Here is a 56,907-nt window from a genome sequence, read left to right as displayed (position 1 = left end):
AAGGGCATCGCCTCCGGCCTTCTGCCGCGCGCGCGCCACGCCGCCGATCCGCGCCTTGCCGTTTCCGCCGCCGGCCTGTCCTTTGCCAATCCGCTCGGCGTCGCCGCCGGCCTCGACAAGAACGGCGAGGCGATCGACGGTCTGGTCAAGCTCGGCTTCGGCCATGTGGAGGTCGGCACGGTCACGCCGCGCCCGCAGCCGGGCAATCCGAAGCCCCGGCTTTTCCGGCTGGTGAAGGACGAGGCGGTGATCAACCGCATGGGCTTCAACAATGACGGCCATGAGGCGCTCGCAGCCAGGCTCGCGGCCCGAAAGAGGCGCGGGATCATCGGCGTCAATATCGGAGCGAACAAGACGTCCGAAGACCGGATTGCCGACTATGTCGCGGGCATCGCCCGTTTCGCCTCGCTTGCCGACTATCTCACCGTCAACATTTCCTCGCCGAATACGCCGGGCCTCAGAGACCTGCAGGCGCGCGAACAGCTCAGGCAGTTGCTCGATGCGGTCGCCGGAGCGCGGGAGAAGGCGGAAACCCGTTTGCCGGTGTTCCTGAAGATTGCGCCGGACCTCACCGAGGCGGGGCTTGACGATATCATTGCCGAGGTCGCGGCAAGCACGCTCGACGGCGTGATCGTTTCCAACACCACGCTTGCGCGGGACGGCCTGACGGACGCAAGGCTGGCGGGCGAAAGCGGCGGCCTTTCCGGCGCGCCGCTGTTTGAGCGCTCGACGGCGCTTCTGGCGCGCGTCAGGCAGCGTCTCGGGCCGGAAAAGGCGATCATCGGCGTCGGCGGCGTTTCGACCGGCGCCCGCGCGTTGGAAAAGATCCGCGCCGGCGCCGATCTGGTGCAGATCTATTCCGGCATGGTCTATGAAGGTCCGCAACTGATCGCCGACAGTCTTGCCGCCATGCTGGAAGCGCTCGACAGGGAGGGTGCGTCATCGCTTCGCGAACTGCGCGATACGGCCGTCGATGAATGGGCCGAAAAACCGTTTAAGGCTTAACTGCTGAGGCACATGGACCAGAAAGGCGTGTTGCCGGACTTCGGGCTCGTCGCCTTGGCTACGCCAAGATGGGAATAATTTCCCAGCATGTTCTCCAGATGCTTGGGCGAATTGACCCAGGCCTGAAATGCCCGCTCGGGCGTTTTCTGATGCATGGCGATGTTTTCGGCGGCCGGTAGCGGCAGGTCGTTGCGCTTGAAGCGGGCGGCAACGCTTTCCGGGCCGGTGATGTGGTTCATCCTGTCGGCAAGGGCCATGCGGCTTGCCTGATCGTCCGCAACCGCGTTGCAGGCCCTGGACGCGCTGACCGGGGCAAGGCCGCGGCTTTCCCGCAGATCATTGACCCAGGGCAGGAAGGTCGATGTCATCGTCGTGGCGCTGACCTCGCCGCGCGGCAGGCCGCTGCCGGAAAAGAGGCTGCAGGCCGAAAGCCCGATTGCGAGGACGGAAAGAGCAAAGGTTCGGCGGCTGGTCGTGGATAGGGTCAACGGCGATAGCTCAATATGCGGATGATGATGAAGACGGGCACGACGATGATGGCGCCGAGCACGAAATAATGGCCGATCTCGCCGAGCGCTGCAAAGCCGCGCCGCCAGAGATTGCCGAAGAAATCGATGACGCCATACCAGAGGTCGAGCGGGTAGATGTTGAGCGCGGACAGGATGAAGCCGACGATCAGCGAGACCACCAGCAACCTGACGATCGTGCCGATAACGGTGCCGCCCAAAAATCGATTGACTTCATTGCTCATTGCGCGCGTCCTTTTTCCGACCCGTCCTTAAGGCGACATTGGGGCGCAATCAAGATGGAAACCGCTCCCGGGAAAGGCAAGACCCGCCGCGCAATTCCGCTTGCTTTTCGTCCTGAAAAGCGACATTGGCGATCAGTCCAACTGTCCGGTCCCGACCCATTTGAACATCTTATTCTTCTCCTCCGGCGATCTGATCGCCGATCGCCGCGCCGACTATGCGCGGATGCTGGATGAGGCCGGCGAATTCTCTGCCGCCGCCGAACTGATGGAACAGGCGCTCGACCTTGCGCCCGACTGGCCGGCAGGCCTTGCCATGCTCTCAGCCTATCTCGAACATGCCGGCGAGACCGATCGGGCGATCGAGGCGCTGGAAATCCTCGAAAGGCTCGATGACGGGGACATTTTCGCCGCACGGCTGAAACTCGCTGTGTTGGGTGCTGCGCGCCCGCCCGCTCATCCGCCCGGTCGCTATGTCGAGGCGCTTTTTGATTCCTATGCCGAGCATTTCGACGAGGCGCTGACGGAGCGGCTGGATTACAGCGCGCCTCAGCGTCTCGCAGCCCTCCTTGCCGAAACGGAGGGCCCTGACCGTCGGTTCGAACTGGCTGTCGACCTTGGTTGCGGCACGGGGCTTTCCGGCGAGGCGTTTTCAGACCGCGTCACCCGGCTTGAGGGTTTCGATCTGTCGCAGAACATGTTGCAGAAGGCGGAGGAGAAGGGGCTTTATGATGATCTGGGACAGGCCGACCTGTTGCTGGCGCCGGAAGAAAGCGGCCTCTTCGCCGAAGGCATGTCATGGCAGCGCGCCGATCTGGTGGTCGCGGCAGACGTGCTGATGTATCTCGGCGGCCTTGAAAGCCTGATGGCGAATGTCAGGGCGCTGATTGCACCAAACGGGCTCTTCCTGTTTTCTGTGGAGGCCGGAGAGCCGGAAAGCGATTTCACCCTGCTGCCCTCGCTGCGCTACGCGCATTCCGCGGCCTATGTCAGGAAGCAGCTTGCGCAGGCCGGCCTGTCTTTGAAGGCGGAGCGCAGCACGGTCTTGCGCAAGGATGCAGGCGAACCTGTGCCCGGCATCCTGTTTCTGGCCGGGCGGAACATCATGCCGTCGTGAGGCGTTCGAGAAGAGGTATTTTGGAAAACCTCACCAAGGAGGCCAGTCATGACCCTGACACCGGAACTCTGTCACGCCGCTCGCATCCTCGCCCATATCGACCGCGAGGCGCTTGCCCATGAAAGCGGCCTCGCCGAAGACAAGATCGCCGAATTCGAAAACGGCACGGCGGAATTCGGCGAAGCCAGCCGCGACAAGCTGAAGGCGACGCTCGAGGCGCTCGGCGTCGTTTTCCTGCCGGAAGAAAAGGAAGGCGGCGTTGGCATTCGCCTGAAGTTCACCGAGAGCGAAACCCGCCGCATCCTCAACTGGGAAGGCGAGGGCGGTCGCGTCAACCAGGACGACGTCGTCTGAGGATTTGACGAAGGCCCCGTTTTGGTTGAAGAAGAGGCCGGGATGCGCGCCAGCGTCCCGGTCATGTCATTCAGGGGGCGCCCTTTGTCGGGGCTCCTGTTCCAGCCGGACGATGGTCACGTGTCAGAAAACAGGTTTCTCAGAAACATCCTCAATTCAACCTCCGAAAGCCATTCGGTGCTGGAGGATGTCCAGGGCATCGTTACCGGCGCGATGCTCGCCTCGCTCGGCGTTCTGGTGCTGAAGGCCGGCGGGCTTCTGACCGGCGGCACGGCGGGCCTTGCCTTTCTTCTGGTCTATTCGACCGGCATCGGCTTCGGGCTTGCCTTCTTTGCGGTCAACCTGCCGTTCTATTATTTTGCCTGGAAACGGCTCGGCCTCGCCTTCACGCTGAAGACCTTCATCGCCGTCGGCCTCACCTCCGTGCTGACCGGCATCATCCCGCAATTCCTGACGATCGGCGAGACCCATCCGCTGGCTGCCGGCCTCTTCGGCGGCGCGCTGGTCGGAACCGCGCTTCTGATCTTCTTTCGCCACAGCGCCAGTCTCGGCGGTTTCGGCATATTGGCGCTGTTCCTGCAAGACCGGTTCGGCTTCAAGGCAGGCTATGTCCAGCTTGGCCTCGACGGCATGGTGCTGGTGCTGTCCTTCTTCGTGGCAACGCCTTTCATCATCGCCTGCTCGATTGCCGGTGCGCTGGTCATCAACCTCATCCTCGCCTTCAACCATCGCCGCGACCGCTATATCGCAATGTAGAAAAGCCTTTCCCGTGGCGTTGTTTCCTGTAATCGTAGCCTCATGAACGAAACGGAAACATTGCCGGAGCGCTTTCGTCGCTGGTTTGCGGCAAAGGGCTGGAAGCCGCGCCCGCACCAGCTGGACCTGCTCAAGCGCGCCGGCGGCGGCGAGGATATGCTGCTGATCGCGCCCACCGGCGCAGGCAAGACGCTCGCCGGCTTCCTGCCATCCCTTGCCGATCTCGACGCCCGAGGCCCGCAGACGCCCGGAACGCGGCCGCGCGGGGTCCATACCCTCTATATCTCGCCGCTGAAGGCGCTGGCCGTCGATATCGCCCGCAATCTGGAACAACCCGTCACTGAAAGCGGCCTTGCCATCACCATGGAGACCCGGACCGGCGACACGCCGCAGGCCAAGCGCCAGCGTCAGCGCCTGAAGCCGCCGGATATCCTGCTGACCACGCCGGAACAGCTCGCGCTTTTGCTGGCCGGAAAGGACGCTGACCGCTTCTTCGAGGATCTGCGCTTCGTGATCTTCGACGAACTGCATTCGCTGGTCACCTCCAAGCGCGGCCATCTCCTGTCGCTTGGCCTTGCGCGGTTGAGGCGGCTGCGCCCGGAACTGACGGCGATCGGCCTCTCGGCCACGGTCTCCGACCCGATGGAGTTGCAGCGCTGGCTGGTGGCCCAGACCGGCGAGGTGGACCCGCCCCATGCCGGGCTGATCACCGTTGCCGGCGGCGCGCGGCCGGAAATCACCATTTTGAGGGCGTCACAACGCATCCCCTGGTCCGGTCATTCGGCGCGCTATGCCGCGCCCGACATCTACGAGGAACTGAAACGGCGCAAGATGACGCTGATCTTCGTCAACACCCGCTCGCAGGCGGAGATCGTGTTTCAGGAACTCTGGTCGATCAATGACGACAATCTGCCGATTGCGCTGCATCACGGCTCGCTTGATGTCGGCCAGCGCCGCAAGGTGGAGGCGGCGATGGCGGCCGGCAGGCTCTGCGCCGTTGTCGCCACATCGACGCTCGACCTCGGCATCGACTGGGGCGATATCGACCTTGTGATGCATATCGGCGCGCCGAAGGGCGCAAGCCGGCTTGCCCAGCGCATCGGCCGCGCCAATCACCGCATGGACGAGCCGAGCCGCGCCATTCTCGTTCCCGCCAACCGGTTCGAGGTTATGGAGTGCCAGGCCGCGCTTGATGCCAATTATGTCGGCGCGCAGGATAGCCCGCCGATTGGCGACGGCGCGCTCGATGTACTGGCCCAGCACGTGCTCGGCATGGCCTGTGCCGGCCCCTTCGATCCCGACCTGTTGTTTGACGAGGTGCGCTCGGCGCTACCCTATAATGGGCTTTCCCGTGAGACCTTTTTCCGCGTGGTCGATTACGTCGCCACCGGCGGCTACGCGCTTCGCACCTATGAACGCTATGCCAAGATCAGAAAGACCGCCGACGGCCTCTACCGCCTGACCCACCCGGATTTCGCCCGCCAGTACCGGCTGAACCTCGGCACGATCGTCGAGATGCCGATGCTGAAGATCAGGCTTGTGCGGCCGGGCAAACGCGGCGGACCCTTGCGCGGCGGCGCGGTGCTGGGGGAGGTCGAGGAATATTTCATCGAGATGCTGCGCCCCGGCGACACCTTCCTGTTCGCCGGCAAGGTGCTGCGCTTCGAGGGCATCAGGGAAAACGAATGCATGGCGTCCGCCGCCTTAGACAGCGACCCGAAAATTCCGGCCTATGCCGGCGGCAAGTTTCCGCTGTCGACCTTTCTGGCAGACGGCGTGCGGGCCATGCTGGATGATGAAGGGCGGCGCAAGGCGCTGCCCGCCTCCGTGCGCGAATGGCTTTCGCTGCAGGCGACGCACTCGCACCTGCCGAAACGCGGCGAACTTCTGGTCGAAACTTTCCCTCTGGAAAACCGCTTCTACATGGTCGCCTATCCCTTCGAGGGCAGGCTTGCGCACCAGACTTTGGGCATGCTCCTGACCCGCCGGCTGGAGCGGGCGGGCGCGCAACCGACCGGCTTCGTGTCCACGGATTACTCGCTCGCCATCTGGGGGCTGAAGGATATCGGCGCGATGCTCGCCTCGGGCGCGCTCGACCTGAAGGCGCTGTTTGACGAGGACATGCTGGGCGATGATCTCGAAGCCTGGCTCGATGAAAGCTACATGCTCAAGCGCACCTTCCGGGCCTGCGCCACGATCGCCGGGCTGATCGAGCGGCGCTATCCGGGCAAGGAGAAGACCGGCCGTCAGATGACGGTGTCTGCCGACCTGATCTATGACGTGCTGAGAAGCCACGAGCCGGATCATATCCTGTTGCAGGCGACCCGCGCGGACGCGGCTTCCGGCTTGCTGGATATTGCCCGCCTTGGCACAATGCTTCAACGAATCAAGGGGCATCTGACGCATTACCGTCTGAAGCGCGTCTCGCCGCTCGCCGTCCCCGTGCTTCTGGAAATCGGTCGCGAAAGCGTCAATGGCGGGACCGGCGAGGCGGTGCTGCGCGAGGCTGTCGACGAACTGGCGGCAGCTCTCGAGGCGGCGGAAAGCGAAGACGCACACCCACAAGGGCAGGACGAAACCGGCGTATGAACTTGGGCACAGCATCACTCAAAAGCGAGCGTTTCGATGACGCCGGGCCGCGTTTTGCCGGCCATCCGGTCGTGTTCGATTACTCCGGCGCGCTGGTCTTCCCGGCGCTCTCGCTGCTCGTCGTCTCCGACCTGCATCTGGAACGCGGCGCGGCGCATGCCCGGCGCGGCTTTTTCGTGCCGCCCTATGATACCACGCGTCAGCTTGCGTGCCTTTCGGCCGTTATCGCCCGCTATCGCCCGGCCCGCGTCGTCTCGCTCGGCGACAGTTTTCACGACCGCGTCGGCGCGCGCGAGATGGCGGACGATCACCGCGCGGCGCTCTCGGCGCTTGCCACAGGCCTTGATTGGGTGTGGATCAACGGCAATCACGATCCCGACGGCGTTTTTGGCCTGCCGGGCCGCGTCTTTGATGAATGGACATGCGAAGGGCTCACCTTCCGTCATGAGCCGTCGCGAGGGGGAAAAGCGGAAGTTTGCGGTCACCTTCACCCCTCCGCCACGCTCAGCCGTCCGGGCAAGTCCGTCCGGCGACCCTGTTTCGCGACGGACGAGAACCGGCTGATCCTGCCGGCCTTTGCCACGACGCGCGGTGGCCTTGACCTTCGCCACAAGGCCTTTTCCGGCCTGTTCGACCGCACGACGCTCACCGTCCACATGCTGGGGCCGGACCGCGTCTATGCGCTGCCCTTTGTGGCGCTCGCACGATGATGCATGACGATGAAGTCCCCATCGACGAAGCGCTTGCAAAGAGCTTGATCGAAACGCAGTTCCCGCGTTTTCGCGGTCTGACCGTTGCGGCGCTTGCCGGGGCCGGTACCGACAACGTGATCTTTCGCATCGGCGACGAGGCGGCGGCGCGGTTTCGCCGGCGCGCGATGGACCCCGCAGAATGTTCTGCTCTGCTTTTGGCCGAAGCCGAGGCGATGAGTGAGCTCGCCGAAAACTGCTCCGTCCCGTCACCGCGACCGCTCGGTCTTGGCCGTCCCGGTCTGAGCTATCCGCTGCCATTTTCGGTGCAGACATGGATTGCGGGGGATGTCGCGACGCCTGACGGACTTGCCGCATCGGATGAATTCGCGCGGGATATCGCGCGGTTGATCGCCGGTTTCCGCCGGGCGGATACCCGCGGCAGGCCTTTCGGCGGGAAAGGCAGGGGCGGACGACTTGCCGACCATGATGACTGGATGGCTGTCTGTTTTGAAAAGAGCGATGGCCTGCTTGATGTCGCACGCCTGAGAGCCCTTTGGGACCGGTTTCGGCTCTTGCCGCCGCCCGGCACGCTGGTCATGAACCACAAGGATCTGATACCGGGCAATCTACTGGTCGAGTATGGCCGGCTTGCCGGGGTGCTCGACGGCGGCGGGTTTGGTCCGGCCGATCCCGCGCTCGATCTCGTGGCAGGCTGGCATATGCTCGATCGTGAACGGCGGATGCTGTTGCGCCGCCATCTGGGATGCGACGATGCCGAATGGCAACGCGGGGCGGCCTGGGCATTCCAGCAGGCAATGGGGCTTGTCTGGTATTACCGCCGCACCGCGCCAGCCATGGCGACGCTCGGCGAAAGCACGCTCGGGCGGCTGCTAGAGGATCTCAGTTCTTCCTGAAGACGACGCTGGCGAACCAGCCGGAGAACAGCGCGATGAACACCGCGCCGAGGCCGTAGAACAGCGGGTATTCGTGGGCGGCGGTGGTCAGCTGGGCCTCGAGCCCGGTCTTGACCACATTCAGCGGCAGGTTCTGGGTCGAGATCTGCCGGCCTTCCTTGAACAGATAGGCCTGCACCGTGTGGGTGCCTTCGGGAATGTTCACCGGCAGTCTGAGGCTCGCGCGAAACAGGCTGTTGGAGACGAATTTCACGCCGTCATCTTCCGTATCGTAAAGTCCGTCGGCCGCGTTCAGCCGGAGCATCGCCTGGCGGAAGGTGGCGACATCGCTGGCATCGCCGAAATAGCCGACCGGCGAAATGCGCAGATGGGCGACGCCAATGCCGCCGGAATTCAGTTCCTGCGGCGAGGTGACGTCTTCCAGCGGGCGCGTGCTGGAGATCGAATAGGAGCGCGGGACATGTTCGAAGGAAATGGTCTGGCGGTTGATCCAGATGCCGAAGACCCGCTCCTTGCGGCGCACATCGGCCTCCGCCTTCGGGCCTTCGAGGATCACGACGATGTCATAGCCGCCTTTCGACAGCAGGATCGGATCGGCATCGTTGATCGCGCCGAAGACGGTGAGGTCGGCGCCGGAGAAATCCGAGGTGATGGCGATCTCGTTGGTCGAGGTGCCGATCTCAAGCGTTTCCTGCTGGATGACCGGCGCCTGTTCCTGCGCCAGGGAAAGGGCGGGCGCAAGGAGGAAGGCGAGGAGCGACAGAAGGAGTTTCATCATTCCGGCGCTCCCTCGAAGACGACGGAGAAAAGATCGGTCGGGGTTGCCACCAGGCCGATGGCGAGGCGCACGCCGACGGCAAGAATAAGCAGCGCCAGAAGCGCGCGCAACTGCTCGCCCTTCAGCTTCTGGCCGACGCGCACGCCGTATTGCGCGCCGATCACGCTCGACAACATCAGGATCGTGGCAAGCACGATGTCGACCGCATAGTTGGTCACGGCCTGTACCACGGTGGTGTAGGCGGAAACGAAGATGATCTGGAACAGAGATGTGCCGACGACGATATTGGTCGGAATGCGCAACAGGTAGATCATCGCCGGCACCATGATGAAGCCGCCGCCGATACCGAGCGAGGAGGTGAGCACGCCGATCGAGCCGCCGAGCAGGAACACCGGAATGACACTCAGATAGAGCTTCGATTTCTTGAAGCGCATCTTGAAGGGCAGGCGATGGATCCAGTTGTGCTGGCCGGGCTTGCGGAAGGAAACCGGTTTCTGGCTGGCGCTGCGGCGGATCGCCCTGATGCTTTCCACCAGCATCAGGGTGCCGATCGAGCTCAACAGCACCACATAGAGGATCGAGATCACCAGATCGAGCTGGCCGAGATCGCGCAGAAGCGAGAACAGCCAGACGCCGATCGTCGCGCCCACGAGACCGCCGGTCAGAAGCACCGTCCCGAGCTTCATGTCGAGCGTGCCGCGGCGGAAATGGGTGAGCGTGCCAGAGACAGACGAGGCGACCACCTGGCTTGCCCCGGTGGCAACGGCGACGACCGGGGGGATATGGTAGAAGATCAGAAGTGGCGTGATCAGGAATCCGCCGCCGACGCCGAACATGCCTGAGAGAAAACCGACTGCCGCACCCATGCCGAGAATGACGAAGATATTCACCGAAAGTTCGGCAATCGGCAGGTAAATCGACACGCGTTTCCCCAATAGCGACAGGGCCGGACGGGTCGCGTCCAGCCTTATGAAAATCCAGTCTCTTTCTGCGACCTGATGTCGCTTCTGTCAATTCAAACGGTTGCGAACGGCCTATTCTTCTCAGACGCTGTTGCTGTTGAGCAATGTCTCGACCAGCGCGGGCGTGATCGCCCCGTCGGGCTCGAGGCCGTTCTTCGTCTGGAAGGCCTTGATCGCGGCATCGGTCTTCGCGCCCAGAAGCCCGTCCTCGGGACCTGCGTCATAGCCGCGCTCGTTGAGGATCGACTGAATGTCGCGGACGATCGCCTGCTTGTCGGGCGCGCTTGCGACCTTTTCCTGCGGCAGCCATTCGGGCGGCGCGGTCACGATATTGGCGGCGGGCAGGGCTTCCCTGGCTTCCCAGTCGGCAGCAAGCTTGCGGCCGCGGTTGAGATCGGCGTCGGAAAGCGCCTCGGCCACCTCATTGCGCCGCTTGGCGGCTTCCTCGTCGCCGTTCATCGCGGCAATCGCAAACCATTTGTAGGACTGGGCGAGATCGGCATCGACGCCGGCGCCGCGCGCATGGAGGATGGCAAGATTGAACTGGCTGTCGGCAACGCCGTGCTCGGCGGCTTCCCTGAACCATTTCGCCGCCTCGGCGAAGTCGGGTTTGCCGCTGCCGGCGCCGTTGGCGAGCATGACGGCGAGATTGTGCATGGCGCTGATATTGCCGGCGCGCGCGGCCGAGCGGTAGAGAGTTATCGCTTTCGCCGCATCCTGATCGACGCCGATGCCCTTTTCATAAAGGCTGCCGAGCTGGAAGGCGGCCGGCGCGGAACCGCGCTCGGCGGCTTCGTCGAACCAGACGGCCGCTTCGGCCGGATCGCGCTTCAGGCCGAGCCCTTCCTGGTAGCGCACGCCGATCTCATAAAGGGCATCCGGATTGCCGTCGCGCGCTGCATCGGCAAGGGCTGCCGGCTTGATTGCCTTCGGAACGGCGATGTCGAGCGGAGCGGCTTCCTTCGGCCGTTGCGCGGTCAGCGCCTCGCTCTTTCCGCTTGCCTCGGGCGGCGGCGAATTGCTGACGGCAGCGGCCGGCGTCTTCCGTGCTGCTGCCTGCGGGTCTTTGCGGACCGGCGTCGAGGGCGCGGCCGACGCCTCGCGTGCGGCCGATGGCGCGGCCAGCATGTCCAGCACATCCTCGGTGGTGACCGAGGCGGTTTCGACGGGGGCCTCCATCTCGCGCGGCTTGGCAGCCGGCGGCGCGGTGGCAACGGGCGTTTCCACGGGCGTTCCGTCCGGCGCCGGTCTCGAACCGCCGGTTGCCGCGGCGACGGGCGCATCCGGCTTGATGCTGCCGGTCACGAGCGAATTATCGGCCTCGATCATGCGGAAAGCGCCGGCGGCGGGCGCGGCGGCAATCTCGCGGGCCTCGGCGGCGAAATTGGACTTGACCACGCCGCGTTCGGGCGCGCGCAGCGACGGCGCGGCGGCGACATTGCGCGTCGCCGAGGTCTGTGGCATCGCCTGGCTTGCCGTTGTGCGGGCCGGCGCGGTGAGGCTCGGCGGCGTATTCTCGAAGGTCTTGACGGCCTCCATGATGGTTTCCCGATCGCGCCCGAAATCGGTGAGGAAGGGGTAGGCGACGATGGCCAGCAGAATGGCGCCGGCGGCAAGGTAGACGGGCCTGCGCGAGAAGCCGTCGCCGACGGCCTTGTTGCCGTCCTTGGCGTCCTTGTCCTCGTTCGTCGAGACCGATGGCGTCATGTCCTCGGCATTGGCAAGCGCCGAGCGCGCGGCGCGGCGGGCGGCGGCAATCAGGTCGCCCTGCGGTCCGGCGGCGGAAAAGCGCTGGTTGCGCGGACCTGCGGGCTTGCCGGGATCGCGCTTCTTGTATTCCGTCTTGGCCACGGGTCGGTCATGAACCGGAAGCACCGGGCCTTCCGGCTTCTGCCCTGCGCGCACGCGCGAGAGGATGTCGAGCACATCGTCGCTCGCTGCGTCATCGCCCTTTTTTTCGACGACGGGGCTTTTTTCAGGGGCGGGGCGTGCGGCCGGCGCGGCAAACCTGGTTTCGAAGCGCGGCGGCTGGCGGTCCTCCCGGACCGTTTCCTCAGCGCTGCGCTTCGCCTGCTGCGCGGCGGCCGAGGTCGCGACGAAAGGGCCGGGCTCCGCGCGCCTCCCCTCAAGGGGTGTCGCCTTATCGTCATCACCGGTGTTCAGCGTGTCGAGCCTGCCTGCGATCGTCTTCAGCGTCTCGTGCAGAGAGGCGGCCCCCTCGCTGTCGCGGCCGGCCTTGTGGAGGTTCTTCATGTCGGCGGCCAGCGCCTTGATGACGGCGATATGCTCGTCGGCCTCGCCCTTGCGGCGCGCCTCGAAATTCTTCAGCGCTTCCTCGGCGGCATGCTGGGCTGCCTCGATCAGATAGTCGTCATTGCTGGCCGTCAGGCTTTCGATGCGCGCGCCGATGCGGTCTTCAAGTTCGGCCAGCGGCAGTTTCGGATCGGGACGGCTGACGAGCGTGGTCAGTTCGGCGATCTGGCGTTCCAGTTTGGAGAGCGCGGGCGCGCTGGTGTCGCGCCGGCTTTCCTCGAAACGGTTGGCAAGGGCGGAAAGCTGGGCGCTGAGGCGTTCCTCCGCGCCATCGTTCTCCAGCGCGGCGATCCGGCGCGTGATCCGCTCTTCCGTGCCGGAAAGGTCCAGCGCGTCGATGCGGGCGGCAAGGCGCTTTTCGAAGGCGTCCGTGTCGAGCGACGCGGCCTTGCCGAAGGCCTCGCCGCCGCGCGCCGGCATGGCGGCGATCTGCGAGGAGAGCCTGCGCTCGGCGCCGGCAAGATCGAGACGGGAAATGCTGTCATTGATGCGGGAGACGGCCGCGTCAAGGGCCGCCGGCTCGATGCCGCGCCGTCCGTTCTCGATGAGGCCGGCAAGCCGCCTGATCTCGTCGCGCAGCGCCCCGCGGTCACCTTCGGCGGAAGCGGACAGGCTGAGCGAATCCAGCTTGGCGGCAAGGCGGCGCTCGCTGCCCTGAACGTCGATGCGCCCGATCCGGTCGTTGATGCGGCTGACGACGTCGTCGAGCGCGCGCGGCTCCAGGCCTCTATTGCCGACAAGCCCCGCCAGCCGGTCGAGTTGGTCCTTCAGTTCGCGCCGGTCCTCTTCGCTGAAGCCGGCTGTCGCGCTGGCGTCGATCTTCTCGGAAAGCCTGCGTTCGGCGCCGTCCATGTCGATCCGGCCGATCTTGTCGGAAAGCTCGGAAACCGCCTTGCCGAGGGCCTGGCGATCGATGCCGGGGCCGATCCGCTCGACGGCGGTTGCAAGTTTTTCGATCCGCGCCTCGAGCTTCAGGTGTCCGTCATCGCCGCGATGGCCTTCGATGCGGCGGGCCATGCCGTCAAGGCTTTCCAGCAGCGTCGCCTGTTTTGCGCTTTGGTCGCGCATCTGCCAGTCAACGGCGGTGACGGCGCTCGCGAGTTCGGAAAGCCTGCCCTCCAGCCGCTCGATCGCGGCATCGCGCACCGGCTCGCCCTGGCGGCGGCCGAGATGTTCGAGATTGCGGTTGATATCGTCGATGCGCCGCTCGATCGCGCCGATCTGCCCGTCGAGTTTCTTGCCGACGGCGGGAAAGCGGGTGCACAGCATCTCCATGGCCTGGGCGAGCGAGGAGAGGCGCTGCTCGATATCCTCAAGGCTGCGGGCGCTGTCGCTGTCATCGGCCTGGCGGCGAAGCTCGTCGATGCCGCGCGCAAGCGCCGTCAGCTCGGCATCGAGCCGGCTTGCATCAAAGGGAGCCAGCTGCCGCTCGATATTTTCGAACCGGTTTTCCAGCCGCGTGATGCTCTTGGCATCGGCAAGGCCACGCAGAAGCGACTGCAGATGGTCGAATTCGGCCATCAGCCGGCTGTCGTCGTCGGCCTCCGCATTGGCTACCAGCCAGTCCACGGCCTCGGAAATCCGGATCAATTCGCTCCGGGTCTCCTCGTCGAGGTCCCGCGTGTCGGTCTGCCGGTCGAGATGGCTGAGCATGGTGTGCAGCCCGGCAAGTTCGTCGCGCAGGCTCGCGGAAAAATCCTCGCGCACGCTGGCGCGCAGGTCCTTCAGCGTCCGGCCGATCTCGCGCAGTTCGGCGTCGACGCGGGCGGAGCCGGGATTGGGCATTGCTGAGCGCTCGCGCGGGAAGCGGTCCTGCTGGGGTTCGGGTAAGCGGCGCGGGGCGGGGCGCTGCGGCGAGGGACGGTTCTCCATCAGGTCGCTGAGGCGCGATTCCAGCCCCTCGATCGTGCGGTTGAGCGCATCGAGGGAGGGCCTGCCGCCCGTTGCGTCCTGTGTCATCCGCGTTTGCGCCATGGTTCTTGCCCGCTCCGGTTGGCGGTTCCTGCGGCGCATCAAGCAAGCTGTCCCCTTCACGCACGCAAGACCGCATCAAAGGTCTTGGCATCTAGCTTTCGCCGAACATGGTAAAGAAGTTGTTAATTCTTCGGGCAATCCGGGCGCGGGGGTGCCGAAAATCCCGCTCAGGCGGGCGCTTCAGTGCGTCGTGATCACCGTGGCGCCGAGGATCGGGCCGGGATTTCCCGCCTTGTCGGTCTGCTGCAGGAGAATGGCGCAGCCATCGCTCTCGCGCGGGTCGAGCACGCGGGCGGGAAGGGTGATCCGGGTTGGCTCGCCATGCCACATGCCGACCGTCTGCACGTCGGTGACGATGTTGCGGTAGGTAATCGTCTTGCCCTTGTTCTCGCCTTCCTTGATGGCGACCTTCTCCGCGCCCTTGAAATAGACCACGAGGACATCCGCCTTGCCGGCGCCCGCGCCGATATCGATCAGCACCTCGTCGCCGTGCATCTGCGTGGAAACCGGCACGTTGAGGCCGTCTCCCTTGGCGGCAAGCGTCTCGAGGCTGTCGTTGAGGTCGGCTCTGCTGGTGCCGATCATTTGCTCGCGGCCGTTGAGGATCGCCTGCGGGGTGTAGACGCCGCTGCGGCCCATGGCCTCGCCATAGGCATATTGCCGTTCGGTGTTCTCGCGGCTGCTCATCGTGTCTGTCCAGCCGAGATAGTTCCAATAGTCGACGTGAAAGCTCAGGACGATGATGTCGCCCTGTTCGGCGATTTCCGCTGCGGCCCTGTCGGCGGGCGGGCAGGAGGAGCAGCCCTGTGAGGTAAACAGCTCGAGAACGCCGAGCGGGTTGCGGATATCGCCCGCCTGAGCCGTGGAGAAGGCCAAGGCCGCAAGAAAGGCGGCCGATATGATCGTCTGCTTCAGCACGGAAGAAACCTTCACCGGTTTTAAGGGAGCGCGGCCATCAACAGCCGACGCTTATCAAGCATGGGGTCAATCTAGCCTCATCGTCCTTCAACCGAAAGTCACGATGGGGTGAAAAAACATGTGATCAGAAGATGACGGTCTTCCCCGTCCAGAGAGCCGCTGCGATCGGGACCATCGCCAGGAGCGCGAAGAGGCCGTCGCGGCTCAGCATCGAATAGGCGATGAGCATGACGGCAAGACCGAGAAAGGCCGAGGCGAAGGGGACGAGTTCGAGAACCGGCATGAAGGCGCCGGCCAGCACGCAGGCCAGCGGCAGGATGAGCGCGAGGGGATCACGGAAGAGGAAGGCAAGCCGCCTGTGCGAATGCCGGTCGATGAAACGGGTCGCGGGCAGCATCTTCTCCATCGCCCTGGCCGCCTTGTCGCTTTCGATCGAGCGGTTGCGGATGAAGCCCGGCAGCCAGATGCTTTTGCGCCCGATCAGCCGCTGGCCGGCGATCAGCACGATCATGATGCCGAAGAGCGAGGACAGCCCTGGCACGCCGCCCAGCGGCGACATCACCAGAAGCGACGGCAGGATCAGCAGCGGCACGAAGGAGGCCGAACCGAAGGTCGAAAGCATGTCATCCACCGAAACCCGCTCGCCTTCGGAGTGATCGAGCGCCTCGCGGGTGATCCCGGTAAGCGCGTTTTCGTCGTCGTCCTGGTTGCTGCTCACGCTTTGCTCCGCTCAGTGTGTCCCTTAGCGGCAAAACGCGAAGGCGGATGCATCGTTCCGATTTCAAGTGTGAAGGATTTGCAACCCGGTCCGGCGGGTTCAGCAGGTGGCGCGGCGCCAGGCTTGCGTCTCGCTCGTCACCGGCGCCTTGTCCGCGGCGGCCTTTCGCATCACCTCGGCGAGATAGCAATCCTGAGCGGCCCCGGCGAAGCTGTAGGATGAAATGCCCTTTTCGACGAAACGCCCCATGTTCTGCAGGCAGGTCGCGACCGCGATCTCGTCATCCGTCAGGTGGGGGCCGGGGAAGGGATTTTCGTAGACATAGCGACCGCCGGCCATGATGGCGTGGTGGTGATAGCCCTCGAAATTCATGAAATGCCCCTTGTCCACGCGGGCAAGCTCGACGGTAACCGGCCTGCGGGCATCGATCAGATAGTCCGCGCGCTCCGGCGTGATCTCGCCGCGTTCGCCGCGCACGGTGATGCGCGGTGCCCGGATACGGCTTCTGTGCTGGGCCTCGGCAAAGTCGTAGACGCCGACCTTGCCGTTGAAATCGAAGGTCGCAATGGTCTGGCACGCCGCGACGACGTCCATGCGCTCGGGCTGGTCGTAGCGTCCCGGCCCCTTGACCACGGGCAGGGCGAAACTGTTTGCGGTGACGGTGGCGTTTTCGAAGCCGATGCCCAGCAGCTTCCGCATCAGTGAAATGTTATGATAGGTCTGAATGACCGAGACATGGGCGTAGTTCGGCGTGCCGATCAGCCCGTCAGCGATCATGGATCGCATGGCCGAAATGACCGGGTGCAGGAAATACTGTTCGGCGACCTCGATCTTCGCGCCCGCTTCGACCAACCTGTGCAGTGCGAGCAGGCCCTCATGATCGGGCGCGACCGGTGTTTCGGCGAGGATCGGAAGGCCACGCGCGGCAAGTTCGCTGATGCGAGCGACGATCTCGTCCGTTCGGACTGAAACAACGGCGAATTCCGGCCGGGCCGCTGCGACAAGCGCGTCGACAGAACCAAATGTCGGGACGTTCCAGTGCTCTGCCAGCGCCTTGCGCTCGGTCTCCGACCGCCCCGTGACAATGCCGACCGCGCGAAAATGCTCGGGTAATACGCTGGCGACCTTCAGAAAGAAGGACGCCCGCCATCCCGATCCGATGACTGCAAAGGGTATGGGGGACATGTTCGATGGTTCCCTGAAAATGCGCTTGAGGCGTGGGTTACAGGGCGTATGGCCCCAACACAACCTGCCCATACCGCCTGGATCCTCGTGTCAAGCAAGAGGAAGACACAAAGAGGAGGGAAGGTCAGACACAAAACCGGGCAGCTTGCGCCGCCCGGTCTTCATTTCACATCAATGGCTGCGGCCTTATCAGGCGGCCAGATCGCGCAGCACCGTCTGCAGGATGCCGCCATTGTTGACGTAGGTGAGTTCGTCGAGCGTATCGATGCGGCAGAGGATCGGGACGTCCTTGACCGTGCCGTCGGCAAAGGTCACCTTGGCGACCTTCTTCTCGCGCGGCTTGATGTCGGCGAGGCCTTCGATCGAGACGGTCTCGTCGCCCTTCAGGCCGAGGCTTTCCCAGCTCGCGCCGTCTTCCAGCGTGAACGGGATGACGCCCATGCCGACGAGATTCGAGCGGTGGATACGCTCGTAGCTCTCGGCGATCACGGCGCGCACGCCCAAGAGGTTGGTGCCCTTGGCCGCCCAGTCGCGCGAGGAGCCGTTGCCATATTCGCCGCCGGCGAAGATGACCAGCGGAACGCCTTCCTTCTTGTATTCCATGGCCGCGTCGAAGATCGACATCTCTTCCTTGGACGGATAGTGGATGGTGTAGCCGCCTTCCTTGCCGTTCGGCCCAAGCATGTGGTTGCGGATACGGATATTGGCGAAGGTGCCGCGCATCATCACTTCGTGATTGCCGCGCCGCGTGCCGTACTGGTTGAAGTCGGCAACCGCCACATCGTGGCTCATCAGATATTCGCCAGCAGGCGACTGCGCCTTGATCGAACCGGCCGGCGAGATGTGGTCGGTGGTGATCTTGTCGCCGAAGAGACCGAGGATGCGGGCGTCCTTGATGTCGGAAACGGTGGTTGGCGTCTTGCCCATGCCAACGAAGTAAGGCGGGTTCTGGACATAGGTCGAATTGTCGTCCCAGGCATAGGTCTGGCCGTCGGGAATCTTGACCGCCTGCCAGTTTTCATCGCCCTTGAAGACGTCCGCATACTTGCTTTCGTAAAGCTCGCGGGTGACGTATTTCTCGATCGTCTCCTGCACTTCCTTAGAGGACGGCCAGATGTCCTTGAGATAGACCGGGTTGCCGTCCTTGTCCTCGCCGAGCGGTTCGGTGGTCAGGTCCTTGGTCACGGTGCCGGCCAGCGCATGGGCGACGACCAGCGGCGGGGAAGCCAGGTAGTTCGCCTGAACGTCCGGGGAGATGCGGCCCTCGAAGTTGCGGTTGCCGGAGAGAACGCCGGCGGCGATCAGGCCCTTGTCGTTGATGGTCTTGGAGACCGGGGCCGGAAGCGGGCCGGAATTGCCGATGCAGGTGGTGCAGCCGAAGCCGACGAGATTGAAGCCGAGCGCGTCGAGATCCTTCTGAAGGCCAGCCTTTTCCAGATACTCGGCAACGACCTGGGATCCGGGCGCGAGCGAGGTCTTGACCCACGGCTTGGTCTTCAGCCCCTTGGCAACAGCGTTGCGGGCGAGAAGGCCGGCTGCGATCAGCACGGACGGGTTCGAGGTGTTGGTGCACGAGGTGATGGCGGCAATGGCGACATCGCCGTGGCCGAGGTCGTAATCCGTGCCCTCGACGGCGTAGCGCTTCTCAAGCTCGCCCTCATCCTTGTTGTACATGTTGACCATCGCGTCGGCGAAGCCGGAGGCGATGTTTTCCAGCGCGATGCGGCCTTCCGGACGCTTCGGGCCGGCCATGGAGGGGACCACATCGCCGAGGTCGAGTTCCAGCGTGTCGGTGAAGACCGGATCCTCGCCGCCCGATTCGCGGTACATGCCCTGCGCCTTGGAATAGGCGTCGACCAGCGCGATGCGCTCCTTCGTGCGTCCCGACATATCAAGGTAGCGCAGGGTTTCGAAGTCGACGGGGAAGAAGCCGCAGGTGGCGCCGTATTCCGGACCCATATTGCCGATCGTGGCGCGGTCGGCGAGCGACATGGAATCAAGGCCGGCGCCGTAGAATTCGACAAATTTGGAGACAACGCCCTTCTTGCGCAGCATCTGGACCACGGTCAGCACGAGGTCGGTCGCGGTCACGCCTTCCTTCAGCTCGCCCGTCAGCTTGAAGCCGATGACTTCCGGCAGCAACATCGAGACCGGCTGGCCGAGCATGGCGGCTTCGGCTTCGATACCGCCAACGCCCCAGCCGAGAACGCCGAGACCGTTGATCATCGTGGTGTGGCTGTCGGTGCCGACGCAGGTGTCGGGATAGGCGATCTCGGAACCGTCCTCTTCCTTGGTCCAGACGGTCTGGCCGAGATATTCGAGGTTCACCTGGTGACAGATGCCGGTGCCGGGGGGCACGACGCGGAAGTTCTTGAACGCCTGCTGGCCCCATTTCAGGAAGCGGTAGCGTTCGCCGTTGCGCTTGTACTCATATTCGACGTTGTGGGCGAAGGCTTGCGGCGTGCCGAATTCGTCAACGATGACCGAGTGGTCGATGACGAGGTCGACGGGAACCAGCGGATTGATCTTTTCCGGGTCGCCGCCGAGATTGACGATGCCGTCGCGCATGGCGGCAAGGTCGACGACGGCGGGAACGCCGGTGAAGTCCTGCATCAGGACGCGGGCCGGGCGGTAGGCGATTTCGGCGCCGGCCGTGCCCTTGTCATTGAGCCACTTGGCGACAGCGATGATGTCGTCTTTGGTAACCGAACGGCCGTCTTCGTTGCGAAGAAGATTTTCCAGAAGCACCTTCATGGAGAAGGGAAGCTTCGAGATGCCTTCGAGCCCGTTCGCTTCAGCCTTTGGCAGGCTGTAGTAAACATACTCTTTGCCGTCCACATCGAGTGTGGAGCGACATTCAAAACTGTCGAGTGATTTAGCCACGGATAAAACCCCGCTCATTCTGATTGGCCAAGACTAGCCGTGCGAACGCCTATGTACTTACGACATCAGGATGCGGGTGCGACCATTTCCGCTGTCCGCACGTGAGGCCGAAAGACCTCAAGTTCGGCACAAGGATGTGTTTCACGCCGGCCGCTGGCGTGGTTGCGCATTGTATAGATAATTTCTAAGAAAGGTGCCAGATAAACAATGGTTGAAATTTAAATTTTTTTTAGCAACCGGCAAGTTCTGCGGGCTGTCGTGTCCGGCGAAGGGGAGCAAATGGCTTTGCGCATAGAGGCTGCAGGCCTTTCGGTCAGCCGGGGCGACATGCTGATTTTCAGCAATTTGTCGCTTACGCTATCCGCAGGTCAGAGCATGGTCTTCACCGGGCCAAACGGCGCGGGCAAATCGACGGCGTTGCGCGCGCTTCTGGGGCTTGTCGGAAAGACTGGCGGCCATGCCCATTTCATCGGCGAGAACGAAACCGCATTGCCGCTCGCCTTTGCCGCCCATTATCTCGCGCACCAGAACGCCATGAAGCCGGAGCTGACCGCGCGTGAAAATCTGGCCGTCTGGAAACGGATCCTGGGGGATTTTGAAGGGGGCGCGGGCTTGGACCCGGAAGAGGCCGCCGACGCTGTCGGTCTGGAAGGCGTGCTCGATCTTCCCTTTGCCTACCTTTCGGCAGGGCAGAAACGCCGCATCGCCTTCGCCCGTCTTCTGGTTGCCTGGCGCCCGGTCTGGCTGCTGGACGAGCCGACGGCAGCCCTCGACAAGGCCGCCAGGGAGACGGTCGCCACGCTGATGAACAGCCACCTTGGCAAGGGTGGCATCATCATTGCCGCGACCCATGAGCCGCTCGGCCTTGAGGCCGCTGAGGCGATGGCGTTCACCGGCCCCACGCGCCTTGTTGCAGACCCTTTCATGGCGGAGGCGTTCTAGACCATGGGCGCGCTTTACCGCCGCGATGTGATCCTTGCCTTGCGCGCCGGCGGCGGAGCGCTGGTCGGGCTGTTGTTCTTCCTCTGCGTGGTCGCCACCGTGCCCTTCGGCGTCGGCCCCGATCTGGCCTTGCTTGCGCGCATCGGCCCGGCAATCGTCTGGATCGCGGTGCTGCTGTCGACTCTGATCGGGCTCGACCGGCTGTTTCGCGCCGAACGGGACGATGGCTCGCTCGACCTTCTGAAAATGCAGGACGAGCCGCTGGTGCTAATCGTTCTGGTCAAATGCCTGGCGCACTGGACGGCCTATGTGCTGCCGCTCGTTGTCCTGTCGCCGATCATGGGGCTTTTGATGAATGTCGGCCCGGCGGGCCTTGGCGCGGCCTTTATCACGCTGCTTGTCGGATCGCCCGCCATCACCTTCATCGGCGCGGCCGGTGCGGCGATTGCGGTGTCGCTGCCGCGCGGCGGGCTTCTGGTGCCGATCCTGATCCTGCCGCTGTCGATCCCCGTGCTGATCTTCGGGGTCGGGGCAAGCTATGCGGCGACCTCCGAGATCGAGGCATTTTTGCCGCCCTTCCTGATCCTCATCGCGCTCACGCTGTTTTTTGCGGTTGTCGGGCCCCTTGCCGCAAGCCTGGCCTTGCGTCAGGGCGATGATTGAGCGAAACCCGATTGAGAGCCTGGAGGTCGGATTTGAACGAGATGAAGCCAAAGACGGGAATGATTGCGGGTCTTGCGAACCCGACGCGTTTCCTCACGCTCGTCGGCCGCGTCATGCCGTTCATGATCGCGATCACGCTCATCCTCTTTGCCGTCGGGCTTTATCTTTCCCTGACGTCGGAAGGGGATTACCAGCAGGGCAATACGGTGCGGATCATGTATATCCATGTGCCCGCCGCCTGGCTTTCGATGATGTGCTACATGGTGATGGCGGCGGCAGCGCTCGGCACGCTGGTCTGGCGTCATCCGCTGGCCGATGTCGCCCACAAGGCGGCAGCCCCCATCGGCGCGGCCTTCACCTTCCTGGCGCTTCTGACCGGCTCGCTCTGGGGCAAGCCGATGTGGGGCGCATGGTGGGTGTGGGACGCACGGCTCACCTCGGTCTTCATCCTGTTTTTGATGTATCTCGGCATCATCGCGCTCAACCGCGCCGTCGACGAGCCGCAGCGCGCGGCCCGGCTTTCGGCGATCCTGATCCTCATCGGCGTCATCAACATCCCGATCATCAAGTTTTCCGTCGACTGGTGGAACACGCTGCACCAGCCGGCAAGCGTGATCCGGCTCGACGGGCCGACCATCGATCCTGTTTTCCTGTGGCCGCTCGCTGTCATGGCGCTTGCCTATAGTTTTGCCTTTTTCACCATGCATCTTGCCGCCATGCGCAACGAGATCTACCGCCGCCGGGTCGCGGCCATGCGCAGGATCGCGGCGAGCCGTGTGGAGGACGCGATGCGCCCGCAACCGAGGGAGCAGGAATGAGCCACGCCTTCTTTATTTCCGCCGCCTATGGCGCGACGGCGCTGGTCTTTGCCGGGCTTGTCGCCTGGCTGGTGCTGGACGGCCGCGCCCGCCGGCGCGAACTCGCTGCCCTTGAAAAGGCCGGCGCGCGGCGCCGCAGCGCAGGCAAGGGCGCATGAGCGAAGAAGAGAATGCGGGACAGGGAAGGGGCAACAGGCGCTATCTGATGGCGGCCGTGCCGCTGATCGTGGTCGCCGCGCTGTTCGCCGTCTTCGGCTGGCAGATCCTGTCCGGTCGCGATCCTCAGGAGATCCCGTCCGTGCTCATTGGCAAGATGGCCCCCACGCTTGATCTGCCGCCGCTTGAAGGCAGCGGTCTGCCGGCGCTGACCGATGCCGAGATCGCCGGCAAGTTCACCCTGGTCAATGTGTTTGCCTCCTGGTGCGTGCCCTGCCGGCAAGAGCATCCGTTTCTGATGGAGCTCTCGGAGGATCCCGAGATCAATGTCGTCGGCATCAACTACAAGGACAATCCCGATAACGCCCTGCGGTTCCTGGGCGAGCTCGGCAATCCCTATGCCGCGATCGGCGTCGACCGGCGCGGCGCGGCCGCGATCGACTGGGGCGTATACGGCATTCCCGAGACTTTCGTCGTCGGGCCGGACGGTACGATCATCTTCAAGAAGGTCGGTCCGATCGATGCCGTTTCCTATGAACGGGAAATCCTTCCCGTGATCAATCGCTCGATCGGCCCGGCCTCGCGGCTGATGAACTGATACCAAACCCGACGAAACCAAAAGCCCGGGCCTGCGCTTGGCAGACCCGGGCTTTTTTTCAGTGCGACAGGGATGTATCAGCCCTGCTTCTGGCTCTGGCGCTCCTTGGCGCGGTCATCCATCAACTCGTACCACATCGCGTTGAGCACCGCGAAAAGAGCGGCGAGCGGCAGGCCGAGGATCCATGCGAAATACCACATTTGAAACTCCTTGTGTTTCGGTCGGGGCGGGCCGCTCCTTTGGGAGGCGCGGCCCTGCCTCGGTGATCAATAGGCGTGTCCGCCGCCGTTGATGTCCTTGTCGGTCACCTTGCCCCACATGATGTGGAAGACCCACGACGTGTAGGCGAGGATGATCGGCACGAAGATGAGGGCGCAGACCAGCATGATGAACAGCGTCAGGTGGCTCGACGATGAATCCCAGGCCGTCAGGCTTGCAGCGGGCTGCTCCGACGACGGCAGGATGAAGGGGAACATCGCCACGCCGGGCGTAGCGACGACGCCGAACACGGCAGCCGAGGACGACAGCATGGCAAGCGCCGGTTTGGAGCCCTTCAGCCCGATGAAGGCGCCGATCGCACCGAGGAAGCCGAGCGCCGGCGCAAGCATCATCCACGGATAGCGACCGTAGTTGATGAACCAGGCGCCCTGTTCACGGGCAACGTCGTTCAGGAGCGGGTTCGAAGGTCCTGCGGCGTCAACGGCGCCGGTATAGGCGTAGCCGTCAATGCCGTAATAGAGCCAGACGCCGGCGAGCGCGAACAGCACGATCAGCGCGAGCGCGGAGACCGAGCCATAGGCGCGGGCGCGGTCGTTGATCGGGCCTTCCGTCTTGGTCGACAGGTAGGCCGCGCCGTGCATGACAAGCATGGCGACGCAGACGAGGCCTGCCAGCAGCGCGAAGGGGTTCAAAAGACCGAAGAACGAACCGTCGTAGAAGATGCGAAGGTCGTCATCGAGCCGGAAGGGAACGCCCTGCAACACATTGCCGAGCGCCACGCCGAAGATCAGCGTCGGCACGAAGCCGCCGATGAACAGCATCCAGTCCCAGGTATTGCGCCATGTGGCGCTTTCGCGCTTGGAGCGATACTTGAAGCCGACCGGGCGCAGGATGAGCGCGAAGAGGATCGCGAACATCGCAAGATAGAAGCCCGAGAAGGACACGGCGTAGATCGCCGGCCATGCGGCGAAGATGGCGCCGCCGCCGAGGATGAGCCAGACCTGGTTGCCTTCCCAGACCGGGCCGACCGTGTTGACGACGATGCGGCGTTCGGTGTCACCCTTGGCAACGAAAGGCAGAAGCGTTGCCGTGCCGAGGTCGAAGCCGTCCATGATGGCGAAGCCGATCAGCAGAACGCCGAGCAGCAGCCACCAGATCACGCGGAGGACTTCGTAGGAGATGAGATCGTGTAGTACCATGATGATTTACTCCGCGGGTGTCATGGTGCCCTGGACGCGGCGGAAGCCGAGCACAGGCATCTCGGGTCCGTTGTCCGGCTGCGGTCCCTTGCGGATCGCGGCGAGCATCAGGCCCATTTCGATGATGAACAGCACCGTATAGATGGCGACGAAGCCGGCGAGCGTCAGAAGCAGCGTGCCCGCACCGAGGCTGGAGACGGCAAGCGCCGTCGGCAGGATGCCCTCGATGATCCACGGCTGACGGCCGAGTTCGGCGACGATCCAGCCCGCTTCTGCGGCAATCCACGGCAGCGGAATGATCCAGACCGCGACATGCAGCAGCCAGCGATGTGCATCGAGGCGACGGCGGGCCGACAGGTAGAAGAAGGTCGCCATGACCGCGATGAACAGGAAGCCACAGCCGACCATGATGCGGAACGACCAGAACAGCGTGCCGACCGGCGGAACGAGGCTGTTTGCGGCCTGTTCGATCTGGGCGGGCGTCGCCTGGCTCGGATCATCGACGAAACGCTTCAGAAGATAGGCGTAGCCGAGGTCGTTGCCATACTGTTCGAAGGCGGCCTGATCAGCCGTATCCGGCGTGCCGGATCCCATTGCCTGACGCATATTGGTGAGCGCGGTATAGGCCTGGATGCCGTTTTCGATGCGGGTCTTGCCGCTTTCCACCAGTTCGTTGATGCCCTCGATCGGCGTGTCGAGCGATCGCGTGCCGATCAGGCCCATGACCCACGGGATCCTGACGGCGTAATGCGTCTCGCGGTCCTGCGTGTCGGGTATGCCGAACAGGGTGAAGGAGGCGGGCGCCGGCTCGGTTTCCCACATGGATTCGATTGCCGCCAGCTTCATCTTCTGGTGTTCGGTTGTCAGATAGCCGCTTTCGTCACCCAGCACGACCACCGAAAGGGCAGCGGCCAGGCCGAAGGAACAGGCTACCGTCATCGACCGCTTGGCAAGCTCGGAATGCCGGCCCTTCAGCACGTACCAGGCTGAAACGCCGAGCACGAAGACCGAAGCGGTGACATAACCGGCCGAAACGGTGTGGACGAACTTGGCCTGGGCGACCGGATTGGTCAGAACGGCGAAGAAGTTCGAAACCTCCATGCGCATCGTGACCGGGTTGAAGGTCGAGCCGACCGGGTTCTGCATCCAGCCATTGGCGATCAGGATCCACAGAGCCGAGAGGTTCGAGCCGATGGCCACGCACCAGGTGGTGATCAGATGGGCAACCCGCGACATGCGGTCCCAGCCGAAGAAGAACAGGCCCACAAAGGTTGCTTCGAGGAAGAAGGCCATCAGGCCTTCAATCGCGAGAGGCGCGCCGAAGATGTCGCCGACATAGTGGCTGTAATAGCTCCAGTTCATGCCGAACTGGAATTCCATCACGATGCCGGTCGATACGCCGAGCACGAAATTGATGCCGAACAGCGTCCCCCAGAATTTAGTCATTTGCCGCCAAATCTTGCGGCCTGTCATGACGTAGGTCGTCTCCATGATCGCAACGATCATGGAAAGGCCCAGCGTCAACGGCACAAACAAAAAGTGGTATAGCGCCGTCATAGCAAATTGAAGGCGCGATAGCGCCACGATGTCCAGTTCCATTGCGTCTCTCCCGCGTTCAAACCGGGTCTCAAGTTTCATCGGTTCTGCCGGACCAACGGCAGCACCGCATTTCGTTATTGGAGGCCGGGGTCTAGTCCGGCCTCAAGGCGGCGAGCGCGGCATCAAAGCCGTGTTCGCCTCGTTTGGGGGCGGAAATGATCCGTCCCGAATCGATAACAAGCAGTCGGTCGGCGATTTCCGCCTCCCTGCGGATATGCGTCGCGACGAGAAGCGTACGGCCTTCGCTAGCACGCGCATTGATCCGTGACATGACATCGCGCGCCGTTTTGCCGTCGAGGCCTTCGGTCGGCTCGTCGAGCAGGAACACTGGCGTGTCGCGCAGAAGCAGGCGGGCAAGCGCCAGGCGACGCGACTGGCCGCCGGAAAGGCCGATGCCCTGTTCGCCGAGATCGGTATCAAGGCCTTCCGGCAGGGCGCGAACGGTTTCACCGAGTCCGGCCGCATCAAGGGCTGCCATCATGGCGTCGTCATCTGCGGCAGGGGCTGCGATCTTCAGGTTGGCGCGCAGCGAATCCTGAAAGAGCTCCGTGCGCTGGCTGAGGATCGTCGCGTCAAGGGCTGCGACGGTACCGGTCATGGGTACGGCCTCGCCGACAAGAAGCGCCATGATCGAGGATTTTCCCGCTCCGCTGGCGCCGATCAGCGCGACCTTCTCGCCGGTCTTCACTGAAAGCGAGAGGTTTGAGACCGCGGCGCGGGCGCGGCCCTCGTAGCGCATGGTCACGTCTTTGAGTTCAAGGGCGTTGCCGGGCGTCGGCGCTTCCGGCCGGAAGCGGCTGCCAGGCGTTGCATCTAGGCGCGGCGAGAGCCGGCGCGCGGCCAGAAGCGTCCGGCCGAGCTCCATCGCGCCGCGGCGCAGGCCGGCGAAGGGTTCCAGCGCGGCGAAGGCGATCAGCAGGGCGAGGGCGGCCAGCGGCGCCGTCACCGTGCCGGCGGATGCCAGTGCCGCGCCGGCCAGCAGCACGCCGGACAGGATGAGGGCGGTGACGATGTCGAAGCCGAAACCGGCATTGGTCTCGATCCGGTTCAGCGCCAGATCCGAGGCATATTCGCGGGCGTCGGCCGCTGCAACGCGGGCGCGCTGGTCCTGAAGACCGCCGGCAAAGGCAAGCTCGCTCTGGCCCGCAACCAGATCAACCGCGCGGGCCCTGAGCGCTTCCTGCGCATGGGCGCGCCTTCGTGCTGGCTTTTCGGCAAAACGGGCTGACAGGGCAGGGATCATCAGGCCCGGAATGACGATTGCGGCGCCAACGGCAAAGGCAAGCGGCCAGGACAGCGCGCCAAGGGCCGCGATGGTGACGAGGCCGGCAATGATTGCGACGAAGCCCGGCACCAGAACTCTGAGATAAAGCGAATCCAGTGCATCGACATCGGCCGTCAGGCGGAACAGCAGGCGGGCGGGGCGCAGCGCAAGCGCCTTCGCGGCGCCCGGTGCGGCAAAGCCCTGAAACAGGCGCACACGCAGACCGGCGAGCACCCTGAGCGTCGCATCATGGGTCTGCAGCCGCTCGAAATAGCGCGCCGCCGTGCGCGACAGAGCCAGAAAGCGTATGGCCGCCGATGGGGCGAAGACGTCGAAGGCAAGCGCGCTGGCGGTCGTCAGCCCGGCAATGGCCGCGGCGGTGACAAACCAGCCGGAAACGCCGAGAAGGGCAATGCCGGCAAGCACGGTGGCGGCCGAAAGAGCGGCGCCCGCCATCAGCCCGCCGCGCCGTTCGCGCCAGAAAAGCCGGATGATCGGACCGAGGCTTGTGAACTTGCCGGCTCTCATTGCGCCACCTCCCTGAAATCCGCGTTGAGACGAATAGTACGGTCCATGCGCTCGGCAAGGATCGGATCATGGGTGGCGACGATCAGCGTACGCCCGCTGGCGAGAGTCAGCAGCGCCTCGGCAATATCGCTTGCGGTGCGGTGATCGAGATGGGCAGTGGGTTCATCGGCGATGATCAGCCCGGCGGCACGATTGGCGGCAGCGCGCGCCAGCGTCAGCCGCAAGGCCTCGCCGCCGGAAAGTCCCGCGCCGTTCTCGCCGACCATGGCATTGCCATGCGCCTCGGCGACATGGTCGAGCGAGGCAAGCTTCAGCGCATCGGCCACGGCGCCGCGGGAAATGTCATCGCGGTGCAGGCGGATATTGCCGGCAATCGAACCGGCGAAAAGATGCGGGTTCTGGCCGATCCAGGCCATGCGGGTGCGAAGCCGCGCGGCATTGGCATCATCCAGCGTCACGTCGTCGATGAGGATGCGGCCGTGGCGAAGTTCGGCAAGGCCCGCCAGCAGGGCCAGAAGCGTCGACTTGCCGCTGCCGGACGGACCGAGCAGAGCGACATGTTCGCCGGGGGCAACGTGGAGATTGAATCCCTCGAACACCGGATCGCGCGAGCCTTGATGGACAAAGCCGAGATCGCGGAACTCGACGCTGACGGGACGAACCCGATCCGATGCTTTTGCAGGTGCGATGTCTTCCTTCTCGGCGCCGACCATCGACAGGCCATCCTCGGCCAGTTTGTCGAGGGCGGAAAGCGCTGCCTCGCCCGCCGCGCGGTCGTGCCAGACGGACGAGAGCATGCGCAGCGGATCGAAGAAGGCGGGGGCCAGCAACAGGATGAACAGGCCTTCGGACAGCGTCAGCGTGCCGCCCCAGGCACCGAAGCCAATCTGGCCGAGAAGGTGAAAGCCGATATAGGCCGCTGCCATGGCGACGCCGAGCGCGGAGAAGAGTTCGAGCACGGCAGAGGTCATGAAGGCGATGCGCAGCACCGACATGGTGCGACGGCGAAGGTTTTCCGCGCGGAGCGTGAGGCGACGGGAGACGAGATCGACGGCATCAAAGGCGCGGATCGTTGAAAGGCCGCGCAGCCTGTCGAGAAGGAAGGCATTGAGCGTGCCCATGTCGGCGAGGTGCTTTTCGCTCGCCGACTGCGCGCTCCAGCCGATCAGCGCCATGAAGACGGGAATCAGCGGGGCGGCAATCAATAGAACGAGACCGGCGATCCACGAAAACGGAAAGATGACGGCGAGAATGGCAAGCGGCACGACCGTGGCCTTGAACCGGGCCGTCTGGAACCGCGCCAGATAAGGCACGATATGCTCGGCCTGTTCGGCGATCACGCTGGCTGCCTCGCCGGAGGCCACGCGGCTGGTGTCGAGCGGCGAACGGCGGCTGAGGGCCGCAAGGGCGGCCTCGCGCTTTTCGCTGAGGATCGCACGGGCGGTCCTGTAGGCAAGGCGGCTGCCCGCACGTTCGGCGATCGCCTTCAGAAAACCGAGGGCGAGAACGGCGGCTGCAAGCGGCAGCACGGCCGAAACGCCCTCGCCGCGTGCGATCAGGCCGATGCCATGGGCGAGACAGGCCGCCTGCGGCAGCCACATCAGTTCGGCGAAGGTCTGCAGCCATGCGGCAATTTTCAGCCCGCGCGGTTTGGGCGCCCGGGCGCGCCGCTGGCTCTTCTGCGCGGCCGAGGCAGGGCGCACGGTAGCGCGTTCCGCGCGGGTTTGCCCGCGCGGCGCGTCCTTCCGTTCATCGGCGGCTTTTTCAAAGACAAGCTCGCTCATGCCTCAAACCTTCTCTTCCTGGTCGCGCCCGGCCTTGCGGCCGAACGATGTCATCTTGTCTGCCGTCTCGAGCAGTCGCGTCACCCGCGCGCCCATTCCGAGCAGCATCAGCAGCCTTTCCGTCTCCAGGCCCTTCACATCGTCGTACCAGGACGAGAGCCTTGCGATCAGGTCATGCATTTCGCCCATGCGCTTCTGGGCGTATTCCTCATCCTCGTCGCGCGGCGTGCGCGTGGTCACTTCGGCAAGAAGGGCAAGTGTCGGGTCGACCTCCCGCTTCTTCCGCTCCTCGGCCAGTGTCCGCAGAATGGACCAGACATCCTCCGGCGTCGTGTAGTAGTCGCGCCGGTCGCCCGGCCTGTGCCGCAGGAGAACCAGTCCCCACGACTGCAGTTCCTTCAGCCCGGCGGCCACATTGGACCGCGAAATCTTCAACTCGTTCACCATGTCGTCGGCGCAAAGCGGCTCGCGCGAGGCATAGAGAAGAGCGTAAATCTGTCCCACCGACCGGTTGATGCCCCAACGGCTGCCCATCTCGCCGAAATGGAGAACGAAATCCTGTACGATGGGCGACATTGTCATCGGCTGTCCTGATCGGTCTGTATTTTCAGTTTTTTCTGAAAACTGTGTAACGCGATATCTGATATCGTGCAAGGTCATCCTTGTCCGACATCGAAATGCGCAACCGAACCCCCTTCTAATTCAACGGGTTTAGCCGAGAGGGCCTTCGGGCAATTTGATTTATGTCATGCAGAACGAAAAAAGCAGAATGCGTCCAAAGGTTGTATCTCGAAAATTCGGGTGTTGCCGAATTAACCGGAATTGAGTCGAGACGGGAGAAGATATGCGCGCCGGTCAGGCGCGCGAGGCGCTGAAGAGGCGACCGAATAGAAGCGGTATAAGGACAACCAGAACGGCAGGAAAGACCAGCCAGTTCATCAGGCTCCAGCCGTTTTCGGTATTGACCAGGGCGCCGGCGAGGAAGGAGGCGGAAGCCACCGAGCCGAAAACCAGGAAATCGTTCAGCCCCTGAACCTTGCCGCGTTCTTCCGCCGTATGGCAGTCGGTGATCATCGCGGTGGCGCCGATGAAGCCGAAATTCCAGCCGACGCCGAGCAGGATGAGGGCAGCCCAGAAATGGGTGAGGCCGAGACCGGAAAGCGCGATCGCCGCGCAGGCCGCGATCAGGACAAGGCCCGTGGCGGCGATGGTCTCCTTGCCGAAACGGGCGATCAGCCGGCCGGTGAAGAAACTGGGCCCGAACATGGCGAGCACATGCCACTGGATGCCGAGCGTCGCCTCGCCGACCGTGTGCCCGCAGGCGACCATGGCCAGCGGCGTCGCCGTCATGATGAAGGCCATCAACGCGTAGGAAATGACGCCTGTGCCGGCGGCAAGGATGAAGCGGGGCGAGCGCGCGATTTCCGACAGGCGCCGCCCGCCGGAAAGATCGACGGCGGCTGCCTTGTCGGCGCGCGGCACCTTCAGTTGCGAAACCAGAAGCAATGTGAGAAGGGCAAGGACCGAAAGGCTGACGAAGCTTGCCACATAGGGCAGGTTCGGCACGGCGTCGCTGGTCCAGATCACCACCTGCGGGCCGATGATGGCCGCAGCCAGTCCGCCGATCATCACCCGCGAGATCGCGAGCGCCTTCATGTCGCCGGAGACCGAATCGGCCGCGGCAAAGCGGAAACTCTGCAGGTAGGCGCCGTAAAGCCCGATCAGGATCGTGCCTATGCAGAAGATGAGGAAGGTGGAGGCGGCAACGCCTGTCGCCGCCACAAGCCCGCCGCAAATCCCGATCAGCGCGCCGAAGATATAGCCGAGCCGGCGCCCGACCCGGCGCATGATGAAGGCGGCCGGCAGCGTGCCGGCGGCAACGCCGAGATTATAGAGGCTGACGGGAACCGTGGCGAAGGCCGGATCGGGCGACAGAAGCTGCCCGACGATGCCGCCAAGCGAGATGACGATCGGCGGGGCAGCGCCGCCCACGGCCTGAGACAGGGTGAGAATGCGGATATTGCGGCGCGCGGTGTCCGGGCTGTCGGCGGTGGTCATCGGCAGGTAGGGGCTCCGGGCTCACGCCCATATGGTGTGTGGCGCTCTAGCTAGCCCGATTGCCGTCTTTCACGCAATAGGCGTCATAAAGCGTCGTCAGGATCTGCCGGGCGGGTTCGCTTTCGATCCGGTACCAGATCGTTTGTCCCTCGCGCCGGCCGGCGATCAACTTCTCGCGCCGCAACAGCGCCAGATGCTGGGAAACGGTGGAATCCCGGATGCCGAGAAAATCCGCAAGCTCGCCGACGGATCGCTCTCCGTCGATGAGCTGGCAGAGAATGAGAAGCCGGTGACGATTGCCCAGCGCCTTCAACAGCTCGCAGGCTTCATCCGCGGATTCGACCATGTTTTCGGATTCAATCTTCATAATTTCGTATATACGATTTTTTCTAGAGAAGTCAAGATCGAAACCCGCCCGGTCCCGCGGCGGCCAAAAAGGTCAATCTGTCTCTGTTACAGCCTAGTGGATGAAGTTGGCAATGGCGAAGCCCTGCTTTTCCAGCCCGCTGCGCACGGCCTGGGCGATCGCGAGCGCCTCGGGCGCATCGCCGTGAACGCAGATCGAGCCCATCGGCGTCTCAAGCCGCTTGCCGGAAACGGTGACGATCGCGCCTTCGCTGACCATCTCGACAACCCGCCAGGCCGCCGCATCCGGATCGCGGATCACCGCCCCCTTCATGCCGCGCGGCACCAGAATGCCCTCGTCGGTATAGGCGCGGTCGGCGAAGATCTCCGAGACGACGGTCAGACCCATCTCCTCGGCGATCCGGTGCTGCTGACCGAGCGCGATAGCCAGGCAGATCAGCGAGGAATCGACCGCCTTGATCGCGTTGCAGATGGCGCGGGCGACGGCCTCGTCATGCTGTGCGAGATTGCCGAGCGCGCCATGGGGCTTCACATGGGTGATCGGGTGACCGACATATTGCGAGACCGCCTGGGCGGCGCCGATCTGGTAGGCGACGAGCCGCTCGATCTCGCCGACCGAATAGGGGATCTGCCGGCGGCCGAAGCCCATCAGATCAGGAAAGCCCGGATGCGCCCCGACGGCGACGTTGCGCTCGCGCGCAAGGGCAAAGGTCCTGGCCATGATATCGGGATCGCCGGCATGGAAGCCGCAGGCGATATTGGCGGAAGAGACGATCTTCAGCATCGCCGCGTCGTCGCCCTTCTCCCAGGCGCCGAAGCTTTCCCCCATGTCGCAATTGATGTCGATCCTCTGGCGCGTCACGGTCTCGCCTCCCTGTGGTTCCAGAACGTTGTCTTGCCAATGTAGGGGCTTGGGGGACGGGCAAACAATGGATTTTTCATGGTTTGGTTTGCGTTTTTCTCATGCTGTCTATGCGAAAATGCATATCTTCAGAGGTTGGTTCCGCCTGTTGCGGGGGCGTCCCCGCCTTTCCTTCCGACCTGAAATTCTCTATTGCCGGATCAGGTCGAGCCCATGGAGTGAGATGATGAACAGACTGACGATCCGCCGCCCCGATGACTGGCACCTGCATTTGCGCGACGGCGCGATGATGGAGGGCGTGATCGGCGACACGGCCCGAGACTTTGCCCGCGCCATCATCATGCCCAATCTGGTGCCGCCGGTGGTGACGGCCGCCGATGCTGCCGCCTATCGCGAGCGGATCATGGCGGCGCTGCCGCAAGGCGCGGTCTTCACCCCGTTGATGACGCTCTACCTCACCGAGACGACCGACCCGGATGACGTCGCGCGCGCTCACGAAAGCGGCCTTGTGACCGCCGTCAAACTTTATCCCGCTGGTGCCACAACCAATTCGGCAAGCGGCGTGCGCAATTTCGACAACGCCATGCCGGTGCTGGAGAAGATGGCGGAGATCGGGCTCAATCTCTGCGTCCATGGCGAGGTCACGAGCGCCGACGTCGATATCTTCGACCGTGAGGCCGTCTTCATAGACACCGTGCTCGATCCGCTGCGCAAGCGTCTGCCGGAGCTGAAGATCACCATGGAGCACGTGACGACGAAGGACGGGATCGATTATATCGCGGCTGCCGAGGGCAATCTCGCCGGTTCGATCACCACACACCACCTGATCATCAATCGCAACGACATTCTCGTCGGCGGCATTCGCCCGCATTACTATTGCCTGCCCGTGGCAAAGCGCGAGGCGCACCGCAAGGCGCTGGTCGCGGCCGCGACCTCGGGCGATGCCCGTTTCTTCCTCGGGACCGATTCCGCTCCGCATGTAGACCCGGCCAAGGAATGCGGCTGCGGCTGCGCCGGCATCTATACCGCGCCGAACACGATGAGCTGCCTTGCCCATGTGTTCGAGAACGAAGACGCCCTCGACCGTCTCGAAGCCTTCGCCTCGCTCAACGGTCCGGCATGGTACGGGCTTTCCCCGAACGAGGAGAGGGTGACGCTCGTCAAGCGCGACGAAGCGGTCGACTATCCGAAAAAGCGGGAAACCGGCGCCGGTCCGGTGACGGTGTTCGATCCCAAGTTCCCGCTTTTCTGGGAGGTTGAGCGGTAGTTCCGTCTGAAAGGCATTTTCGCTCGTTACGGATTGTCCGGGACGCGAAACGAAAAAGGCCGGGCGAACCCGGCCTTCTTGCAAACAAATAAGTTTTGCTGGTGCGCCCTTAATGGGCGTCCTCCATTTCCGGTTGCTGGACCTCAGCATCGGCCTTTGCCGCCTGCAATTCCTCGACCGCCTTGGCCGGGTCCGCGGGAAAGGCGGCGTCGGTGATGTTGCCTTCCAGAAGGTCGATCGCGTATTTCAGCTGGACATCGTCCTCGGTCTCGCGCGGCACATAGGCCACCGAACCCGAACCCGCGTCGGTTTCCTCATCGCCCTGGATATGACCGCGCAGCGCGCTTTCGCCTTCCGGACGGATCACGCCTTCGAGGTCTTCCGGCAGCACCTGCTCGACGATGATGTCCGGGTTGATGCCGGTGCCCTGGATCGAGGTGCCGGACGGCGTGTAATAGAGTGCCGTTGTCAGCCTGAGTGAACCTTCGACGCCGAGCGGCACGATGGTCTGCACCGAGCCCTTGCCGAAGGTGCGGGTCCCGACCAGCGTCGCCCGCTTCAGGTCCTGCAGCGCGCCGGCGACGATTTCGGAGGCCGAGGCCGAGCCGCCATTGACGAGCACGATCAGCGGCTTGCCGTTGGTGAGGTCGCCGGGCCCCGCATCGAAGCGGCGGGTTTCGCTGGCATTGCGGCCACGGGTGGAGACCACCTCGCCTTCGTCGAGGAAGGTATCGGCCACGGCAACGGCCTGGTTGAGGAAGCCGCCGGGGTTGAGGCGCAGGTCGAGGATATAGCCCTTGAGCTGGTCATCCGGTACTTCGGCGCGGATTTCCTCGATCGCCTCGTTCAGGCTTTCGTCCAGCTTCTCGTTCATGAAAGTCGAAAGCCGGATATAGCCGATATTGTCGTTCTCGATCCGCCATTTGACCGACTGCACCGGAATGACGCCGCGCACGATGGTCATCTCGATCGGCTTGGCAACGCCATCGCGGATGATGGTGATGTCGATCGGCTCGCCGACCTCGCCGCGCATGCGGTCCACCGCATCGTTGAGCGACATGCCGCGCACGCTTTCGCCGTCGATCTCGACAATGCTGTCGCCGGCAAGAACGCCGGCATTGGCGGCGGGCGTGTCATCGATCGGAGCGACGACCTTGACGACTTCGTCTTCCATTGTCACCTCGATGCCGAGGCCGCCGAACTCGCCCTTCGACTGGTCGCGCATCTCTTCGGATTCTTCGGCCGTCATGTAGCTTGAATGCGGATCGAGCCCGCTCAGCATGCCGTTGATCGCATCCTGGATCATCTTTTCTTCGTCAGGCGGCGAGACATACTGGCTGCGCACGCGCTCGAACACGTCGCCGAACAGCGACATTTCGCGATAGGTGCTGTCGTCACTTGCCGCGCGCGCCGGTATGTCGGCGGAAACCAGAATGCCGGTCGCCGAGGCGCCGATCACTGCGCCTGCCAGCAGAAGCGTTGCCCTACGTATCATTGCGTGCCTTTCCATCATTTTTGTCCGCCCACCAAGGTCCGGAATCGACCGGCTTGCCGTTTTGCCGAAGCTCAATGTAGAGCGTCGGCCTGTCTGTTTCCAGCGCCAGCGTCGCAGCGCTTGCAATGCGTCTGGCGCCCATCTGCGCAAGGGGTTCGCCGGAGAATACGAAATCGCCCTGGCGCACCTTCAAACCCTCCATGCCCGTCATCACCAGATGATAGCCGTCGCCGACATTGAGAATGATCATCTCTCCGTAGCTTCTGAAGCGTCCGGCGTAAACCACCGTTCCGTCCGCCGGCGCCGTCACCAGAGCGCCCGGGCGCGCCGCGACGGTGATGCCGGTCGCCTCATGGCCCGTTCCGTCCGGATCGCCGAAGCGGCGCAGAATATCGCCGGCCACCGGCAAAACCAACCGGTTCTTGAGGTCAGAAAACGGATATGCGGGCGTAATGCGGTTTTTATCGGGCGAAGATGTGAGCGCGCGGCTGCGCGCCTCTTCCCGTTGCGCTTCGCTCATCTGCCGGCGGCGCTCTTCCTCCTGTCGGGCAAGCAGCGCCGCGTTGCGCGCGGAGGTGATTTCGGTCTCGAGCGAGGCGATCAGGCCGTTGAGGTCGGTGGCGCGCGCGGCAAGCGCCTCGGCCTGGCGCCGTTCCTCGGCAAGCGCCTCGGCGCTTTCTGCGCTCGCCTTCTCGTTTTCGGCAATCAGCATGTCCATGCGCCTGGTTTCCTCGGCCAGGCTGTCGAGGTCGGCGGCAAGCGCGTCGCGCGCGTTCTCGCGTTCCTGCTTGACCGCCTGCAGCGATCTGAGATCGCCAAGCACGCTTTCCATGCGCGCGCGCATCTCGGGCACCACGCCGTCGAGCAGGATAGCGCTGCGGACGGAATCGAGCGCATCGCCGGGAGCGACCAGCAGGGCAGGCGGCGGGTCGCGGCCCATGCGCTGCAGGGCAGCCAGAACATCGGCCAGCACGTCGCGCTCCTCGTTCAGAGAGGCCTTGAGGACGGCTTCCTCCCCGGAGAGTTCGGCAATGCGCGCCTCGCTCTCGCCGATCTGTTCCTCCAGCGCGCGCCTTCGGTCGGCGGAATCCACCAGCGCCTGTTTCAGGCTTGCGGTGTCGCCGGCAAGCTTGTCGATCTCGCTCTGCAGGCCGGCAATCTTCTCTTCAGAAACGGTGATGGAACTGCGGATTGTGTCGAGCTCGATCTCGGTTTCGCTGCGCCTTTCGGAAAGCCTGTCCACCAGTTCGCGGGAATCGGTCTGCGGCGCGGGATCGGTCTGGGCTAGGCTCGTGCCGGGCGCAGTCCATGCCGCAGCCGCAAGCAGCATCAGGCTGCATGCGGAAAGGAGACGCACGGTATTGACCCTTGCAAAGCCCATTCGTCCTGACTTTCGGTTGGAGCTCAAGCGCAGCCGATATAGAACGCCGACAGGTTAACGAAAGCCGAACATCTTTATAAGACACAAAGTTTTGAAGCAGTCATACCCGATGATAGGGGTGGCCGGCCATGAGCGTCACGGCGCGGTAGAGCTGTTCGGCAAGCAGGATGCGCACGATCTGGTGCGGCCATGTCATGGCGCCGAAATTGATGGTCAGGTCGGCGCGTTCGACCAGGGCCGGATCAAGCCCGTCGGCGCCGCCGATGGCGAAGATCATCTCGCGCTTGCCCTGATCGCGAAAACCGGCGATCTTCCCGGAAAAGGCAGGGCTGTCGAAGGACTTGCCGTTTTCGTCCAGCAGCACGAGAACGGTCTCGGGGGAGAGGACCGCCTCCAGCGCCTGCGCCTCCTCGCGCTTGCGGGTCGCGGCATTGCCGGCGCGGCTTTCATTGACTTCGTGGACACGGGTGAAATCGATGCCCTGCGCCTTCCCGGTCTTTTTCAGCCGATCGAGATAGCGGGCAACCAGGTCCTTCTCGGGACCGGATTTCAGTCGCCCGACGGCGAAAATGCCGATCTGCATTGTTTTTTCCTTGGTGCGTCCGGTCAGACGAACAGTACTTCAGGCTAAAGCTTACAGTGCCCGCAAGATCCGTCTGGTTTGGACCAAAGCGGAACTTTCGGGCCAGCACAAGGCCACAAAGATCATGCCCGCGCGCTTTGGCGCGGCAAACGGCAGTCACAGGCGCCTCGATGCCAAGCGCTAGTGCAGCCGTCCCTCGTTCATTTCAGGCGCGGACCACATCTTCTCGATATTGTAGAACTCGCGGACTTCTGGCCGGAACACATGGACGATCACGTCACCGGTGTCGATCAGCACCCAGTCTCCGGCCTCCTGGCCCTCAACCTTGGGCGTGCCAGCACCCGATTGCTTGATGTCCTTGACCAGATGGTCGCAAATCGCCACGACATGACGGTTCGAGCGTCCGGACACAACCACCATGTGGTCGCCGAGCGCCGATTTGCCCTTGATGTCGATGGTTACAATATCTTCAGCCTTCGAATCCTCGAGGCTGGCGAGGACGGTGGACAAAGCCTGATCCGCGGCATGGACGCCGCTTTTCCTGCTCTTCGGTGCAGCATCGTCTGCGGCACCCTTCGCGTGCAATGTTGTCAGGGGTCTTCCTTTCTTCATGGACCGGAACAAGCACGATTACGACTCGTGACGCGCACAAGTCCCCCTGAAGATAGGAGCCAATGGGGGTGTCGCGCAAGGTTTTCCTTGAAATCGATGACGCGCGCAGCCTTCAGAAGATACGGAAGGCGAGGCAGGTGGCGTCGTCAGAGACCTTGTAGCGCGGAAAGCGCTCGCCTTCCGGATCCTCGATCCGCTCGATTTCGCGCAGGCGCTTGAGAAGGACCGGCAGGCCTTCGTCAAAGGCCGCATCGATCAAGCCCGAAGGGCTGAAAGCATCGTAATTGTCGCTGAGCGCGGCAAATCCGTCGGATGAGAGCAGGCCGCGGGCAGGGGCTGCAATGCCGGTTTCCTCGCGCACGATTGCGTCTGCCGCCTCCGGCACCAGGCCGAGGGTGAAAATCCGCCCGCCCGGCATGTTGTGTTTCGAGCGGCTTTCGCGCAGGGCCGCGCGGGTCTTCTCGTCGCCGCCGATGTCGTTCTTGCCGCCAAAGCCGCCGGTTCGGGCGAGATGCGCGCGGGCGGCGGCGATCTCCCTCGTCCTGTTGCCCTTCAGCGCCGTGGTCTCGAATACCCGCCCATTCACTTCGGATTGCAGGAACAGGCGGCAGTCGCCGAGCCCGTAGGAGACAAGCCGGTCGCCCTCGATCCTGAGCATCTGGAAGGCGGCGGCCGGCCACATGTAGCGCGGCAGGTCGCCGGTCCCGGCAGCGGCTAAATAGGCCGCGCGCGCTTCAGCGTTGAGCCGTGATACGATGTCGGCAACGCTCTCAGGGCTGCCCGCCCTGGAAAAGGCGGCTGCCGCGCGGTCGGCCAACCAGGCGGCGTCGCTCGGAAAGTCCGTCATCACCTGCCGGTCGGCAATGCCGGTCGCGCCGTCGATGACGAAGGCGCTGTGTTCATTTGCGCCCGCGCGGTCCTCGCTGTGGCCGCCGGGCTTTCCCGGATCGTTCAGCCTGTCGACGATCTCAATCCGCATGATTGCTTCCACGCCTGAGCGCCGTTGAACTGACATTGGAGCGGGGCCCGTGGATGAAGGTCCAGGCCGGCGGCGTCATTCGCGCCAGCGCCCTCGCATCGCGTTCGGGGATACGGGCCTTGTGAAGCGTGCGCGCGGCCTTGGAGGAGAGGAAGGTCAGGGTCGAGCCGGGCCGGTCGATGACGGCAAGCGGCACGGTGCGGGCAATCGTGCGCCATTCCTGCCAGCGGTGAAAATCGCCGAGATTGTCGGCGCCCATGATCCAGACGAAATGGACGCCTCGGTTTCGACGGACGATATGCCGGATGGTGCGGGCCGTATAGGCCGTGCCGATCGTCTTTTCGAGTGCCGAGACGCGGATGCGCGGATCGCGCGCCAGTCTCTCGCTCATAGCCAGACGGTCGGCAAGCGGCGCAAGACCATTGCCGCTTTTCAGCGGATTGCCGGGCGTGACGAGCCACCAGAGCTGGTCGAGGCCGAGGCGCTGGATCGCGAGACTCGCCACCAGGAAATGCCCCTCATGCGGCGGGTTGAACGATCCGCCGAACAGGCCGACCGTCATGCCCGGCTCGCAATAGGGCATGGCAAGATAGCGTCTGTCGATCGTCTTCTCGGTCAAACTGTCAGGCCCGCGTCTGTCCCGTGCCGCGCACAAGGTATTTGAACGAGGTGAGCTGTTCGACGCCGACCGGTCCGCGCGCATGCATCTTGCCGGTCGCAATGCCGATTTCCGCGCCCATGCCGAACTCGCCGCCATCGGCAAATTGCGTCGAGGCATTGTGCAGCAGGATGGCGGAATCGATCTCGTTGAAGAAACGGGCGACCACGTCCGGGTCCTCGGCAATCACCGCCTCGGTGTGGTGCGAGGAATATTTTTCGATGTGCTCGATCGCGCCGGAAATGCCGTCGACGAGCTTCACCGAAATGATCGCGTCGAGATATTCCGTCGTCCAGTCGGCATCACTCGCCTCCGCACGGCCGCGGGCATAGTCGATCATGTCGTGATCGACGCGGACCAGGCAGCCCTTCGCTTCCAGCGCCTCGATCAGCGGGGTCGCGAAGGTGTCGGCGGCGGCCCGGTCAATCAGCAGCGTTTCGGCCGCGCCGCAAATGCCGGTGCGACGCATCTTGGCGTTGACGACGATGTCGCGCGCCATGTCGAGATCGGCGGACTTGTCGACATAGATGTGGCAGAGGCCTTCCAGATGGGCGAAGACCGGCACCCGCGCTTCCGTCTGCACGCGAGCGACGAGGCTTTTGCCGCCGCGCGGCACGATCACGTCGATATTGCCGGTAAGGCCTGACAGCATCTCGCCGACAGCGGCGCGGTCGGTGGTCGGCACGATCTGGATCGCGTCTTCCGGCAGGCCGGCTTCCGCAAGCCCCGCCTTCAGCGCGCCGTGGATCGCGCGCGCCGAATGGGCGGAATCCGAACCGCCGCGCAGGATCACGGCATTGCCGGCCTTCAGGCAGAGCGCGCCGGCATCCGCCGTCACGTTGGGGCGGCTCTCATAGATGACGCCGATGACGCCGAGCGGCGTGCGCACGCGCGAGATCGTCAGCCCGTTCGGCCGGTCCCATTCGGCGATCAGCTTGCCGACCGGATCGTCCAGCGCGGCAATGGCGCGGATTCCGTCGGCGATGGCGGCGATGCGTGCGTCATTAAGTTCCAGCCGGTCGATGAAGGAGCCGGTGATGCCGTTGTCGCGCGCGGCAGCCACATCCTTCTCGTTCTCGGCGAGGATTTCCGGCGCGCGCGCCTCGATCTCGCGGGCCATGGCGAGAAGCGCCCGGTTCTTGGTCTCGGTCGGGGCGATCGCCAGCTTGTGGGCGGCGGCGCGCGCACGCGTTCCAAGCTCCCGCATCACGGCGGCGATATCGTCTTTGTGAACCTGATCAAGCATGGGTCGAACCTTCGTTCTGTTTCTTCTTGCCGACGGCGGCCATCACCAGGTCATCGCGGTGGACCATGGCCGCGCGGGCGGGATAGCCGAGGGTTGCCTCGATATTGACGGTCTTCTGGCCAGCGATCATGCGCGCTTCGTCGCTGTCATAGCCTGACAGCCCGCGCGCAACCTCGCCGCCTTTCAAGTTGACGATCGCCACAGTGTCGCCGCGGGAAAAATGGCCGTCAACCGCCGTCACGCCGGCCGGCAGAAGGCTGTTGCCGCGTTTGAGCGCCGCCACGGCGCCATCGTCGATATGGATCGTGCCGGCGGGCAGAAGCTGGCCGGCAATCCAGGTCTTGCGGGCGTTCACCGGCGTGTGCGACGCGTGGAACATGGAATGGCGCGCGCCGTCCTCGATCGCCTTCAGCGGGTGGTCGATCTTGCCGGAGGCAATCACCATGGCGCAGCCGGCGGCGGTCGCGATCTTGCCGGCCTCGATCTTGGTATGCATGCCGCCGCGCGACAATTCCGATGCCGCGCCGCCCGCCATCGCCTCGATCTCGGGCGTGATCGCCTCGATCTCGGCGAGAAAATGGGCATGGGGATCGAGATGCGGCGGGGCGGTGTATAGCCCGTCAATGTCGGAGAGCAGCACCAGAAGCTCCGCCCCGATCATGGTCGCCACGCGGGCGGCCAGCCGGTCATTGTCGCCGTAGCGGATCTCCGAGGTGGCGATCGTGTCGTTCTCGTTGATGATCGGAACGGCGCCGGCTTTCAGGAGCTGCAGGATCGTGGCACGGGCGTTGAGGTAATGCCGCCGCTCCTCGGTGTTCTGCAGCGTCAGCAGGATCTGGCCGGCAAGAATGTCGTGGTGGCGCAGGCTCTCGGTCCAGGCACCGGCAAGGCCGATCTGACCGACGGCGGCGGCCGCCTGCGCCTCTTCCAGCTTCAGCGTGCCGGAATGGCTGTGCAGCACGGTCCGCCCCAGCGCGACCGCGCCGGAGGAGACGACCAGAACCTCGACGCCTGCCGCCTTCAGCGCGGCAATATCGTCGCACAGCCGGTTCAGCCAGTCATGTTTGAGCCCGCGCGCGCGGTCGACGAGCAGTGCCGAGCCGATCTTGATCACGATCCGCCGATAATGCGTCAGCGAACGGTGCATGCCGTTCATTGTCAGGGCTCCCACTTGTCGTGCCGGCCCTTGTCGATGCCCCGTTCGGGCGCGGCAATGCCAAGGCGTGCATCTTCGGCGCGGATGATCTCGGCAAGAGCCGACAGCACTTCGGTCATGCCCTTCTGGGCAACGGCCGAGATCGCGAAGACCTTGCCGCCGGATGCCTCTTCCAGCGCCTTTTTCTTTGCCGCAAGCGTCTCGTCGTCAAGGATGTCGATCTGTGACAGCGCGACGAGCTCGTGCTTGTCAGCGAGTTCGTGGCCATAGGCCTGAAGCTCATGACGCACCGTGCGGTAGACGGCGGCGACATCCTCTTCCTGCGAGGAGACCAGGTGCAGCAGCACGCGGGTGCGCTCCACATGGCCTAAGAACCGGTCGCCGATGCCGATCCCTTCATGCGCGCCTTCGATCAGGCCGGGAATGTCGGCGAGAATGAACTCGCGCCCATGGATGCTGGCGACGCCAAGGTTTGGATGCAACGTCGTGAACGGGTAATTGGCGATCTTCGGCCGGGCGCGGGTCACGGTCGCGAGAAAGGTCGACTTGCCGGCATTGGGCAGGCCGACGAGCCCGGCATCGGCGATCAGCTTAAGGCGAAGCCAGATCGTCTTTTCCTGGCCTTCGAGGCCGGGATTGGCCCAGCGCGGGGCCTGGTTGGTCGCTGTCTTGAAATGGGCGTTGCCGAAGCCGCCATTGCCGCCGGAGGCCAGCCGGTAGCGCTCGCCGATCTCGGTGAGGTCGCAGATCAGCGTCTCGCGGTCCTCCTCGAAGATCTGCGTGCCGACCGGCACTTTCAGGGTCACGCTCTTGCCGTTGGCGCCGGTGCGGTTGCGGCCCATGCCATGCCCGCCGGTCTCGCCCTTGAAATGCTGCTGGTAGCGGAAATCGATCAGCGTGTTCAGCCCTTCGACCGCTTCCACCCACACATCGCCGCCGCGTCCGCCGTCGCCGCCGTCCGGGCCGCCGAACTCGATATATTTCTCGCGGTGGAACGAGACAGACCCGGCCCCGCCGTCGCCGGAGCGGATATAGACTTTTGCCTCATCGAGAAATTTCATGGGATCGTCGCTTTTGTCTTCAGGTGTGTGGGGTAAAACCGACCGCATCGTTAGCGTCAGGCGGCTTCGAGGTCAAAGAATATCGTGAAAAACCGTTGCTGCAACATGGCGCGCGGCGAAGTCTGCGTGCAACGCGGCCTTGACCTTTGCCGCGCGTCTGCTTACCCAACCGCCAGCAGGTGACAACTGGAGCGGACCCCATGAATGTCCTTCTGATCGGCTCGGGCGGGCGTGAACACGCGCTGGCCTGGAAACTCTCGCAATCGCCGCGTCTCGGCGTGCTTTATGCCGCGCCCGGCAATCCGGGCATTGCCGCCCATGCCGAATGCGTGAAGCTTGATCCGGCCGATCACGCGGCGGTCATCGCCTTTTGCGGCGAGAAGGAAATCGGCCTCGTCGTCGTCGGCCCCGAAGCGCCGCTGGTGGACGGTCTTGCCGATGCTCTGAGTAAAGCCGGCATCAAGGTGTTCGGCCCGACACAGGCCGCCGCCCAGCTTGAGGGTTCGAAGGGGTTCACCAAGGACCTCTGCGCCCGATACGATATTCCAACCGGCGCCTATCGCCGCTTCACCAACGGAGAAGAGGCGAAGGCCTATGTCGGCGAGATCGGCGCGCCGATCGTGATCAAGGCCGATGGTCTCGCCGCCGGCAAGGGCGTGACTGTTGCCCGCACCAATGCCGAAGCGCTGGCCGCCATTGATGACTGTTTTTCCGGCACGTTCGGCGCCGCCGGGGCCGAGGTCGTGGTCGAGGAATTTCTGGTGGGCGAGGAGGCGAGCTTCTTCTGCCTCTCCGACGGCAAGAACGCGCTGCCGCTTGCCACCGCGCAGGACCACAAGGCCGTCGGCGACGGCGATACCGGGCCGAATACCGGCGGCATGGGCGCCTATTCGCCGGCCCCGGTGATGGATGAGGCGATGATTGCCCGCACCATGAAGGAAATCATCGAGCCGACGATCCGCGGCATGGCGGAAATGGGCCATCCTTTCAAGGGCGTGCTCTATGCCGGGCTGATGATCACGGAAAAGGGCCCGGAACTGATCGAATACAATGTCCGCTTCGGCGATCCGGAGTGCCAGGTGCTGATGATGCGGCTGCAAAGCGATCTTTTGGATATTCTGGAAGCCGCCGCCGATGGCACGCTGGACAAGGTTTCCGCCGATTGGAGCGGGGATACCGCGCTCACCGTCGTCATGGCGACCAAGGGCTATCCGGGCGCCTACAAGAAGGGCGGCGAGATCCGCGCTTTGCCCGTCGACGGTCCCGAGGCGCGCACCTTCCACGCCGGCACGGCGATACGCGACGGCAGGCTTGTCGCCAGCGGCGGTCGCGTCCTCAATGTCACGGCGCTCGGCCACAACGTCACCGAGGCCCAGACCCGTGCCTATGCGCTGATCGAGGATATCGACTGGGCTGACGGCTTCTGCCGCCGCGACATCGGCTGGCGGGCAGTGGCGCGCGAGGAGGGCTAATTCGCCTTCCGATTCCGGGTACCCAGGCAAACGCGCTTGACTTGCCCCTCGGGCCGGCGCTAAGTGCGCGCGGCCTCGCGACGCCTGCCGCCCGCGCGCCTGCCTGTCAGGTTTTGGTGAAGTCGTTTGATCCGTCGTCCGTTGTTTTTTCCGAACGACACTCTGTGGCAATGCGGGCCCCATAACCGGTCGCTGTGCGCGGCTCGAGTGTCCCGAGGGACAACGACATGGATACCTCTTCGAACCCGGGGTCAAACCCCTATCTTTCGGGGCCGATTGCCCCGCTTTTCTTCAAGACCGCTGCCCCGATCGTGCTTTTGATGCTGGTGAGCGGCCTCTTTACCGTGGTCGACGCCATCTTTCTCGGCGTTTATGTCGGGCCGCGCGCGCTTGCCGCCGTCACCCTGGTCTTTCCTCTGTTCATGGCGCTCAACGCGCTGGCGACGCTCGTTTCCTCCGGCATGGCGTCGATCCTGGCACGGCGGCTCGGCGCCGGCGATCACGCGGGCGCGCAATCGGCCATGCAGTCGGCGACGGCGCTTGCCATGCTCGCCGCGCTGGGGCTGATGGCGTTCTACCTCGCAGCAGGCAGGCCGCTCATTGGCTGGCTGTCGGGCGGCGACGCGGCGCTTGCGGCAATGGCTTCGACCTATATCGCGCTTCTGTTCTTCGGCAGTCCGCTGCAATTCCTGATCAGCACCCAGGGCGACACGCTGCGCTCGGAGGGCCGGCCCGGCACGATGGCGCTGATCGGCGTTCTGGTGACGCTCGCCAATATCGGCTTCAATTTCGTCTTCATCGCTCTTTTGGGCTGGGGCGTGGCGGGGTCTGCCATCGGCACGCTTGCAGCACAGCTTCTGGCGCTTGTCGCCGTGGTCGTTCTCAGGCTTTCCGGCCGCACGCCGATCCGGCTCTGGGAGCGCACCGGCAAGCCGCTGACGGAGGCCTGGGGGCGGACGCTTGCGCTCGGCCTACCATCTTCGCTGTCACTGATCGGGATCAGCCTTTCGACGGCCTGTATCCTGGTCTCGGTCAAGGCCTGGTTCGGCACGAATTACGACCTGACGATCGCCGCCTACGGCATTGCCTCCAGGCTATTGACCTTCGTCTTCCTGCCGCTGATGGGCCTGAACTTCGCCTGCCAGTCGATCGTCGGCAATAATTACGGCGCCGCGATCTATGAGCGGTCCAACCGCACGCTCGTCGTCGGGCTTCTGACCGGTCTTGGCTACGGGCTGGCCGTCCAAAGCGTTTTCCTGTTGGCCGCGGGCCCGCTTGCCGCGCTGTTCGTCGACGATGCCGAGACCATTGCCGCAACGGCCCACATCGTGCGCATCATTACCGCCGCCTATGTCGTCGTTGCGCCCGTGATGGTGCTCGCCGGTTATTTCCAGGCCATTGGCAAGGCCGTGAGCGCGGGGGTGATGAGCCTCGGGCGGACCTATTTCTTCAATATTCCGCTGATCTTCCTGCTGCCGCTTATCTTCGGCGAGCAGGGCATCTGGATGGCCGCACCCTCAAGCGACCTTGCTATGCTTGTCCTCGTGGCGGTGGTGCTGTGGTTTCACGGCAGACGGACCGGCGCGAGATGGGGCGTATTTCACCGTGAGGAAGCGGCAGTTTAGCATGCCGGACAGCCTGCCGGGTCTGCTAGGTGCTCCTGGCTGCCCGCCCACACCACGCCGTTACCCCGGCCTTGAGCCGGGGTCCAGGGCGACCCGGGAAGCGTCGGCACTTTCGGCGAAACTTGGCGCAGAGCTGGTAGGTCAGCGGTAATATGAAACAGGTAGGTTTTCTCGTGCGGCCCTGGATGCCGGCTCAAGGCCGGCATGACGGGGTTGTGAGACTCGGGAATTGACGAGGCGTCTTTTGCGCCAGCGCCACTCAGACCTTCAGCACCTTGTCGGGATTCATGATCCCGGCAGGGTCGAAGACCTGCTTGATGCGATGCATCAGGTCGATCTCGATCGGTTCGCGGATCTCGGCCAGTTCGTCGCGCTTCAGCCGGCCGATGCCGTGTTCGGCGGAGATCGAGCCGCCATGGGAAAGCACGATGGCGTGGACGATTGTGTTGATTTCCCCCCAGCGGGCAACGAATTCCGCCTTGTCGGCACCTTCCGGCTGGGAGATGTTGTAATGGATATTGCCGTCGCCGAGATGGCCGAAGGCGCAGATGCGCGCGCCGGGAATTGCTTCCATGACGGCCGCATCGGCCTCGTGCAGGAAGGCCGGAATGGCGGAGACCGGCACGGAGACGTCGTGCTTGATCGAGCCGCCCTCGGGCTTCTGCGCCTCCGACATGGTGTTGCGCATGTGCCATAATTCGTCGATCTCGCCTTGCGACTTGGCAATCACCGCGTCTTCCACAAGTCCTGCCTCGAAGGCTTCCTCCAGCAGGGCCTCCATCATCCGGTCGGCGGATTGCTGGCTGTCGGAGGTGGAAATGTCGATCAACGTGTACCAGGGGTATTTTGCCGCAAGCGGATCGCGCGCGCCGTCGGTATGCTTGACGGTGAAATCGAAGGCCATGCGGGCCATGAATTCAAACCCGGTCAGCGCCGAGGCGCAGCGGTTCGACGCCATATTGAAAAGGTCGAGCGCCTTTTCCGGGCTTGCGACGGCGGCAAAGGCAACCTGATGGCCGCGCGGTTTCGGGAAAAGCTTCAGCACCGCGCCAGTGATGATGCCGAGCGTGCCTTCCGCGCCGATGAAGAGGTCGCGCAGGTCATAGCCGGTATTGTCCTTCTTCAGGCTTCTGAGCCCGTTCCAGATCTCGCCAGTCGGCAGCACCACCTCAAGGCCGAGGCAGAGCGCGCGCATATTGCCATAGGCGAGCACCGCCGTGCCGCCGGCATTGGTGGAAAGGTTGCCGCCGATCATCGCCGAGCCTTCCGAGCCGAGCGAGAGCGGAAACAGCCGGTCATTGTCGCGCGCCGCCTTCTGCACATCGGCGAGGATCGCGCCGCCATCGGCGATGACGACATTGGCCGAGGTGTCGATCTTGCGGATCTTGCCCATGCGTTCCAGCGACAGCACGATGTCCGTGCCTTCTTCGCGTGGCACATGGCCGCCGACATGGCCGGTGCGGCCGCCGGCGGGAACCACCGGGGTCTTCGTCTCGCTGGCAAGCCTCAGGATGGCAGAGACCTCTTCCGTCGAGCCGGGTTTGAGGACGAGCACGGTCTTGCCTCGGTAAAGCCCCCGGTTTTCGGTGAGGTAGGGCTCGATATCGGCGGCTTCGGTCAGCGCGTGAGGCGTGCCGACAATCTCGGAAAAGCGGGCGATGAGCTCGGGGGCGGGCGTGGTCATGCAGTCAGTCATCCTTCCGGGGTGCGGCGGCGCGGGAAAGCCTGTCATTGATCGCCTCGCCGATACCCTCTTTCGGGATCGGGGCGAAGACAATGGCGGTCGCGCCGCTCAGATCGGCCTCTATCATCGTGTCGTATAACCGGCTTGCCGCTTCCGCAAGATCGCCCTTGGCGCTCAGTTGGAAGGTGGCGTGCGCGGCAGAGGCGTTTTCGACCTGGCAAGGCCCGAACAGCACCAGCGCCTCGCCGTCTTCCACCCGCGTCGCGTCGAGGCGGACGGCGGCCTTCGGCGCATAATGCGAAACCATCATGCCCGGAGCGACAATGGCGGTCTTTTGCTGCAGTCTTGCTACCCGCCTGTCGGTCAGCGCCTCGACCTCGGCCGCGGAAATGCCGCCCGGCCGGAGCAGGGTGATCGTCTCGTCCTCGACCTTCAGGATCGTCGATTCCACGCCGACCTCCGCCGGTCCGGCATCGAGAATAAGCCGCAGCTTTTCACCAAGATCAGCCTCCACATGAGCAGCCGTTGTCGGGCTGATCCTGCCGGATGTGTTGGCGCTGGGGGCAGCCAGCGGCCGTCCGGTTTCCGCGATCAGCCGCCCGGCAAAGCCCTGGGGCACGCGCACGCCGATGGTTGGCAGGTTTGCCGTTGCCGCAGGCGCGATCGCAGCCCCCTGTTTCAGCGGCAGAACGAGGGTCAGCGGGCCGGGCCAGAAGGCTTGCGCGAGCGTGCGTGCCAGAGGCGAAAAGACGGCATAATCCTCGGCCATTTCAAGCCCGGACATGTGGCAGATCAACGGGTTGAAGGCAGGCCGGCCCTTGGCGGCATAGATTTTCGCGATTGCCTGGGGGTTCGTCGCATCGGCGGCAAGGCCATAGACGGTTTCCGTCGGCATGGCGACCAGTTCGCCGGCCAAGAGAAGCGCGCTGCCTTCAGCCAGCGCCATGTCTTCCTCAACCGCGATGTCGATGATGCGCGCCATGTTAAACCCGTTCCTGTATGAGTGTTTCCCGTTTAAAACAAAGGCCCGGCACAACAAAGGATTTTCTGATGACGATCAGACGGATTGCCTCCGGCGGCATTTACGAGAAGAAGATCGGCTATTGCCGCGCGGTGGTGGCCGGCGGCTTTGTCCATGTCGCAGGCACGACGGCGCAGGGGGAGGATATTCCGGAGGATATCGTCGGCCAGTGCCGTTCGGCGCTTGCGGCGATCGGAAGCGCGCTTTGCGAAGCCGGCTGCGGTTTTGAAGATGTCGTGCGGGTGACCTACTACCTGCCGGATGCCGCTGATTTTTCGGCCTGTTGGCCGCTTCTCGCCGAAACCTTCGGCGATAATCCGCCGGCGGCGACCATGCTGGAATGCGGCCTGATCGAGCCGAAATACCGGATTGAGATCGAGGTGATAGCGCTTTTGCCGCGCTGATGCCGGCGGCCGGTGCGAATTTTCCCGTGTCGTCATTTCCGAAAGTCATGTCGTGATTGGGACGCGAAGGCGCAACCGGCGATGGTTTAATGCGCCTTATTGTCCGTCTTCGCCGCGGAGGCTGCCCATGACCATACGCCAGAAAATGCTCGACGAACTGAAGAGCCGTCAGGACGGTTTTACCCTGTCCCGCGCCTTCTACACCGATCCCGATTATTTCCGGGTCGATATGGAGAATTTCTATTACCGCGACTGGCTGTTCGTCGCCCATGATTGCGAACTCGCTCGGCCGGGCAATTACCTGACGATCCAGGTTGGCGACTATTCCGTCATCCTCACGCGCGGGCGCGACAAGGTTATCCGGGCGCTGCACAATTCCTGTCGCCATCGCGGCTCGCGCGTCTGCTCGGCCGACAAGGGCACCACGGCCAAACTCGTCTGCCCCTATCACCAGTGGACCTATGATCTCGACGGGACGCTGCAATATGTGCGCCATATGGGCGAGGATTTCGACAAGTCGAAATTCGGTCTGAAGCCTGTCCATTGCGAGAGCATCGAGGGCTATGTCTTCATCTGTCTGGCAGACGCGGCGCCGGATATTGCGCCGCTGCGCGAGGCGATTTCGCCCTATATCGCGCCCCATAACATCCGCGACACCAAGGTCGCCTTCAAGAGCACGATCGTCGAGAAGGGCAACTGGAAGCTGGTCTGGGAAAACAACCGCGAGTGCTACCACTGCGCTGCCAATCATCCTGAGCTTTGCCGCACCTATCCCGAAGCCGCCTCGGTGACCGGGGTTCAGGGCATGATGGACGATCCCGAAATCCAGGCGCACTGGGCCCATTGCGAGGCGGCCGGGCTTGAGGCCAGGTTCTTCATCAATCCGGACGGCCAGTTCCGCATCGCCCGCATGCCGCTGATTGCAGGCGCGGAAAGCTACACCATGTCGGGCAAGCGGGCCGTGCGCAAGCCGATGGGCGAGAAGACGGCCGCCGCCGGCATTGGCGCGCTGGTTCTGTTTCATTATCCGACCACCTGGAACCACTTTCTAGGCGATCACGCGATCTCCTTCCGCGTCCTGCCGATCGGACCCGAAGAGACGGAGGTCACCACCACCTGGCTGGTGCCGAAGGATGCGGTCGAGGGCATCGACTACGATCTCGACGAGCTCACCCATGTGTGGACCTTCACCAATGACCAGGACCGCCAGATCGTCGAGGAAAACGCCCGTGGCATCCGCTCGCCCGCCTATGAGCCCGGCCCTTATTCACCCGAGGACGAAGGCGGCGTGATGCAGTTTGTCGAATGGTACGCCAATCACTCGCTCGAACGCCTGTCCGACGAAAACGCGCCTCTTTCCATCGTCGCCTGATATGCTGAAGTCGAAGCCGTTCAAACATATCGATGAAATGGTGCCGTGGAATGGCCGCGAGCACATGCTCGAATGCGTCGCCTGGACCCCGGAAGCCCCGGACGTGATGACCTTCACCTTCAAGGCGGAGGAGGAAAACATCTGGTTTCGCTACCTGCCGGGCCAGTACATCACGCTGGAACTGCCGGTCGGTCCGGAACCGATCATGCGCACCTACACGATCTCCTCCAGTCCGACCCGGCCCTTCACCATCGCCGTGACGGTGAAGGCGCAGAAGGACAGTATCGGCACGCGCTGGATGTTCGAGAACCTGCATCCGGGCATGAAGCTGAAGGCGATCGGTCCGCTCGGCGATTTCTCCTACGTCGAGCATCCGGCGGAGAAATACCTGTTCATCTCCGCCGGCTCGGGAATCACGCCGATGATGTCGATGACCCGTGATCTGGGCGACCGCGACCCTGACACCGACATCGCCTTCATCCATTGCGCCCGCTCGCCGAGCGACATCATCTTCCGCTGGGAACTGGAGTACAAGGCGCGCTATATGCCGTTCTTCAATCTCGGCTTCATCGTCTCCGAGCTTGAGCGCACCCAGCTGTGGTCGGGGCTCAGAGGGTTTATCGACCGCGCCAAGATCGCGCTTCTGGTGCCGGATTTCCTGGAGCGGCGCGTCTTCTGCTGCGGGCCGGACCCGTTCATGGCAACGGTGAGGGATTCGCTCGAAAGCTCCAATTTCGACATGGAAAACAATTATTTCCAGGAGACCTTCAAGCCCGAGGTGCCGCCGCCGGCCGTGTTTATCGGCGAGAGCGGCGACGAGGAAAAGCTGTTCACCGTCGAATTCGCCGATTCCGGCGTAACGGCGGAAGTGCAGCCCGGCTTCACCATCCTGCAGACGGCGCGCAATGCCGGCGTGCGGATCCCGGCAGCCTGCGAGAGCGGCATCTGCGGCACCTGCCGCACCATGTGCAGGTCCGGCAAGGTCGACATGCAGCACAATGGCGGCATTCTCGATGACGAGATCGAGGAGGGCTACATCCTCGCCTGCTGCTCGCGCCCGTTGTCGGATGTCGAGGTGGAGGCTTAAGGGGCCTCTTCCCGAACGTCCGCCCGCGGCTCAAAGTTCTGACGAGCCTCCGCCTGTTCCTGCGTCTATGACGGCAATCGCGGCCTGAAGGTCAGGTCTTGCGGCGGTTGCGGGGAGAAAGGCTGATCGGGACATACCGGGTCGGGTGGAACGGCCGGAGCCCGATGGTCGTCACAGCGTCATGCCGCCGTCGACCACCAAGACGTGGCCGGTCACCATGCTGGCGCCGGCGCAGAGATAGAGCACGGCTTCGGCGATGTCTTCCGGTTCCGAGCGGCGTTTCAAGACGGCGAGATCGCGGGCCCATTGCTTGCGCTCCTCCGGCCAGCTGTCGGTCCAGGGCGTGCGCGTCTGGCCGGGGGCGACCGCGTTCACCCGCACTTCCGGCGCAAGGCCGCGCGCCAGGCTCCGCGTCAGGCTGACGAGCCCGGATTTGCTGGCGGCATAGGCGATCGAGCTGCCCTGCTGGCCGATGCCGGCGATCGAGGCCATGTTGACGATCGCGCCGCGGCTCTGCTTCAGGGCGGGGGCGGCCGCATGGGCGCAGCGAAACGGGCCGATCAGATTGGTGCCGATGAGAAGCTGCCAGAAATCCTCCGTCATCTTGTCCAGATCGGAGGGCGGGATCTTGTCCTTGGTGCCGGATGTGCCGGCATTGTTGACGAGATAGTCGAGCCCGCCCATGGCCTCGATGGCGGTGTCGACCATGGCTTCGGCATTGCCGGGGATCGAGATGTTGCCGGGCGCTGCGATCACGTCCAGCCCCTGCGCCGCAAGTTCGGTCACCTTCTCCGGGCCGGCCGGATCGCCTTCCAGATGGTTGATCGCCACCTTTGCGCCCATTTCCGCCAGCATCGTCACCGTTGCCAGCCCGATGCCCGAAGCGCCGCCCGTCACCAGCGCGCGTTTTCCCGTCAGATCAGCCCTGATCATCCCTGTCCTCCCGTTGTCTTTGAAAGCATTTTCTTCAGCTGCAGAAGGCCCAGATCGCGCCGGTGCAGCAGATCCTCCACCGGTTCGTCGCCGTAATCGTAGAAACCCTTGCCGGCGCGCACGCCGGTTCGTCCCTCCTCAATGAGGCGGGCGAGGACGGCGCTGTATCCGGCGTTTTCCGGCGGCTGATAGGTGCGCGCGGCAAGACCGTTGCTGATCATTTCAAGGCCGGTGTAGTCCATCTTGCGCATATGGCCGAGAAGCGCCAGGCGATCGACCAGTCCGTGCCGGATCGAAAAATCGATATCTTCCGCGCTCGCCCACCCCTCGTCGATCATCCGCAGGCATTCGAGATTGAGGGCTGCCTGCAGCCGGTTCGCGACGTAGCCGGGCACCAGCCGGTCAAACACCAGCGGCGCCTTGCCGAAACCCTCATAGAGCGCGTGCAATGTCGCGATCACTTCTCGCGCGGTCGACGGACCCGGCGCGATATCCACCAGATCGACGATATAGGGGGGCGAATACCAGTGCGCGATTGCCGCGTTTTTCTGCCTCGCCGCCGGGATCAGCGGAAAGATATCGAGATAGGATGTATTGGAGGCAAGGATGGCCGAAGCCGGGGCGAAGCGGTCGATGTGCCCGAACACGGTGCGTTTCACCTCGGCCTTTTCCACCACGGCCTCGACGATCAGATCGGCATTCGCGACAGCCTGTTCGATCGTGTCTGCGAGGAGCACGCGGTTGCGCGCGGCTTCGGCTTCGTCTGTTGAGATCGTGCCGGCCTCGCAAAGCGTGTGGCTGGCCGCGGCGATCAGGGTCGGCGCGCGCGCCAGCACCTCGGCGGCCGCATCATGCAGCATCACGCGGCATCCGCCGAGCGCATGCACCAGCGCCAGCGCATGGCCCATGGTGCCGGCGCCGATCACGGCTACTTCCTTTATCGACATCGGGCCTCCCCTCCCTTTTGCCTCGTCACTCGTCAGGCCGTCGCGCGCACGACCAGTTCGACGCCGAGGTCGAGGTTCTCCCGCCCCGCGTCGTCATGTCCGATCCGGTCCAGAAGATGCTTCGCCACGGCCTTGCCGATCTTTTCGTGCGGCGGCCGGATTGTTGTCAGCGGCGGATTGGTGCAGGCGGCGATATCGAGATCGCCATAGCCCATGATGGCTATGTCCTCGGGGATGCTAAGTCCCAATCGCGCCGCCTCGAACATCGCGCCGACAGCGAGCATATCGCCGGAAAAGGCGATGGCCCGGGTGTCGGGCTGTTGTTGCAGAACCTGCCTGAGGGCGATGCCGCCTTCGGCGATATCGCGCCCGGCCGCTGTCATGATGAGGGGCGCTTGTCTGCCGCCTTCGGTGAAACGTTCCGCAAAGCCTTCGGCGCGGGCTGCCGCGCGAGGGTCGCTCGACAGGATCGCGCCGACAAAGGCGACCCTTTCAAACCCGCCTTCTGCAAAATAGCGCCCCGCCAGTTGTCCGGCCCTGCGGTTGGAAAAACCGATCGCGCTGTCGATCGGGCGCTCGTCATGGTCCCACATTTCCACCACCGGGCAGGTGGCCGCGGTCAGCAAGGCAAGGGTGCCGCGCGTGTGATCGCGGCCGGTGACCACGAGCGCTGCCGGGTTCCAGCTGGCAAAGGCGGTCACGATCCGTTCCTCGCGCTCGATGTCATAGTCATGCTGGCCGATCATCATCTGATAGCCGGCCTCCTCGAGAATCGCCGACATCCGGTCGAGCGTTGCGGCGAAGAACGCGTTGGTCAGGCTCGGAACGATCACGCCGATCAGCGGCGAGCTTGTGCCCGCCAGGCTGCCGGCAATCCGGTTCGGCGCATAGCCCAGACGTTCCGCCGCCTCCCGAACGAGGGCGAGGCGTTTTTTCGAGACGGTTTCGGGCGCCTTGAGCGCGCGCGACACGGTGGCAAGCGAGACGCCCGCGACCCGCGCAACCTCTTCCATCCTTACCCGCCTGGCGGCGAGCTGCATGTCATCCTTTCGCGGCACGGCTCTGTACTCTCGGTTCGAATCTCTTCGTCAACGGCGATCTTAGCGACGGCCGCATCAATTGCAAACGAATTCATTTCTATGCCCTTATTCGATATCTCTAGATAATTTGTATTGAAATAAAACAATTAATATGGAATCACTCATTTTTGAAAGCGCTTTCAAATTGGGAGGAGAAAAGCGATATGTCGGAAAACGGTCAGGCCGCCATGAACGGCGCGCGCTATATCGCGGAATCCTTTGAGGCGCTCGGTGTCACCCATGTCTTCTTCATGGACGCGATCTTGCGCCCAACGCTGGTCGAGATGGAGGAGCTCGGCATCAAACGCATTCTGGCGCATTCGGAAAAGTCCGCCGTCTATATGGCCGATGGCTATGCGCGGGCGAGCAATCGCGTCGGCGTCTGCATGTCGCAGTCGGTGGGGGCTGCGAACCTGGCCGCCGGCCTCCAGGATGCCTATCTGCACCGCGCGCCGGTCGTGGCCCTGACCGGGCGCAAGGAGCCGATGCTGCGCTATCGCAACGCCTATCAGGAGGTGCCGCATGCGCCCCCGTTCCAGTCCGTCACCAAGGCCAGCATGGATGTGGCCGAGGCGCGCGAACTGCCCCATCTTCTGCCGCAGGCCTTCCGCATGGCAACGGACGGCTCGCCGCGCCCGGTGCATCTGGATCTGAACGGGCTTGGGGGCGAAATCATCGAAAAGGGCACGGTGCCGTCACCCGTTCTGCCCGATCCGGCGCTCGGCCGGCTGCCCGCCGATCGCCCGATTGCCTCCAGGGCGATGATCGAGGCGGCCGCGGCGCGGCTTGCGCAGGCGAAACGACCGGTGATGGTCGTCGGCGCCGGGGCGATCCAGGTCGAGGCCCATGCCGAAATCCGCGCCTTCGCCGAAGCCTGCAAGATTCCGGTGGCGACCTCGCTTGGCGGGCGCACCATCGTGCCGACGACGCATCCGCTGCATATCGGCACGGTCGGCACCTATTCCGCGCCGCCCGCAAACCGGCTTGTCCACGAGGCCGATCTGGTCATCTATATCGGCTGCCATGCAGGCGATCAGCCCACCAATAACTATACCGTGCCCGCGCAAGGGACGGCGATCATCCAGATCGATCTCGACGGTCAGGAGATCGGCCGCAACTATCCCGGCGTCACCGCGGTATGGGGATGTCCGCGCCAGGCTGTGGCCGATCTTGCCGCGCATGTGACGCCGCAGACGGCATGGGCGGATTTTGCCGCGCACGCGACGGCTGCGGTCGCCGAATGGTGGCGCCGCGTGGAGCCCGCGATGCATTCGGACGCGGCTCCGCTCAGGGTGGAGCGGCTCTGCCGCGAAATCTCCGAAGCCCTGCCGGAAAACGCGGTTCTGGTGGCCGATACCGGCTATTCCGGCATCTGGACCGCGACGATGGTGGACCTGCCGCATCCCGGGCAGAGCTATTTGAGGGCGGCCGGCTCGCTCGGCTGGGCCTTTCCCGCAGCGCTTGGCGCGCAATGCGGTGCGCCGGAGCGACCTGTTGTCTGCTTTTCGGGAGACGGGGCGTTCTATTATCACCTGAGCGAACTCGAAACCCAGCGGCGCTGGAATATTCCGGTCGTGACCGTGATCAACAACAATTCCGGTTTCGGGCAGGGCACGCCCAAGGTGGCCTCCTTTTACGACGGGCGTTCAGGGTCGCCGGAAGAGATCAACCGCTTCGGCCCGACGGATTTCTGCGCGCTCGCCAAAACCTTCGGGGTCGACGGTTATCGCGTGGAGCGCGCCGAGGATCTCGGGCCGGTGCTCAAGGCCGCGATTGCAGCGCGCAAGCCCGCGCTGATTGACGTCGTGACGGATATCCATCCGCGTGCGCCTGAGGCCTGGTCGCCGGTTGCGGTCTGAGATGATGATGTTGCAGGATGCGAA

51 protein-coding genes (1 of these 51 only partly in view) are annotated in these 56,907 nt (G+C 63.9%); 19 read left to right on the top strand and 32 right to left on the bottom strand.

What is annotated here, in order from left to right:
- Positions 1–1,005 carry the 3' portion of a quinone-dependent dihydroorotate dehydrogenase gene (locus FF124_RS05885; RefSeq protein ID WP_138747562.1) on the top strand. It extends 78 nt beyond the left edge of the window, so only the last 1,005 of its 1,083 coding nucleotides appear in the window; its start codon lies off the left edge, out of view; it ends in the stop codon at positions 1,003–1,005.
- On the opposite strand, the gene FF124_RS05880 is transcribed toward FF124_RS05885, so the two are convergent.
- Positions 1,002–1,493 (bottom strand): CAP domain-containing protein, encoded by a 492-nt coding sequence (locus tag FF124_RS05880; RefSeq protein WP_138747561.1) that lies wholly within the window; start codon positions 1,491–1,493, stop codon positions 1,002–1,004. The two genes, FF124_RS05885 and FF124_RS05880, sit on opposite strands and share 4 nt — an antisense overlap.
- A complete protein-coding gene (locus FF124_RS05875; RefSeq protein WP_138747560.1) occupies positions 1,490–1,756 on the bottom strand; it encodes a DUF6460 domain-containing protein in 267 nt (88 codons plus the stop codon). Before FF124_RS05875 ends, FF124_RS05880 begins: the two co-directional genes overlap by 4 nt.
- A 160-nt stretch (positions 1,757–1,916) precedes the next feature.
- On the opposite strand from FF124_RS05875, the gene FF124_RS05870 reads away from it, so the two are divergent.
- The 6 genes from FF124_RS05870 to FF124_RS05845 all read left to right on the top strand — a co-directional run bounded on the left by FF124_RS05870 (position 1,917) and on the right by FF124_RS05845 (position 8,175).
- Positions 1,917–2,870 (top strand): class I SAM-dependent methyltransferase, encoded by a 954-nt coding sequence (locus FF124_RS05870; protein WP_246072209.1) that lies wholly within the window; start codon positions 1,917–1,919, stop codon positions 2,868–2,870.
- 48 nt (positions 2,871–2,918) lie between these two features.
- Complete coding sequence (locus FF124_RS05865; protein WP_246072207.1) at positions 2,919–3,224, top strand: XRE family transcriptional regulator; 306 nt, start codon at positions 2,919–2,921, stop codon at positions 3,222–3,224.
- A gap of 120 nt (positions 3,225–3,344) precedes the next feature.
- Complete coding sequence (locus FF124_RS05860) at positions 3,345–3,980, top strand: YitT family protein (RefSeq protein ID WP_246072205.1); 636 nt, start codon at positions 3,345–3,347, stop codon at positions 3,978–3,980.
- A gap of 42 nt (positions 3,981–4,022) precedes the next feature.
- Positions 4,023–6,569, top strand: coding sequence for a ligase-associated DNA damage response DEXH box helicase (locus tag FF124_RS05855; protein WP_138747559.1), 2,547 nt, complete (start codon positions 4,023–4,025; stop codon positions 6,567–6,569).
- Positions 6,566–7,279 carry a ligase-associated DNA damage response endonuclease PdeM gene (gene pdeM, locus FF124_RS05850; protein ID WP_138747558.1) on the top strand — a complete coding sequence of 238 codons (714 nt, stop codon included), beginning with the start codon at positions 6,566–6,568 and terminating at the stop codon, positions 7,277–7,279. The genes FF124_RS05855 and pdeM overlap by 4 nt, the downstream gene beginning before the upstream one ends.
- Positions 7,276–8,175, top strand: coding sequence for an aminoglycoside phosphotransferase family protein (locus FF124_RS05845; RefSeq protein WP_210237444.1), 900 nt, complete (start codon positions 7,276–7,278; stop codon positions 8,173–8,175). Before pdeM ends, FF124_RS05845 begins: the two co-directional genes overlap by 4 nt.
- Here the strand turns inward: FF124_RS05845 and FF124_RS05840 are convergent.
- From FF124_RS05840 to acnA, 7 genes are all read right to left on the bottom strand, one after another.
- Positions 8,162–8,953 carry a TIGR02186 family protein gene (locus FF124_RS05840; protein WP_138747557.1) on the bottom strand — a complete coding sequence of 264 codons (792 nt, stop codon included), beginning with the start codon at positions 8,951–8,953 and terminating at the stop codon, positions 8,162–8,164. The two genes, FF124_RS05845 and FF124_RS05840, sit on opposite strands and share 14 nt — an antisense overlap.
- Positions 8,950–9,876, bottom strand: a complete 927-nt coding sequence (locus tag FF124_RS05835; protein ID WP_138747556.1) for a sulfite exporter TauE/SafE family protein — start codon at positions 9,874–9,876, stop codon at positions 8,950–8,952. The genes FF124_RS05840 and FF124_RS05835 overlap by 4 nt, the downstream gene beginning before the upstream one ends.
- Before the next feature lie 120 nt (positions 9,877–9,996).
- Entirely contained in the window at positions 9,997–14,187 is a 4,191-nt protein-coding gene (locus FF124_RS05830; protein WP_138747555.1) for a peptidoglycan-binding protein, read from the bottom strand.
- A gap of 195 nt (positions 14,188–14,382) precedes the next feature.
- The gene (locus FF124_RS05825; protein ID WP_425462513.1) at positions 14,383–15,102 is read right to left on the bottom strand and encodes a DUF1223 domain-containing protein; all 720 of its coding nucleotides are present in this window, start codon (positions 15,100–15,102) and stop codon (positions 14,383–14,385) included.
- 142 nt (positions 15,103–15,244) lie between these two features.
- On the bottom strand, positions 15,245–15,838 hold the full coding sequence (locus tag FF124_RS05820; RefSeq protein WP_138747553.1) for an exopolysaccharide biosynthesis protein: 594 nt from the start codon (positions 15,836–15,838) through the stop codon (positions 15,245–15,247).
- A 99-nt stretch (positions 15,839–15,937) separates the two neighbouring features.
- Positions 15,938–17,023: a Gfo/Idh/MocA family protein gene (locus FF124_RS05815; RefSeq protein WP_187326828.1), complete on the bottom strand. Its 1,086-nt coding sequence runs from the start codon at positions 17,021–17,023 to the stop codon at positions 15,938–15,940.
- A 189-nt stretch (positions 17,024–17,212) separates the two neighbouring features.
- A complete protein-coding gene (gene acnA, locus FF124_RS05810) occupies positions 17,213–19,906 on the bottom strand; it encodes an aconitate hydratase AcnA (RefSeq protein WP_138747551.1) in 2,694 nt (897 codons plus the stop codon).
- 285 nt (positions 19,907–20,191) lie between these two features.
- On the opposite strand from acnA, the gene ccmA reads away from it, so the two are divergent.
- Genes ccmA through FF124_RS05785 form a run of 5 tightly spaced genes read left to right on the top strand, consistent with a single transcriptional unit; the run spans position 20,192 to position 23,083 of the window.
- Entirely contained in the window at positions 20,192–20,848 is a 657-nt protein-coding gene (gene ccmA, locus FF124_RS05805; RefSeq protein WP_187326851.1) for a heme ABC exporter ATP-binding protein CcmA, read from the top strand.
- Positions 20,849–20,851: 3 nt separating this feature from the next.
- A complete protein-coding gene (gene ccmB, locus FF124_RS05800) occupies positions 20,852–21,511 on the top strand; it encodes a heme exporter protein CcmB (RefSeq protein WP_138747549.1) in 660 nt (219 codons plus the stop codon).
- 41 nt (positions 21,512–21,552) lie between these two features.
- On the top strand, positions 21,553–22,329 hold the full coding sequence (locus FF124_RS05795) for a heme ABC transporter permease (RefSeq protein WP_138747824.1): 777 nt from the start codon (positions 21,553–21,555) through the stop codon (positions 22,327–22,329).
- Positions 22,326–22,487: a heme exporter protein CcmD gene (gene ccmD / locus FF124_RS05790; RefSeq protein WP_138747548.1), complete on the top strand. Its 162-nt coding sequence runs from the start codon at positions 22,326–22,328 to the stop codon at positions 22,485–22,487. The genes FF124_RS05795 and ccmD overlap by 4 nt, the downstream gene beginning before the upstream one ends.
- On the top strand, positions 22,484–23,083 hold the full coding sequence (locus FF124_RS05785; RefSeq protein ID WP_138747547.1) for a DsbE family thiol:disulfide interchange protein: 600 nt from the start codon (positions 22,484–22,486) through the stop codon (positions 23,081–23,083). The genes ccmD and FF124_RS05785 overlap by 4 nt, the downstream gene beginning before the upstream one ends.
- Before the next feature lie 77 nt (positions 23,084–23,160).
- On the opposite strand, the gene cydX is transcribed toward FF124_RS05785, so the two are convergent.
- The 9 genes from cydX to FF124_RS05740 all read right to left on the bottom strand — a co-directional run bounded on the left by cydX (position 23,161) and on the right by FF124_RS05740 (position 32,962).
- A complete protein-coding gene (gene cydX, locus FF124_RS05780; protein ID WP_061449716.1) occupies positions 23,161–23,283 on the bottom strand; it encodes a cytochrome bd-I oxidase subunit CydX in 123 nt (40 codons plus the stop codon).
- 66 nt (positions 23,284–23,349) lie between these two features.
- Positions 23,350–24,501, bottom strand: coding sequence for a cytochrome d ubiquinol oxidase subunit II (cydB, locus tag FF124_RS05775; protein ID WP_138747546.1), 1,152 nt, complete (start codon positions 24,499–24,501; stop codon positions 23,350–23,352).
- 6 nt (positions 24,502–24,507) lie between these two features.
- A complete protein-coding gene (locus FF124_RS05770; RefSeq protein ID WP_138747545.1) occupies positions 24,508–26,100 on the bottom strand; it encodes a cytochrome ubiquinol oxidase subunit I in 1,593 nt (530 codons plus the stop codon).
- Between the two features lie 91 nt (positions 26,101–26,191).
- Positions 26,192–27,892 carry a thiol reductant ABC exporter subunit CydC gene (cydC, locus tag FF124_RS05765; protein WP_138747544.1) on the bottom strand — a complete coding sequence of 567 codons (1,701 nt, stop codon included), beginning with the start codon at positions 27,890–27,892 and terminating at the stop codon, positions 26,192–26,194.
- Positions 27,889–29,676: a thiol reductant ABC exporter subunit CydD gene (gene cydD, locus FF124_RS05760; protein ID WP_138747543.1), complete on the bottom strand. Its 1,788-nt coding sequence runs from the start codon at positions 29,674–29,676 to the stop codon at positions 27,889–27,891. Before cydD ends, cydC begins: the two co-directional genes overlap by 4 nt.
- 3 nt (positions 29,677–29,679) lie before the next feature.
- Positions 29,680–30,258, bottom strand: coding sequence for a GbsR/MarR family transcriptional regulator (locus FF124_RS05755; protein WP_138747542.1), 579 nt, complete (start codon positions 30,256–30,258; stop codon positions 29,680–29,682).
- Between the two features lie 273 nt (positions 30,259–30,531).
- Positions 30,532–31,734, bottom strand: a complete 1,203-nt coding sequence (locus tag FF124_RS05750) for an MFS transporter (protein ID WP_138747541.1) — start codon at positions 31,732–31,734, stop codon at positions 30,532–30,534.
- A 46-nt stretch (positions 31,735–31,780) separates the two neighbouring features.
- Positions 31,781–32,101 (bottom strand): ArsR/SmtB family transcription factor, encoded by a 321-nt coding sequence (locus FF124_RS05745; RefSeq protein ID WP_138747540.1) that lies wholly within the window; start codon positions 32,099–32,101, stop codon positions 31,781–31,783.
- Positions 32,102–32,194: 93 nt separating this feature from the next.
- On the bottom strand, positions 32,195–32,962 hold the full coding sequence (locus tag FF124_RS05740) for a LamB/YcsF family protein (RefSeq protein WP_138747539.1): 768 nt from the start codon (positions 32,960–32,962) through the stop codon (positions 32,195–32,197).
- Between the two features lie 226 nt (positions 32,963–33,188).
- Here FF124_RS05740 and pyrC point away from each other — a divergent pair, with 226 nt between their 5' ends.
- The gene (gene pyrC / locus FF124_RS05735; protein ID WP_138747538.1) at positions 33,189–34,229 is read left to right on the top strand and encodes a dihydroorotase; all 1,041 of its coding nucleotides are present in this window, start codon (positions 33,189–33,191) and stop codon (positions 34,227–34,229) included.
- A 109-nt stretch (positions 34,230–34,338) separates the two neighbouring features.
- Here pyrC and FF124_RS05730 read toward each other — a convergent pair whose 3' ends face one another.
- The 9 genes from FF124_RS05730 to obgE form a co-directional block, all read right to left on the bottom strand.
- Positions 34,339–35,724, bottom strand: coding sequence for a S41 family peptidase (locus FF124_RS05730; protein ID WP_138747537.1), 1,386 nt, complete (start codon positions 35,722–35,724; stop codon positions 34,339–34,341).
- On the bottom strand, positions 35,714–37,105 hold the full coding sequence (locus tag FF124_RS05725) for a murein hydrolase activator EnvC family protein (RefSeq protein ID WP_246072201.1): 1,392 nt from the start codon (positions 37,103–37,105) through the stop codon (positions 35,714–35,716). The genes FF124_RS05730 and FF124_RS05725 overlap by 11 nt, the downstream gene beginning before the upstream one ends.
- Positions 37,106–37,205: 100 nt before the next feature.
- Positions 37,206–37,688: a 23S rRNA (pseudouridine(1915)-N(3))-methyltransferase RlmH gene (rlmH, locus tag FF124_RS05720; protein WP_138747536.1), complete on the bottom strand. Its 483-nt coding sequence runs from the start codon at positions 37,686–37,688 to the stop codon at positions 37,206–37,208.
- Between the two features lie 180 nt (positions 37,689–37,868).
- Positions 37,869–38,300, bottom strand: coding sequence for a ribosome silencing factor (rsfS, locus tag FF124_RS05715; RefSeq protein WP_138747535.1), 432 nt, complete (start codon positions 38,298–38,300; stop codon positions 37,869–37,871).
- 112 nt (positions 38,301–38,412) lie between these two features.
- A complete protein-coding gene (locus FF124_RS05710) occupies positions 38,413–39,279 on the bottom strand; it encodes a hypothetical protein (protein WP_138747534.1) in 867 nt (288 codons plus the stop codon).
- A complete protein-coding gene (locus tag FF124_RS05705) occupies positions 39,269–39,862 on the bottom strand; it encodes a nicotinate-nucleotide adenylyltransferase (protein ID WP_187326850.1) in 594 nt (197 codons plus the stop codon). Before FF124_RS05705 ends, FF124_RS05710 begins: the two co-directional genes overlap by 11 nt.
- A gap of 40 nt (positions 39,863–39,902) precedes the next feature.
- Positions 39,903–41,183, bottom strand: a complete 1,281-nt coding sequence (locus tag FF124_RS05700) for a glutamate-5-semialdehyde dehydrogenase (protein WP_187326827.1) — start codon at positions 41,181–41,183, stop codon at positions 39,903–39,905.
- Positions 41,176–42,339 (bottom strand): glutamate 5-kinase, encoded by a 1,164-nt coding sequence (gene proB, locus FF124_RS05695; protein WP_138747532.1) that lies wholly within the window; start codon positions 42,337–42,339, stop codon positions 41,176–41,178. The genes FF124_RS05700 and proB overlap by 8 nt, the downstream gene beginning before the upstream one ends.
- A 2-nt stretch (positions 42,340–42,341) precedes the next feature.
- Positions 42,342–43,400: a GTPase ObgE gene (obgE, locus tag FF124_RS05690; RefSeq protein WP_138747531.1), complete on the bottom strand. Its 1,059-nt coding sequence runs from the start codon at positions 43,398–43,400 to the stop codon at positions 42,342–42,344.
- 200 nt (positions 43,401–43,600) lie between these two features.
- Here obgE and purD point away from each other — a divergent pair, with 200 nt between their 5' ends.
- Together purD and FF124_RS05680 are read left to right on the top strand one after the other, a co-directional pair.
- Positions 43,601–44,872: a phosphoribosylamine--glycine ligase gene (gene purD / locus FF124_RS05685; protein ID WP_138747530.1), complete on the top strand. Its 1,272-nt coding sequence runs from the start codon at positions 43,601–43,603 to the stop codon at positions 44,870–44,872.
- A 227-nt stretch (positions 44,873–45,099) separates the two neighbouring features.
- Positions 45,100–46,497 (top strand): MATE family efflux transporter, encoded by a 1,398-nt coding sequence (locus tag FF124_RS05680; protein ID WP_138747529.1) that lies wholly within the window; start codon positions 45,100–45,102, stop codon positions 46,495–46,497.
- A 259-nt stretch (positions 46,498–46,756) separates the two neighbouring features.
- On the opposite strand, the gene FF124_RS05675 is transcribed toward FF124_RS05680, so the two are convergent.
- Both FF124_RS05675 and FF124_RS05670 read right to left on the bottom strand, forming a co-directional pair.
- On the bottom strand, positions 46,757–48,181 hold the full coding sequence (locus FF124_RS05675) for an FAD-binding oxidoreductase (RefSeq protein WP_138747528.1): 1,425 nt from the start codon (positions 48,179–48,181) through the stop codon (positions 46,757–46,759).
- A 4-nt stretch (positions 48,182–48,185) separates the two neighbouring features.
- Positions 48,186–49,163: an L-threonylcarbamoyladenylate synthase gene (locus FF124_RS05670; RefSeq protein ID WP_138747527.1), complete on the bottom strand. Its 978-nt coding sequence runs from the start codon at positions 49,161–49,163 to the stop codon at positions 48,186–48,188.
- A 68-nt stretch (positions 49,164–49,231) separates the two neighbouring features.
- On the opposite strand from FF124_RS05670, the gene FF124_RS05665 reads away from it, so the two are divergent.
- The 3 genes from FF124_RS05665 (at position 49,232) to FF124_RS05655 (ending at position 52,065) form a co-directional block, all read left to right on the top strand.
- Positions 49,232–49,606 carry a RidA family protein gene (locus FF124_RS05665; RefSeq protein ID WP_138747526.1) on the top strand — a complete coding sequence of 125 codons (375 nt, stop codon included), beginning with the start codon at positions 49,232–49,234 and terminating at the stop codon, positions 49,604–49,606.
- A gap of 127 nt (positions 49,607–49,733) precedes the next feature.
- Positions 49,734–50,978, top strand: a complete 1,245-nt coding sequence (locus tag FF124_RS05660; protein WP_138747525.1) for an aromatic ring-hydroxylating oxygenase subunit alpha — start codon at positions 49,734–49,736, stop codon at positions 50,976–50,978.
- Position 50,979: 1 nt separating this feature from the next.
- Positions 50,980–52,065 carry an FAD-binding oxidoreductase gene (locus FF124_RS05655; RefSeq protein ID WP_138747524.1) on the top strand — a complete coding sequence of 362 codons (1,086 nt, stop codon included), beginning with the start codon at positions 50,980–50,982 and terminating at the stop codon, positions 52,063–52,065.
- Positions 52,066–52,236: 171 nt separating this feature from the next.
- On the opposite strand, the gene FF124_RS05650 is transcribed toward FF124_RS05655, so the two are convergent.
- Genes FF124_RS05650 through FF124_RS05640 form a run of 3 tightly spaced genes read right to left on the bottom strand, consistent with a single transcriptional unit; the run spans position 52,237 to position 55,003 of the window.
- Positions 52,237–52,998, bottom strand: a complete 762-nt coding sequence (locus FF124_RS05650) for an SDR family NAD(P)-dependent oxidoreductase (protein ID WP_138747523.1) — start codon at positions 52,996–52,998, stop codon at positions 52,237–52,239.
- Positions 52,995–53,945: a 3-hydroxyacyl-CoA dehydrogenase family protein gene (locus FF124_RS05645; RefSeq protein ID WP_210237443.1), complete on the bottom strand. Its 951-nt coding sequence runs from the start codon at positions 53,943–53,945 to the stop codon at positions 52,995–52,997. Before FF124_RS05645 ends, FF124_RS05650 begins: the two co-directional genes overlap by 4 nt.
- Before the next feature lie 32 nt (positions 53,946–53,977).
- Positions 53,978–55,003 (bottom strand): LacI family DNA-binding transcriptional regulator, encoded by a 1,026-nt coding sequence (locus FF124_RS05640; protein ID WP_138747522.1) that lies wholly within the window; start codon positions 55,001–55,003, stop codon positions 53,978–53,980.
- Between the two features lie 185 nt (positions 55,004–55,188).
- On the opposite strand from FF124_RS05640, the gene FF124_RS05635 reads away from it, so the two are divergent.
- Complete coding sequence (locus FF124_RS05635; RefSeq protein ID WP_138747521.1) at positions 55,189–56,883, top strand: thiamine pyrophosphate-binding protein; 1,695 nt, start codon at positions 55,189–55,191, stop codon at positions 56,881–56,883.
- Positions 56,884–56,907: the final 24 nt, after the last annotated feature.

Source organism: Martelella lutilitoris (genome assembly GCF_005924265.1).
Lineage (GTDB): Bacteria > Pseudomonadota > Alphaproteobacteria > Rhizobiales > Rhizobiaceae > Martelella > Martelella lutilitoris.
This window is presented reverse-complemented; position numbering and strand designations above follow the sequence as displayed.

Excerpts from the sequence above, each read along its gene's own strand:
- FF124_RS05655 (WP_138747524.1), top strand. The coding sequence starts at position 50,980 with ATGCTGAAGTCGAAGCCGTTCAAACATATCGATGAAATGGTGCCGTGG.
- FF124_RS05875 (WP_138747560.1), bottom strand. The coding sequence starts at position 1,756 with ATGAGCAATGAAGTCAATCGATTTTTGGGCGGCACCGTTATCGGCACG.
- FF124_RS05730 (WP_138747537.1), bottom strand. The coding sequence starts at position 35,724 with ATGATACGTAGGGCAACGCTTCTGCTGGCAGGCGCAGTGATCGGCGCC.
- ccmB (WP_138747549.1), top strand. The coding sequence starts at position 20,852 with ATGGGCGCGCTTTACCGCCGCGATGTGATCCTTGCCTTGCGCGCCGGC.
- obgE (WP_138747531.1), bottom strand. The coding sequence starts at position 43,400 with ATGAAATTTCTCGATGAGGCAAAAGTCTATATCCGCTCCGGCGACGGC.
- FF124_RS05830 (WP_138747555.1), bottom strand. The coding sequence starts at position 14,187 with ATGACACAGGACGCAACGGGCGGCAGGCCCTCCCTCGATGCGCTCAAC.
- rsfS (WP_138747535.1), bottom strand. The coding sequence starts at position 38,300 with ATGAAGAAAGGAAGACCCCTGACAACATTGCACGCGAAGGGTGCCGCA.
- rlmH (WP_138747536.1), bottom strand. The coding sequence starts at position 37,688 with ATGCAGATCGGCATTTTCGCCGTCGGGCGACTGAAATCCGGTCCCGAG.
- purD (WP_138747530.1), top strand. The coding sequence starts at position 43,601 with ATGAATGTCCTTCTGATCGGCTCGGGCGGGCGTGAACACGCGCTGGCC.
- FF124_RS05770 (WP_138747545.1), bottom strand. The coding sequence starts at position 26,100 with ATGGAACTGGACATCGTGGCGCTATCGCGCCTTCAATTTGCTATGACG.
- FF124_RS05795 (WP_138747824.1), top strand. The coding sequence starts at position 21,553 with ATGAAGCCAAAGACGGGAATGATTGCGGGTCTTGCGAACCCGACGCGT.
- pyrC (WP_138747538.1), top strand. The coding sequence starts at position 33,189 with ATGAACAGACTGACGATCCGCCGCCCCGATGACTGGCACCTGCATTTG.
- FF124_RS05855 (WP_138747559.1), top strand. The coding sequence starts at position 4,023 with ATGAACGAAACGGAAACATTGCCGGAGCGCTTTCGTCGCTGGTTTGCG.
- FF124_RS05660 (WP_138747525.1), top strand. The coding sequence starts at position 49,734 with ATGACCATACGCCAGAAAATGCTCGACGAACTGAAGAGCCGTCAGGAC.
- FF124_RS05675 (WP_138747528.1), bottom strand. The coding sequence starts at position 48,181 with ATGACCACGCCCGCCCCCGAGCTCATCGCCCGCTTTTCCGAGATTGTC.
- FF124_RS05785 (WP_138747547.1), top strand. The coding sequence starts at position 22,484 with ATGAGCGAAGAAGAGAATGCGGGACAGGGAAGGGGCAACAGGCGCTAT.
- cydD (WP_138747543.1), bottom strand. The coding sequence starts at position 29,676 with ATGAGCGAGCTTGTCTTTGAAAAAGCCGCCGATGAACGGAAGGACGCG.
- FF124_RS05650 (WP_138747523.1), bottom strand. The coding sequence starts at position 52,998 with ATGATCAGGGCTGATCTGACGGGAAAACGCGCGCTGGTGACGGGCGGC.
- FF124_RS05750 (WP_138747541.1), bottom strand. The coding sequence starts at position 31,734 with ATGACCACCGCCGACAGCCCGGACACCGCGCGCCGCAATATCCGCATT.
- cydX (WP_061449716.1), bottom strand. The coding sequence starts at position 23,283 with ATGTGGTATTTCGCATGGATCCTCGGCCTGCCGCTCGCCGCTCTTTTC.
- cydB (WP_138747546.1), bottom strand. The coding sequence starts at position 24,501 with ATGGTACTACACGATCTCATCTCCTACGAAGTCCTCCGCGTGATCTGG.
- pdeM (WP_138747558.1), top strand. The coding sequence starts at position 6,566 with ATGAACTTGGGCACAGCATCACTCAAAAGCGAGCGTTTCGATGACGCC.
- FF124_RS05670 (WP_138747527.1), bottom strand. The coding sequence starts at position 49,163 with ATGGCGCGCATCATCGACATCGCGGTTGAGGAAGACATGGCGCTGGCT.
- FF124_RS05700 (WP_187326827.1), bottom strand. The coding sequence starts at position 41,183 with ATGCTTGATCAGGTTCACAAAGACGATATCGCCGCCGTGATGCGGGAG.
- FF124_RS05745 (WP_138747540.1), bottom strand. The coding sequence starts at position 32,101 with ATGAAGATTGAATCCGAAAACATGGTCGAATCCGCGGATGAAGCCTGC.
- FF124_RS05840 (WP_138747557.1), bottom strand. The coding sequence starts at position 8,953 with ATGATGAAACTCCTTCTGTCGCTCCTCGCCTTCCTCCTTGCGCCCGCC.
- FF124_RS05755 (WP_138747542.1), bottom strand. The coding sequence starts at position 30,258 with ATGACAATGTCGCCCATCGTACAGGATTTCGTTCTCCATTTCGGCGAG.
- ccmD (WP_138747548.1), top strand. The coding sequence starts at position 22,326 with ATGAGCCACGCCTTCTTTATTTCCGCCGCCTATGGCGCGACGGCGCTG.
- FF124_RS05705 (WP_187326850.1), bottom strand. The coding sequence starts at position 39,862 with ATGCCCTATTGCGAGCCGGGCATGACGGTCGGCCTGTTCGGCGGATCG.
- FF124_RS05645 (WP_210237443.1), bottom strand. The coding sequence starts at position 53,945 with ATGTCGATAAAGGAAGTAGCCGTGATCGGCGCCGGCACCATGGGCCAT.
- FF124_RS05665 (WP_138747526.1), top strand. The coding sequence starts at position 49,232 with ATGACGATCAGACGGATTGCCTCCGGCGGCATTTACGAGAAGAAGATC.
- FF124_RS05815 (WP_187326828.1), bottom strand. The coding sequence starts at position 17,023 with ATGTCCCCCATACCCTTTGCAGTCATCGGATCGGGATGGCGGGCGTCC.
- FF124_RS05725 (WP_246072201.1), bottom strand. The coding sequence starts at position 37,105 with ATGGGCTTTGCAAGGGTCAATACCGTGCGTCTCCTTTCCGCATGCAGC.
- FF124_RS05710 (WP_138747534.1), bottom strand. The coding sequence starts at position 39,279 with ATGCGGATTGAGATCGTCGACAGGCTGAACGATCCGGGAAAGCCCGGC.
- FF124_RS05865 (WP_246072207.1), top strand. The coding sequence starts at position 2,919 with ATGACCCTGACACCGGAACTCTGTCACGCCGCTCGCATCCTCGCCCAT.
- FF124_RS05845 (WP_210237444.1), top strand. The coding sequence starts at position 7,276 with ATGATGCATGACGATGAAGTCCCCATCGACGAAGCGCTTGCAAAGAGC.
- proB (WP_138747532.1), bottom strand. The coding sequence starts at position 42,339 with ATGAACGGCATGCACCGTTCGCTGACGCATTATCGGCGGATCGTGATC.
- FF124_RS05680 (WP_138747529.1), top strand. The coding sequence starts at position 45,100 with ATGGATACCTCTTCGAACCCGGGGTCAAACCCCTATCTTTCGGGGCCG.
- cydC (WP_138747544.1), bottom strand. The coding sequence starts at position 27,892 with ATGAGAGCCGGCAAGTTCACAAGCCTCGGTCCGATCATCCGGCTTTTC.
- FF124_RS05635 (WP_138747521.1), top strand. The coding sequence starts at position 55,189 with ATGTCGGAAAACGGTCAGGCCGCCATGAACGGCGCGCGCTATATCGCG.